The organism is Corynebacterium sp. HMSC065D07, assembly GCF_001810695.1.
Lineage (GTDB): Bacteria > Actinomycetota > Actinomycetes > Mycobacteriales > Mycobacteriaceae > Corynebacterium > Corynebacterium hesseae.
Genome location: NZ_KV802434.1, coordinates 1 through 56,665, shown reverse-complemented (window position 1 = coordinate 56,665; position 56,665 = coordinate 1). Strand labels below are relative to the sequence as shown.

Here is a 56,665-nt window from a genome sequence, read left to right as displayed (position 1 = left end):
CCTGGCTAAGCGCTATACCGGCCGCGGCATGCCGCTACTGGATCTCATCCAGGAGGGTAACTTGGGCCTGATTCGCGCTATGGAGAAGTTTGACTACGCCAAGGGCTTCAAGTTCTCCACATACGCAACCTGGTGGATCCGCCAGGCCATTACCCGCGGCATGGCTGACCAGTCCCGGACAATTCGCCTCCCTGTACACCTAGTTGAGCAAGTTAATAAGCTTTCGCGCATCAAGCGCGAGATGTACCAATCCCTAGGCCGCGAGGCTACGAACGAGGAGCTCGCAGAGGAATCGGGAATCGAAGAGTCCAAGATCGAAATGCTGCTGCGCCAGTCCCGCGATCCTGTCTCCTTGGATATGCCGGTGGGCACCGATGAAGAGGCTCCACTGGGAGACTTCATCGAGGATGCCGAAGCAACGGACGCCGAAACCGCCGTGGTTGCTTCCATGCGCCACTCCGATATCCGCTCCGTCATTGGTTCTTTGGAGGAGCGCGAGCAGGACGTCATCCGCTTGCGCTATGGCTTGGACGACGGGGTTCCGCGCACCCTCGACCAGATTGGCCGCAAATTCGGTCTCTCCCGCGAACGCGTTCGCCAAATTGAACGTGAGGTCATGGCCAAGCTGCGCGAAGGAAACCGCGCCGATCGCCTCCGCGAATACGCACTCTAAATCTCTTATTCGAATCCTGGCATGAGCCATCGAGCCAGCTACCTGCTAGCCCAGCTGAAACAGCATTGTGGGCTTTGGTGGTCAGTGCTCGGTGGCTTTCGTCGTTCCACAAGGTCCCGCGAGGTTGCCGTGCCCCGTCGAACCCCCGCCGGAGGCACAGCGCTGCGCGCTCAATACTTTCGACGAATGCGCTATTGTTTAAGATATTCTTTTAATACATCCTTATTACCGCGTCTAAACCTATGTGGCTACGCACCGCCCACAACGCAGAAAGGTAAGCCCACGTGAGGGACCTAGTTGACACCACGGAAATGTATCTGCGCACCATCTACGAGCTCGAAGAGGAAGGCATCACTCCCCTCCGCGCGCGGATCGCAGAGCGTTTAGAGCAGTCTGGGCCGACCGTATCCCAGACCGTGGCTCGTATGGAGCGCGATGGCCTGCTCCACGTGCGCACTGATCGCAGCCTCGACCTCACCCAACAGGGCCGCGAATTGGCAACCAACGTCATGCGCAAGCACCGCCTAGCTGAACGCTTGCTCACAGACGTCCTTGGACTGGACATCGACAAGGTCCACGACGAGGCCTGCCGGTGGGAACACGTCATGAGTGAAGAGGTAGAAAAGCGCGTCGTCGCGGTATTGGAGGATTCCTCGCGCTCACCATTCGGCAACCCCATCCCAGGCTTGGCACAGTTGGGCACGACCCCGGTGGAGCTCGACTTGGGAACCCGCGCCATCGACCTCCCCACGGGACAAGAAACTGAAGCCACCATCGTGCAAATCAATGAGGTGTTGCAGGCCGACAGCTCGACCTTCGATGATCTTTATTCCTGCGGAATCCAAATCGGTTCGCAGGTGACGGTGGTCAATGAGAGCGGAACCATTACGCTGACGACGAAGTCGGGCCATACTGTCGAGCTTGTCGACGATCTCGCCCACGCCATCCGAGTTAAGGAGAAGTAAGACGATGAAGCTGTTAGTTACCGGTGGTGCCGGATATGTCGGCAGTGTGTGCGCGGCAGTCTTGGTTGAAAAAGGCCACGACGTCACCATCATCGACAACTTCTCTACCGGCAACCGCGAGGCCATCCCAGAGCAGGCACGTCTCGTTGAAGGCGACGTCGCTGATGTCGCCCGTGAGGTGTTGTCTGAAGGTGGATTCGACGGCGTGCTGCACTTTGCGGCGCGTTCCCTCGTCGGTGAATCCGTTGAAGCCCCCGCTGACTATTGGCAACATAATGTCGTAACCACGCTGACGCTCCTGAACGCCATGCGGGAATTCGAGGTCACAAACCTCGTCTTTTCCTCGACCGCGGCAACCTACGGCGAGCCAGCGCAAGTGCCAATTACCGAGTCGATGCCTACGCAGCCAACGAATCCTTACGGCGCGTCCAAGCTCGCAATTGACTACATGATCACGTCCTATGCCACTGCCTACGGCCTTGGGGCGACCTCCTTGCGCTACTTCAATGTCGCCGGAGCCTACGGCACCATTGGAGAAAACCGCGAAGTAGAAACCCACCTCATTCCCCTCGTCCTGCAGGTAGCGCTGGGACACCGCGACAAGATTTTCATCTTCGGCGATGACTACAACACCGCCGACGGCACCGCGGTCCGGGATTACATCCACATCCGAGACCTGGCAGAGGCCCACGTCCTAGCGCTGGAGAGCAACGCCGCAGGAACGCACCGCATCTACAACCTTGGCTCCGGGGATGGCTACTCCGTCAAACAGGTCATTGAGGCCTGCCGCGAAGTAACCGGTCACCCCATCCCGGCTGAGCTTGCACCTCGCCGCGCTGGGGATCCCGCAACACTCGTGGCCTCCTCGGAAAAGATCAAATCCGAGCTCGGGTGGAATCCCAGCCGCACCGATCTAACCACCATCGTGACAGACGCGTGGAACTTCACCCAGCAGCTCGGCGAGCGGGCACATTCTGCGCATCGCTAGCCGCATCCTCTGAATGCTCCTCCCCTTCCCCTATAGCGTTTTCATAGGATTTGAGGGCGCCTGTATGAATTGAGTCCCGAATCTTTTCGTGCAGGCCATGACGGTATGCCTGGCACAGGAGTGAGCCTAGGCGGTGGCTGGGAAATTCTTCCACGACGAGCTGCAATGCAGGGCCGGCGAGGATATCCCACTCCTGTTCCAGCTGCGCCAGCGCAAAGAGAGTCAGCGCGTTTGCCCGCAACTCGCCGCCGAATGTCCGCGCCGCCGCCAGAAGGAGATGCGCTCCCTTTTCGCCCGACGTCGCGCACACGTTCACGACAAGGTCGCGCGTCCACGTCGTTGACAGCCACACAGCACAGGTTGCCAGCAGCTCACTGTCCTGCTCAGCCTCCTCCACCGACGCCACCTGGTGAAGCGCCCACCGAGCATCGTCGAGCAAGTGATCCAAGAGGTCCTTTCGTTTCTTTCCCCGCACAGCTGCTACCTGCGCACGATACTGCGTCGCCGTTTCTCGCGCTTGCCGCGCCAAGGCATCGGCTTCGGCAGCATCCAGATACTGGTTCCCTGCGGCAAAGACAGCAAAGAACTCCTCCCTATTGAGCTCCGGTACAACATTGTGGTCGACGCAAGAGCGCATCGAGGGGGCGTCGGTCAGCGCCGGTATTGTCCCCTCAACCCACTTCTTCATTGGCCCGCTTCCATCCGCGTTGACGGTTCCATGAAGCAAGACATAAGCCTCATGTTTGGTGATTTCCCGGGTATGCCACGCAGCGTCGACCTCCAGCCCGTCCTCGGCGCGGTCTAGGCCATATAGCCAGTGAGCCACCTCCCTGAGCTCGGTGAGGGGACGCTTCGAAATAAGGAATGCAAACACACCTTCGCGGGCGTGCTCGGCCAGTAACGGCGAGATGTCCGCTACTGCCCCTTGGGCATCAGCAATGTCGACGCGAGCAAGCGGGCCCATGGCTGGGCCTCGCGGGGTGGTATCGATAGCCATGAAAACCACCGATTCAGTGGGATAGAAGCCTAGGAGGCCAGGGATGTTTGCGAGGAGGTGACCTGGGGTCGTTATCGGTGGAGTGCGGTCTGTATGCGTTGAGAGTGTGTTCATACCTTGTAGCCTGAACCACACTTACCTCAGTTCGCTAGAGCACTAAGACCGTCCACGGCACATCTGTGGATAACGAGTCCGGGCTAGTGCGCAGTCCACTGGAAGTAGCCCGGTTTTCCACACCCAGCAAGTGGAATCCTGGCACAACCAGCCTCCATATGGCATGCTTGAACGATCATCACTGGTTCCCTGCGGGAGCCCCGCGTGTACGGACCAGCTTCGCGTTCGCCCCGGACGCCCAGTCGCCTCTGGGAATAGGCGGTAAGCCTTAAGCGTTGCATGTCACAGAACACTGATTGAGGTCGTACGCTCGAGAACAAGCACACGGCTAGAAGGAGGAGTCACAACCATGCAGGAAGAACAGCGCCGCATGTACGAGCTGGAGTACCCCGCTCCAGTGGTCAAGGATGATTCCACTCCAGGCGCAGGCCCCACAATGATCGTTGCCATGAATGGCTACGCCGATGCAGGCCAGGCCGTTGAAGCCAGTGCTGATCACCTCAAAGCCGCGTTGGAAAACCGCCAGCTGGCCTCGTTTAATAACGACGAACTCATTGACTACCGTTCACGCCGCCCTGCCGTCACTATCGACCATGACCGCACCGTGGAGATTGAGAACACGGATTTGGGCATCAAGGTATTGCGGGATAATTCCGGCACGCCTTTCTTGCTGCTGTCCGGACCGGAACCGGACTTGCGGTGGGAGGCCTTTACGGATGCGGTAGTGAACTTGGTTGAAAAGTTCGATATCAAGAACACCATCATGCTCTACTCCGCGCCCATGCCGGTGCCACACACCCGCCCCACGGTGGTCACTGCGCACGGCAATGCCCCGGAACTCCTTAACTCTATGGTACGCATGGAATCCACCATGATGGTCCCCGGCGCAGCCGCCCTGTATATTGAGCGTGCCTTGGATAAGAAGGGCCGCCGCGTGGCCGGCTATACCGCGCATGTGCCGCATTATCTGGCGGCCTCGCCTTATCCAGCGGCCACGCTCCGTCTTCTGGATTCGGTTGCCTCAGCCGTCGACCTCAACATTCCCTTGGGTAGCTTGGAGGCAGACGTGGCTCGCGTCAACCAGCAGCTCGAGGAGCAGGTGACGGATTCTGAAGAGATCGCGGGCGTGGTCCGCCAGTTGGAAGAGCAGTACGACGCTTATATGGAGCGCTACCGTTCCCGCCATCCGCAGGCCATTATGCCGGGTGAAGAGCACATGCCTACGGGCGAGGAAATCGGGGCTGACTTCGAGGCTTTCCTTGCCGGACTCGATGACAACCCGGATATCCTCTCTGAAGACATCGACGACCGCGAGGATAACTACGGGCGCGACGAGGGCCCCGGCTCAGACATGGACGATGACGTCTAACCTCAGATAAGCTCAGCACGCCGCGGCTGTCGAGGAGTCTCGGTCTTTCACAGCCGCAGGGCGGAGACTTATGCTCTAAGGCTTTCGCCTAAGGTGGGACGGGTGAACCTTTCTCAGATGTTGCCCGATCTCGCCGAAGTCCCCGAGTCGATGGTTGATGAGGCCATCTGGGAGACGTTTTTATCGTGGACCTCCGGCCGTGGAATCTCGCTGTACCCGGCGCAGGAAGAGGCCTCTTTAGCTATCCTCGCGCAGGATAACGTCATCTTGGCCACGCCTACCGGATCCGGTAAGTCCATGGTAGCCAATGCCGCCCACTTCATAGCTTTAGCGCGAGGGCAGCGCAGCTTCTACACCGCCCCTATCAAGGCCTTGGTGAGCGAGAAATTCTTCGCTCTCTGTGAGATTTTTGGCCCAGAAAACGTTGGCATGATGACCGGCGATGCCACGGTGAACGGTTCCGCGCCCATCATTGCTGCGACCGCGGAGATCGTCGCCAATATTGCACTGCGAGATGGCGCGGAAGCCGCCATCGATCAGGTGGTCATGGATGAATTCCACTATTATTCCGAGCCGGATCGCGGCTGGGCCTGGCAGGTTCCGCTGTTGGAATTGCCGAAGGCACAGTTCTTGCTCATGTCCGCGACCTTGGGCGATACGACGTGGCTGGAGAAGGACTTAACTGAGCGCACCGGACGCACGACGACGCTCGTGGCTGGGACAACCCGCCCGGTCCCGTTGGACTTCTCCTACGTCTTTTCCGCTGTCCATGAAACCATCGAGGAATTGCTCGCTGGTGGCAAGGCACCTGTCTACGTGGTCCACTTCTCCCAGCGCGAGGCCTCAGAGCGCGCGCAAGCATTGACGTCGCTGTCAAAGATCATCACCTCAGAGGAGAAGGAGTCCATTGCCGCTGAGCTCGCGGGATTCCGATTCACCACGACGTTCGGCAGGGACCTGTCTAAGCTGCTTCGTAAGGGAATTGGTGTACACCATGCCGGCATGTTGCCGAAGTATCGGCGCTTGGTGGAGCGGTTGGCCCAAAAGGGTCTGCTCAAGATCATCTGCGGTACCGACACTTTAGGTGTTGGCATCAATGTACCGATCCGCACGGTGTTGATGACGGGCCTGGCCAAGTATGACGGAACCCGTCAGCGGATCCTCAAGTCCCGCGAGTTTCACCAGATTGCCGGTCGCGCCGGCCGAGCAGGCTATGACACGGAAGGCACGGTCGTCGTAGAGGCGCCGGAGCACGAGATCGAAAACGCCAAAGCGCGGCGGCGCGTGGGCGATGACCCGGCGCGCCTAAAGAAACTGAAGAAGAAGTCCGCGCGCGATGGCGAGGTTTCGTGGTCGGAACAGACCTATGCCCGGCTTATCGACGCCGAACCGGAGCAGCTCACTTCCCAATTCCGAGTCTCCAATTCCATGCTGCTCAATGTGCTCGCCCGCCACGGCAACGGTTACGAGCACCTAAAACACCTGCTGCGTACGAGCCACAACACGCGTGCGCGCCAGAACGAAGACATCTTAACGGCGCTGAGCCTGTTTCGAGGGCTTCTCAATTCAGGCGTGGTCCAAAAATCCACCAAGGGTCTCGACATCTATGGACGCCCGTACCACGTGGTGCGGGAAATGCCGCGCGATTTCGCCTTGAACCAACCTTTGGGGCCCTTCGCGTTGGCGGCACTCACCTTGCTGGATCCGGAATCGGACACCTATGCCCTCGACGTCATCTCGGTCTTCGAGGCAGTGCTCGATGATCCTCGCCAAGTCCTAATTGCTCAGCAAAAGCAACGCCGTGGCGAGGAGATCGCGGCGCTCAAAGCAGACGGGGTGGACTACACCGAACGCATGGCCATCGTGGAAGACATCACCTGGCCGAAGCCACTCGAAGAGCTCTTGGAGCAGGCCTACGACACTTTTTGCGAAACCAATCCTTGGGCCAAGGAATTTGAGCTGCGTCCTAAGTCTGTGGTTCGCGACATGCTAGAGAGCGCCATGACCTTCTCCGACCTTGTCGCCACCTACGGACTCGCCCGCTCTGAAGGCGTCATCCTGCGCTACCTCACTGATGCTTGGCGCACGCTCAAGCAGTCGATCCCTGCCGAGTTCCTTACCGAGGAGCTCGAAGACATCATCGTCTGGCTCGGAGAACTTATCCGCCAGGTTGATTCTTCGCTCGTCGACGAGTGGGCTGAAATGGCCGGCGAGGACTCCCCCATTTCCCAGGCGGATTTGGACCGCGAATTGGCCTTCGGCGTTGAGGATCCCACTGCCTTGACAGCCAATCAGCGTGCCTTTGGCATCATGGTGCGCAACTACTTCTTCCGGCTCGCGCAGCTCTTTGCCTTGGAGAAGGAAGATCGCTTGGCAGATTTGTTGGATTATTTGGAGGAGATCCCCGACTTTGGCCAAGCTCTCGATGACTACTTCGATGACTACGATGACATCGATACTGGGCCAGCAGCACGGGGCCCGGAGTACTTTGTCCTGGACAAGGGCGACAAGGGCGCAGGGGCTCGTGGCGTTGGGGGTTCACGATCGTGGACCGTCCGGCAGATCCTCAAGGACCCAGAGGGGGACAACTCTTACCACATCGTTGGCACTGTCGATTTGGATGCCTCCGATGAGGCTGGTGAAGTCCGGCTGTCCGAACTACGCGTGGAATACTAGGGAATTTAAATACTCCCTTTCTTTGTTATTATTCTCCGTCAACCGCATATTATGCGTATGATTGGGGAATGAGCACGCCACAGCAGATAGACGAACGCCAGCTTTCCCCCATCCCTCACGCTAGCGCCGCGCCCGCGGCCGAGCATCTCACCCTCGGATCCTTCACCATGAAGGTTCTCAACGGCATCTCGATCGCCGTCGTCGTGTCGCTCGTCCCGCAGGCCTTGCTCGGCGAGTTGGCCAAGGCACTGCTCCCCTTCTGGTCCGGCGCGTCCACCGTAATAGCGCTGACGGGTCTAGCCGCCAGCCTTTTACCTGTGATGATTGGTGTCCTCGTAGGCATCGAATTCAAGATGACGCCGATTCAGACCGCAGCCGTGGGCATTGCTTCTTTCTGCGGCTCCGGGGTGGCCACCGTCAATCCCGAAGGCGGCTTCTTCCTCAAAGGCACCGGGCTCGTCATCAACTCTGGATTAACCGCAGCCATGGCAGTTGGTTTGCTCCTCTTCATCGGCGATAGGCTCAAGAACTACTCCATCTTGTTGCTTTCCACCATCGTGACGCTCGTTGCGGGCAGCATCGGATGGGTTGTCACCTTCCCCATCGTCAAGGTCTTTACGCTGTGGCTTGGTGACCTCGTGAACGGTGCGACAACTTTGCAGCCGGTCCTCATGGGCATAGTCCTCGCCGTTCTTTTTGCAGTCATGATCGTCTCCCCAGTCTCCACCGTCGGCATTGCTACCGCCATCTTTATCGACGGCATCGCCTCTGGCACCGCCAACCTCGGGGCCGTTGCCGCAGGGTTCACGCTCCTCGTTGCCGGCTGGCGCGTCAACGGCTTCGCCACCTCCATCCTGCATGTTCTGGGCTCTCCCAAAGTACAGATGGCCAATATGTTGTCCAAGCCGGTCACCTTCCTTCCCGTCATTTGCTCCGCCGCAATCCTGGGCGGCATTGGTGGCGCTCTAGGGATCTCAGGCACACCAATCTCCGCCGGTTTCGGAATATCCGGCCTCATGGGCCCGCTGGCGGCTCTCAATTACGAAGGGTGGGGATGGAGCGCCGGCAACGTGATGATCATTACCTTCGTTTATGTCGTACTTCCCCTCGCCCTTGCGCTGCTCTTTTGCTGGCTCTTTGAAAAGGTTCTGCACTTAACCAAATCTGAATACTTTTCCCTCGATTTCAAGTAGCGACATGGGGAGTACAGTGGGCGCCACTATGACTAACCCAAACTCCCCAGCCACCAGCATCCACCTTGCCGGCGTTCGTTTTGAGACACACGAGGATTCAGTCACTGTGCATTGGCTCCTCGGGGGCATGCCCCACCACCGTGACGTCGTCTTTAAGCTGCACACCCTCGACCTTCAGCTCATCGCCTACTTCGAGCAAGCCAACCTCAGCTCGATGGAGATCGCTTCATACGGAGAAGACACGAGGGACGCCCACCGTCCAGTTGATTATCAATACAACTACTCCCCCGAGGCACTCGCAATCACGCTGCCCACCGCCCACTTTAATCTAAAAGAGGAAGTCTTCACGATGGGCCTGTCAGTGGACGGCATCCCCTGCGGTGAGTGGACGGGAACGATTACCTAAGCCTTCACTCCCTACACACAGCGAAGCCTATACACGCTTTACAGGACTCTGACCAGCGACGATACTGGAGTAAGAGCAGTTCTCTAGGATTCAAGGAGCTGGAAATGGCACACCATGCCAATGAGCCCCATGGCGATTCACACAACGCGCGGTTAAATTCCCTTCGGGCGGGAGTTCTCGGCGCCAATGACGGCATCGTCTCCGTCGCTGCACTTCTGCTCGGCGTCGTGGGGTCGGGGGCGTCGGCAAGCGCCATCCTCACCGCCGGCTTGGCCGCAACCGTATCGGGAGCCGCGTCGATGGCGCTGGGAGAATACGTCTCGGTGTCAGCGCAGCGTGACTCCGAACGGATGATGATAGCCAAGGAGACTCGCGAACTGGCGGAGCTTCCTGAACAAGAACACGCCGAACTCGTATCCATGTTGGCTGACTACGGCATGAACACCGCTACCGCAGACACCGCCGCACATGAGATCGCCGCCAAAGATAGGCTCTTGGAGGCACACCTGAGGCTGGAGATGGGCATCGATGGTGAGGACCTGACGAACCCTTGGCACGCCGCTTTCTGGTCGGCAGTATCTTTCCTTGCCGGTGCAGCGCTACCCCTCCTGTCAATCTTTATAGCCCCGATGAGCATGGCCGCAGCAGTCGTCGCCGTGATCACTCTCATTGCCCTGGCGATTACGGGCTACGTGTCTGCTCGCCTCGCCGGTACAAATGCCGCACGTTCCGTCTTCCGCCTCGTCATTGGTGGCGCGCTCGGGCTAGCCATTACCTATGGCATCGGCGTTGCCTTCGGCGGGGTCATCCGCTAGAAGGCCGCAAACCTCCCCAGCCCTTTGAGGCACAAAAAGTCCCACTCCCCTGTACATAATCACGGGAGTGGGACTTCTCTATCGTGCGCCTAAGAAGGCATGCTGTTTATCTACTCAGCGGAGCGCACAGCCTCAGCCTGCAGCGCCTGCGCCACAGCCTGAACAACGCCTGCGACCTTGACGCCTTCCCAAATCTGCTCCTTGGTCACGCCCTCCTCCAACAGAGTATTGGCGTGTGCAGTCAAGCAGTGCTCGCAGCCGTTGATAGCGGAGACAACGGTGCTCCACAGCTCAAACGTTGCCTTGTCTACGCCAGGCTTAGCAATGATGTTCATGCGCAGACCAAACTTGACCTGAGCGAAATCATCGCCCAACCAGCTCTTTGCGCGGTAGGCCACGTTGTTCATAGCCATCACCGTGGCGGAGCCGAGAGCTGCGTCAACTGCCTCTTCACTGAGGTGCTCGCGGGCTTCCTCAAGAATCTCCTTCAGGACCAGATCATTACGGGTGGCGGCCGCAGCAGCGACCAAGCTGCCCCACAGCTGCTCCTCATTCAGCTCGGTCGTACGCGTCAGCGTACCGATGTTGAGCTTCTGATCCTTGGCATACGCCGGAAGTGCGGACTTCAGGTTGTCGATGGACACTGAGTAACTCCTTTATGGTTGGACGGTTGTGCTTAGCGTTGTCTTACAGTGCGGACTGAACGACCTCGAGCTTGTCAATGTTCTTCGTCGGGTCATTAGCCTCCCAGTTGCAGGCACAAACCTCTTCGGACTGCAGCGCATCGAGCACGCGCAGAACCTCATCAACGTTGCGGCCCACAGCGTCCGGGGTCACGGACACGAACTGGATAACACCGTCCGGGTCAATGATGAAGGTCGCGCGGTCAGCAACACCGTCGGCATTCTCCACACCGAGGGCGCGGATGAGGTCGTGGCGAATATCAGAGAACATCGGGAACGGGACTTCCTTCAGCTCCGGGTGGGTTGCACGCCAGTTGAAGTGCGCAAACTCATTGTCGGTGGAGCCGCCGAGGATCTGGGTATCGCGGTCCTGGAATTCCTCATCCAGCTTGCCGAAGGCTGCGATCTCAGTCGGGCACACAAAGGTGAAGTCCTTCGGGTAGAAGAATACAACCTTCCACATCCCCTGGTACTTGTCCAAAGACACCTGCTCGAAGTAATCCTCCGGCTGGTTAGCGTTGACGTCGTGGAGGTCGCCGCCCTTCAGCGCAGTCAGTTCGAACTCTGGGAACTTCTCACCAACGGTCAAGATAGGCATAGAAGATTCAACTCCTTCAATAGTCACAACAATGCACAAAAGTGATGTAAATCTCTACGACCGCACACCATTCTACCTTTTAGCTGGTACGCAGCCGCTCGCTTGTTAAGTATGCCACGAACCCCCTCGCACGTCAATAGGCCCGACGAATTAGAGATGTTAGAGTTATAGGCATGAACAATAAGGAGTATCGCCCAACCCTCGCCCAGTTGCGCACCTTCGTCACGATTGCGGAGAACAAACACTTTGGCTCCGCGGCCGCCAAACTCGATATCTCCCAGCCTTCGCTCTCCCAAGCACTCGTCGCCCTCGAACAAGGCTTGGGAGTCCAGCTCATCGAGCGCTCTACCCGCAAAGTCATCGTGACGTCCACCGGCGAGGCGCTCCTCCCCTACGCCAAGGCAACGCTCGAAGCGTCCGATGCCTTCCTCAGCCAAGCCCACGGTGCAAGCGGTACGTTAACTGGCCCCCTCACCATCGGAATCATCCCCACCATCGCGCCCTATATTTTGCCGGGGCTGCTGAAATCCATCAGCGAAACCTACCCCGATCTAGAACCACGCTTCGTCGAGGAACAGACTCAACACCTGTTAGACAAGCTGCGCGAGGGCAGCTTAGACCTCGCTGTGGCCGCACTGCCCACCGAGGCCACCGGGATGGTCGAGACTCCTCTCTATAGCGAATCCTTTACCGTCGTAACACCGGCAGGACACCCGCTCGCGGGGCGCGAGGATCTCACACTCGAAGAGCTTGCAGACCTTGACCTTTTGCTGCTTGACGACGGCCACTGCCTCCGCGACCAAGTCCTCGACCTATGCCGTCGCGCCAAGGTAAACCCCTCCGAAGCCACCAATGCCGTCACCCGAGCATCGTCGCTGACCACTATCCTGCAGCTCGTCATGGGAAATCTAGGCACTACCCTTGTCCCTGAATCAGCGCTCGCAACGGAATGCCAAAACCCGCAGCTTGCGGTCGCCCGTTTCGCCCCCACGGTAACAGCGGAGCGCCCGGTTGGACTCGTTTTCCGATCGTCTGCTGCCCGCGCTGATGAATTTCGGGCCTTTGGTTCTTTGGTCACCGCCGCCTTCCAGGACGCTGCGGAACGCTCCCGAGCCCTTTTCCCGGCCTCGTAATTCAAGCCCCCAACTCTGATGGCTTTAAATACTACAAAGCCGCCCTTGGCTTACCTCTTGTAGCCCGGCCCGCCTCGGTAGGCGGTGGCTGGGCAAGAGGAAAGCTTAGGCGGCGTTGCGTTATAGGTTTGGCTTAAGCCTTAAGCTGCCGGAGCATAACGCCCCTGGCACTGGCGGCACAGGTGCGCTGTCGCCAGCTGAAGGGCCGGCGCGATAATAATCAGAGCCAAGCCCAAGGTAATAAGGGACGCGAAACCCAAGAGGCCAGACAGGACAATAAACAGCAAAAGGTGGCTGTAGTTTTCCTTGCCCAGCTTGAGTCCCTGGGAGAAAGCCTCGCCGATCGAGGAGGTATCGGCTGCCAACCAGGGCATGAGGGTAAAGAAGGGCTGAATAAACAGCGCAATCAGCATCACTACAAGGAGCCCACCAAAGATGGAGCCAACGAGCGCGAAAACATCGCTCTGGCTGAGTTGCTCCGGATTCTGGAGATCCATCGAAGAGACTCCACCCAGGCCGACAACAAACAGAACGACGACCACGATGACGATGGAAATCGCGACAAGAACACCCAAAACAAGGTTCACTACGAGTGGCGGCACCCAGCGAACTCCCTGGAACAGGGTTCCCCATGTGGGGCTCGGCTTATCGATTTCACGGTAGGCCAAACGATAGACGACCAGAGAAATGACAAAGGACAGGATGGACACCGCGAAGGAGAAGAGGTCCAACATGACGGAGGTCTCCGCCCCTTCGGCGCTCTGCGTACCGACGCTGATTCCAATTTGTGGGACAAACTGAATAGCAAACACGACAACGGCGCCCAACACCCACAAAAGTGCGTTGCCGAGCGTGGCCTTGAATCCCCATTTGATCGCTTCGATAGCGCTGACTGGACCCGTATAGGCCGGACCGGCTCCTGGGCCGGGGCCCTCATGACCGGAGCTATTTCCATAGCTCGCACCGGCATAACCCGGCTGGCCAGCATCGTACCCACCATAGGACTGAGAGCCGTAAGCTCCGCCGCCATAGTTGCCATAGTTGCCGGATTGACCGAAACCAGCCTGGTCTTCCGGGTGGCTGGTGGGTTCGTACTTTGGAAGTCCACCTGTGTTCCCGGAGGAATTACCGGGGCCGTTCTGCGGGTTGCTCCCGAACCCTCCGTTGGAGCCGTTGTCCTCCGGATTCGAACCAAAAGGATTAGTCATTGATTGTGCCCTTCTTTAATCATTGTTCACACAGTCACCACGAGGGTAACATTTTCTCTACCTGGACCTGTGAGCGAATAGCCTTCCGAGTAGACTTTTAGGTCAACTATGACTGCTACTCGCGAAGATCTTTACGGCGCTCTCACAACAGTTTCTTTGAGTGATGAGCGCGCATTCCGTCGCCGCCTGCGCAAGGCTCGCTCTCCTAAGGCCCTTGCTGCGATCCAGGCCGATATCACAGCCGCCCAAGACAAGGTGAGCACCATCGATGCCAACGTGCCGCCGATTACCTACCCCGAGGAGCTTCCCGTCACCGGACGCCGCGACGATATCGCCGAGGCGATCGAAAAGAATCAGGTAGTCATCATCGCTGGTGAAACCGGTTCGGGAAAGACCACACAGATTCCAAAAATCTGCCTGGAACTCGGCCGCGGCCGGCGGGGGCTCATTGGCCATACCCAGCCGCGGCGACTAGCAGCGCGTACCGTCGCCGAGCGCATTGCAGAAGAACTTGATCAGTCCATCGGGGACACAGTCGGCTATGCCATTCGCTTCGATGACAAAGTCTCCTCCACCACCGCCGTGAAGCTCATGACCGACGGCATCCTGCTGGCAGAGATGCAGCGCGACCGTTTCCTCAATGCCTACGACACGATCATTATCGATGAGGCACACGAGCGCTCACTCAACATCGACTTCCTCTTGGGCTACCTCAAGCGGCTGCTTCCCAAGCGTCCGGATCTGAAGGTCATCATCACCTCAGCAACGATTGATCCCGAGCGCTTCGCCGAACACTTCGCGGACGCTGGGGGCAAACCTGCCCCCATCATCGAGGTCTCCGGGCGCACCTACCCCGTGGAGATCCGCTACCGCCCGCTCGAGGTCGAATCGGGCGGCAAGACCATCGACCTCGATCCTCTCGACGCCCTCTGCGAAGCCATCGAGGAGCTCATGGCCGAAGGCGAAGGAGATATTCTGTGCTTCTTCCCCGGAGAGCGCGATATCCGCGACGCCATGGAGGCCATCGAGGGGCGCCACTGGCGCAACGTGGAGGTCACTCCGCTCTTCGGACGCCTGTCCAACCAGGAACAACATCGCGTTTTCCGCTCGCACCGCGGACGGCGCATCGTGCTCTCCACCAACATTGCTGAGACCTCATTGACGGTGCCCGGCATTCGCTACGTCGTGGATACGGGAACGGCGCGTATATCGCGCTATTCCACGCGCACCAAGGTGCAGCGCCTCCCCATCGAGCCGATCTCCCAAGCAAGCGCCAACCAGCGCTCGGGCCGCTGTGGCCGCGTTGCGGATGGCATCGCCATCCGCCTGTACAGCGAGCAGGATTTCCTATCCCGCCCGGAGTTTACGGATCCCGAGATTCTGCGCACCAACCTGGCCAGCGTCATCCTACAGATGATTTCGCTGCGCCTTGGGGACATTGCTGACTTCCCCTTTGTCCAACCCCCTGAGCCGAAGGCCGTACGAGACGGCCTACTTCTTCTGCACGAACTGGGCGCCCTCGAGGGCAAAGAAAAAGACGGACTACCTGTCCTGACCCGAATAGGACGCGATCTTGCCCGCATCCCCGTAGATCCACGCATGGCCCGCATGCTGGTCGAGGCCAAGACTTCCGGTTGTCTCCACGACGTCATGGTCATCGTTGCTGCCATGACGATTCAAGATGTGCGCGAGCGGCCCAGCGACAAGCAAGCTCAAGCCGACCAGGCACATGCCCGCTTCAAGGATAAAACCTCCGACTTTGTGGCCATGCTCAACCTGTGGGACTTTGTCCAGGAAGCTCGCGATGAGATGAGCGGCAATGCTTTCCGCAAACGGATGAAGGCCGACTTCCTGCACTATATGCGCATCCGCGAGTGGTTCGATCTGGTGAGGCAGCTGCGGGACGTCGCCAAGCAGCTCGGGTGGAAAGCCCAGGAAAGCACAGAGCGTCGCCCCGATGACATCCATATGGCCTTGCTTTCTGGACTGTTGTCTAATATCGGCGCGCGTGATGGCAACTCTAAGGAGTTCATTGGTGCACGCAATACCCGCTTCCTCGTCTTCCCCGGATCGGCACTGGCAAAGAAACCGCCCGAGTTCGTCATGGCGGCTGAGTTGGTGGAAACGTCGCGCCTGTGGGCGCGCGACGTTGCTGCCATCGACCCAGCATGGGTTGAAAAGCTGGCGAAGGATTTGCTGAAGCACAACTATTCTGACCCGACGTGGTCGCGAAAGCGCGGCTCTGCGGTCGTCACCCAACGCTCGACGCTTTATGGCGTCACTGTTGTCGCCGACCGGACCGTGCCCTATCACCGCGTGGATCCTGAGGCAGCGCGCGATATGTTCATCCGTAACGCGCTAGTCGACGGCGACTGGACCACCCACCACCACTTCTTCCACGACAACAAGCGCAAACTCGCCGAGGCCTCCGAATATGAGGAGAAGGCCCGCCGGCGCGGACTCGTCGTGGACGAAGACAGTCTCTTCGATTTCTACGATCAGCGAATCCCTGCGTCTGTCACCACCGCTCGGCATTTCGATTCCTGGTGGAAAAAGCAGAAGAACAAGCATTCCTTGGACTTCGACCCAGAAGCGCTCCTTGAGGAGGACCACGATGTCACCGAGGATGCCTTCCCCGACCGCTGGTTGAAGGGAAGCATCGACTACGACTTGTCCTACAAGTTCGAGCCGGGCGATCCACTCGACGGTGTCACGCTCATGGTTCCCGTCCCGCTCCTCGCGGGGTTGGACACAGAAGGCTTCGATTGGCTGGTACCGGGCCTGCGCCTAGAGCTCATAACAGAGCTTATTCGCTCGCTGCCGAAGGCGCTTCGACGCACCGTGGTTCCGGCACCCGAGTTCGCTGAACGCGCACTGCCCAAGCTCTTGCCCTATGAGGGCACACTCACCGAGCAACTCGCTGCGATTTTGCAAGAGATGGGCGGCCAAGGCATCAACGCCGGCGATTTCCGCCCCGACCAGCTCCCTCCGCATCTGCGCATGAACTATGCCGCAGTGGACAAGCGGGGCAAGGTCATCGACTCAGACCGCAACTTGCAGGCTCTGGTCCAACGCCAAGCCGGCCACATTTCCTCCTCGGTCTCACGCGTTGGCCGCGCCGCCGAATCCACTGCGGTCAAGGAATGGACGGAGGATACGCTCGGCGCCATCGATGAGGAAGTGGTAACCGTCGTCGATGGGCATGAGGTCACCGCCTACCCCGCGCTCGTAGCGACCAAGGACGGCGTGGCGCTCAAGGTCCATCCCACCAAGGCGGCTGCCGACGCCTCCATGATCACCACCACCCTAACCTTGCTGCTCCGAGAAATTACGGTGAATACGCAGCAGATGGTCAAAGGGCTTCCTCTACAGCAGCGGGTAGCCGTCGACTCCTACCCCCACGGCGGGGCGGAAGGACTTGTCAGCGATGCCCGGGTAGCCGCAGTACGCGACATCATGATGGAAAAGGGCGGCCCCGTGCGCACCCCCGGTGACTTCAATGCATTGCTCAACGCGGTCAAACCGGAGGTCCCGGGCAGAGTGCGCCAGGCAGTCGTTGCAATTGCGCCGGGCCTGGCAGAGTATTCCAATCTGAATGCTGAGCTGAAGCACTGGGAGGGGCCGGCCATCGATGATATTCGGGCCCAGCTCAATTTCCTGTTGCCCGCGCACGCCATCACCGTCCACGGGATCCAACATCTGCGCCATCTACCGCGCTATATCCAGGCCGCGCGCATCAGGCTTGAGGAAATGAACGTGGACCCGGACCGCGATGCTGACCGGCAGGCAGACGTCGACGAGGCCAAAGCCTATGTGGCCAATCGGTTGCGTTCCCTGCCTCCTGGCCGTGAAAAGACGCGTGAGGTTAAAGACATCTACTGGATGATTGAGGAACTGCGCGTATCGCTCTTCGCACAACGCCTGGGCACTGCCCACGCGGTGTCTTTGAGGAGAATCCAAAAGGCAGTGGATAAATTACGCTAAAAGCTATCGCGGTCGCGCCGACGCATGAGGCGGATTTCTGATTCGAAGTCGTCGGCGCTTTCAAAAGACTTATACACGGACGCAAAGCGCAGGTAGGCCACTTCATCGAGATCTCGCAGAGGTTCCAGGATGGCAAGGCCGATGTCATTGGCGTTTACTTGCGAGGAGCCGTGACTGCGCACGGTCTCTTCAACTTCTTGAGCGAGCTTCTTCAAAGCATCATCGCTAACGTCGCGCCCCTGACATGCACGTTTGACGCCTCGGATCAGCTTGTCGCGACTGAAAGGCTCAGCCAAGCCATTTCGCTTGACTACTGACAAGACTGCTTTCTCGATGGTGGTGAAGCGACCTTTGCACGCGGCGCATTCGCGACGCCGCCGGATCGAGGTTCCACTGTCGATCACGCGCGAGTCAATAACGCGTGATTGTTCGTTGTGACAGAACGGGCAATACACAGTGCCGTATCCTTCCTTTCGACCAATGCGCACATGCTGCTGGCCCAAGGAATTCTAGCGCGAAGACACGACCGTCGTGGACGAAGAGGTGCTCGCACTGTCAACCTCACTATCGATACTGAGGCCACCCCATACTGTGCCGATGAATACCGCGGCGCCAAAGACTGCTCCGAGCACATAGTTACCTACGTTCGACCGACTACGACGGCTGCCCGATGTTGCTCCGGCGGCCGAAACCTGGGAATTCACCGGATTTTCCGGACGGCACTGTGTTCTATCGTTTACGGCAAGAGTTCGAACACGAGACGGCCCATACGGAAGGTTGCGCGGGGCATCAGACGTGAGCGACCGAGACTGAGCGGGATCCCAGACCGCCGCTGGCGGCACTAGCACAGCCCGATTACTAGACTTCTCGAGGGCCACCCCGCGCAGTACAGAGGCATTGTTTAATGCGATAGCCATGACGGTTCCTTTCTAGGTCTTCCTTATTCAATGAGACAATGCCCGAAGTGTACGAACAAAGCCCGACATTTTCGAACATCACCTTCGATCAACCGTTCGATTTGGTGTGTATGTTCGATTTATAGCAGGCCTTCGAAAATTTGTCCACACTCGGGCGGCGTTAGTCGAACATTTTTTCTTTCCGTGCTAAAAAGGGAAGCGGAAGTATCACCAGCAGCCCACTCCCACTTATGTCCGGCACACCAAAGCCGCGCACATCATCTCTGCACACCCCGACAGTTCCTAGGAGCAAGAATGGCCCGCAATCCAAAGCGAAGCGACCACCCTTCCCTCGATTCACTTTCCCCTCGCCAACGCCGCATCTTGGAAGTAATCCATGACGCCGTCATGTTGCGCGGCTATCCGCCAAGCATCCGCGAAATCGGTGACGCAACAGGCCTCCAGTCCACCTCGTCCGTGGCCTATCAGTTAAAGCAGCTGGAAGAGAAGGGCTTCCTTCGCCGCGATCCAAACAAGCCACGAGCTGTTGATGTGCGCCATTTCCCCGGCGCCGACGACCCCAAAAAGCCCGGACGAAAGACCGGGCAGGCAATCGCATCATCGGGAACCTCCACCCCTGACGCACCCGAAGACGCCGCCACCCCAAACTACATTCCTGTTGTGGGCCGCATTGCTGCTGGTTCCCCCATCACCGCCGAGGAGAACATCGACGCCTACTTCCCCATGCCGGGTGAAATCCTAGGCAGCGGCGAACTATACATGCTGCAAGTCGTGGGAGATTCAATGCAGGATGCGGGAATCCTCAACGGGGATTGGGTTATTATTCGCTCGCAGTCTGTTGCAGAAGAAGGCGAGTTCGTAGCCGCACTTTTGGACGGTGAAGAAGCGACCGTGAAGGAATTTCACCGAGATTCCTCCGGTGTATGGCTCCTCCCCCACAACGACGCCTACTCACCCATCAAGGGCGATGAAGCCGAAATCATGGGCAAGGTAGTATCCGTATTCCGCAAACTCTAGAAACCATCCACCTCAGCGCTCCCTCAGGCCTTCCCCGCTCCACACCAATCACCCACTCGGTGCGGGCGAACCGGACTGGGGGATTGTTTCTTTTTACCCCCTTGTGTGTGTACATGCCCGATTTCGACCGTTTTAGCGTCCGAGATCACACATTCGGATACTTGCAGTACAACTATAGGTTTTAGTGACTAAGGCACGCATTCGATGTGAGCTTTTCTTTGTTTAGTTCCGTTTTGTTCGCATTCAGTGGGACAATAGAAGTATCGCCACAACATCCGTTGTTCTTTTCGTTCACACGCCCCAGCCCCTTTTCCTTCACCGGCGGGCGCAGTGACCACCACAAGGCAGACTTCATTTGGAGGAACCATGTACGCAGAAGAGCGTCGCCGACAAATTGCGTCATTGACCGCTGTAGAAGGACGAGTCAATGTCACAGAGCTCTCCGAGCGCTTCGATGTCACCGCTGAGACGATTCGCCGCGATCTCGCGGTCTTGGACCGAGAGGGAGTTGTGCACCGAGTTCATGGCGGTGCAGTCGCCTCCCAATCCTTCCAGACCGCCGAATTCACCCTTGATACTCGCCAACGTTCGGCCACGGGCGCCAAAATGGCAATCGCACGCGCCGCACTAGAGCAGCTTCCCGACGGAGGAAGCATCTTTCTCGATGCCGGAACCACCACGAATGCGCTTGCCGATCTCATAGGCCAGCGCTACTCGGCCGGGCAATTCAGCATTGTGTCGAATAGTCTCCCGATCGCTCTTTCACTAGCCAGCAACGGGGTATCTGACGTCCAGCTGCTGGGAGGCACCGTGCGCGCGATTACCCAGGCCGTCGTCGGTGACACTGCGCTTCGCACCATGGCCCTGATGCGTGCTGACGTCGCCTTCATCGGAACCAATGCTCTAACCATTGACCACGGGCTCTCTACGGCCGATTCGCAAGAGGCGGCTATCAAGTCAGCATTCGTCACCAATGCACACCGCGTTGTCGTGCTGTGTGATTCATCGAAGTTGGGCAACGACTACTTGGTCAGCTTTGCATCACTCGATGAGATTGATGTCGTCATTACCGACGCTGCCGCCCCCGATTCCTACGTTGAGGCTCTGCGCGAGCACGGCATCGAGGTGATTGTCGCCGCGGACAAGTAGGCGCTTTCACCAATAGATCAATTCAGCACCCATAGATCAATTCAGGAGGTGTGCACCCCGCATGATGAGGGCGCACACCTCCTGTGCAATTCAGCGCTCTAAGCGGACTGGTATTCCTCCAGCAGCGCAATCACTGCGGCACGAGCGTCCGCTGGGCTTTCGGCGTTGACAGCCGCCTCTGCCATCTTCTGGCACTGCTCAAGGCTGAGCTCAGCCAGCTGCGCACCGACGCCAGCAACCGCAGTCGACGCCGCCGACAGCGAAGTCACACCTAGGCCAGTCAACACGCAGGCAAGCATGGGATCAGCTGCGGCTTCGCCACAGACGCCAACCGGAACGTTGTTATCGCGCCCCACCACGCAGGTGTGCTGAATCAGGCGAAGGACAGCAGGCTGCCACGGATCGGTCAAGTAGGCCAGCTGCGGCGACAGACGGTCCGCGGCCATGGTGTACTGCGTCAGATCATTGGTACCAATGGACACGAAATCGAGGTGCGGCATGATGGTATCCGCCATCAAGGCTGCGGCGGGAACCTCAATCATCGCACCGGCAGTCAAACCGCGCTCGCGGCACAGACCAGCGAACCATTTCGCTTCCACTGCTGTAGCCACCATCGGCGCCATAACCCACGTCGTAGCCCCATCTCCGCGCTTTTCCGCGGCTTGGGCGATAGCGTCGAGCTGACGAGTCAACAGCGCCTCGTTGTCGCGGGCGATGCGCAAACCACGAACGCCCAATGCGGGGTTTTCTTCCGAGTCCAAGGTGGCATAGGAAATCGGCTTATCCGAACCGGCGTCGAGCGTGCGTACAACGACCTTGGACTCCGGGAAAGCGTTGAAAACCTTGCCGTAGATGCGCGCTTGCTCCTCGACGGTCGGTTCCTCGCTGGCAGAGAGGAAGGACAGCTCCGTGCGGTATAGGCCGATGCCTTCTGCCTGCGAGTCAGAGGCAATGCGGGCCGCGTTTCCGTCAGCAACGTTGGCCAGCAACTGCACGCGATGACCATCCTTGGTCTGGGCTGGTCCCCGCCACTGGGCAACTCGTGCCGCCTTCTCACGGTATTCCTCCACGGCCTTCAGCGCGGAGGCACGATCTGCACCCAGGGACACCGATCCTACGGAGCCATCGACGAAGAGCTGGGTGCCAGCCTCAATCGTTCGCAGCTTAGCGCCCACTGCCACGATGCAGGGAAGATCAAGCTGGCGAGCAATAATTGCGGTGTGGCTGGTTGGCCCGCCAAGCTCGGTCACGAGCGCCTTGATGTGAGTGGTGTCCAAGGTTGCGGTATCCGCCGGGGCTAGATCGTCAGCCAGCAGTACAGCCTCTCCTTCGACCATGGGTAGGCCCGGCTCTTGCTCACCGCGCAGCTGAGCAATCACTCGATCGCGCACGTCCTTGAGGTCCGTCGTGCGCTCAGCCATGACGCCGCCGGCGGCCTCAAACATGGTGACAAACCTGTCCGTGGCCCCCACAACTGCATACTCGGCGTTCTTACCGCCGCGAATACCCTTGCGCACTGCCTTGTGCCAGCCTCGATCCTTGACCATTCCGGCGGTTGCGCCAAGAACTTCAGCCGCTTGGCCTTCGGCCCCAGCTGCGCGCTGTTCTAACCGGCTAGCAACCATATCTACCGCTTCGAGGAAGCGATCGTATTCGGCATCACGTTGCTCTTCCGCCACGGTTTCTCCAGCCGTGGGCAGTTCTGGGCGTGGGCGGACCCACACCGCCTCAGCGTATGCAACGCCAGCGACGACGCCGGTGCCTTTAATGATGGATGGGGATGCGTTTTCCATGACACATTTCCTTACGGAGACGATGTTTTCTCTTTCCAGATCATCACAAGTCGGCCAAAAATGCAACGAAACCCACAGTGATTCCATTGACATTCGGACACATACGGGCAATAATCAACATTAAGCAACATTAATTTCACGCTGACAACGGGCAATCCGCACCGAAGCTCTTGTTCACGCCGCTGAGGCGCGTTTGCCCCCAATATACGCACTCCGCGAAAGGGGACATTCTCCACGATGATCCTTACTTTGACCCCCAACCCGAGCATCGACGCCACCGTGCGCTTGAACGAGGAACTCGAACCTGGTGCTGTTCACCGCGCAGGATCCGTCTCCAGCGTTGCCGGTGGTAAAGGCGTCAACGTTACGCACGCGGTAACGCTCGCCAACGTCGACAGCCTGGCGCTGCTCCCCGCCGTTGCCTCCGATCCTTTCCTGGTCCTCGCGGCCGACGCATCGATTCCCGTGCAGGCCGTGCCCACTCACAGCGCGGTGCGTACCAACACCACTCTGACCGAGCCGAATGGCCGCACGACCAAGCTCAATGGCCCCGGCGCCACGCTCGATGCGGACGTGCAGCAAGCCGTTGTACAGGCACTCGCAGAACACTGCGCCGACGCCGAGTGGTTAGTCATGGCAGGTTCTCTCCCCCAAGGCGTTCCCACCGACTGGTACACGCAGCTCATCCGGGTAGCCCGCGAAGCCAACCCTGACCTCCGCATAGCCGTCGATACCTCTGATGCGCCCATGGTGGCTCTCGGTGACAACCTCGAAGTAACCAGCCCCGACCTCATCAAGCCAAACGGCCTCGAGCTGGGCCAGCTTGCAGGTGTCGATGGTCAGGCCCTTGAGGCCGCCGCCGAAGACGGCGACTTCAGCGGAGTGGTTGAGGCCGCGAGGGTCGTCGTCAAGCGCGGCATCCCCGAGGTTCTTGTCACCCTGGGTGGCGCTGGCGCGGTGCTGGTCACGGCCAATGAAGCATGGGCTGCTACTCCCCCGCCGATTACCCTGCGCTCCACCGTGGGTGCCGGCGATTCTTCGCTCTCCGGCTATATCCTCGCCCGCCGCTCCGGCGCCTCGTACCCCGAGGCCCTGCGCCAGGCTGTGGCCTACGGTTCAGCAGCCGCAGCACTCCCGGGAACCCAAATTCCAACCCCCGAAGAACTAGATATCGAACACACGACGGTTTCGGCCGTCACCGGCCTTTAGCAGTACTGAGGAGTACCTACCGATGTCATCACAACTCATCACCACCGACCTCGTGGCGCTCGACGCCGACTTCGGTGACAGCATCGAATCAGTCATTACCAATCTGGCCTCGCTTGTTCACGACACCGGCCGCGCTACCTCCGTGGACGAGCTGGCAGGCCCGGCCATCGCGCGTGAAGCCAAAGCCGGCACCGGTGTCCCCGGCGGCGTTGCCATCCCGCACTGCCGCTCTGCTGCCGTGTCTGAACCCACCCTGGCCTTCGCCCGTCTCTCGCGCGGGGTCGACTTCTCCGGCCCCGACGGTGACGCCCACTTGGTGTTCCTCATCGCTGCTCCGGAAGGAGGCGGCAAGGCCCATCTGAAGATTCTCTCGAAGCTCGCTCGCGCGCTGGTGAAGAAGGACTTCCTGGAAGCCCTTCGAACTGCGAAGACCAAAGAAGAGATCGTCTCCCTCGTCCTCGACGTTGTCAACGCAGAAAAGCCGAAGAAGAAGGCTGCAGCTACCGAATCAGCATCCACTGCAGGTGCGAGTGCAGCGGCAGCGGCTCCTGCTTCGAGCAAGACTGCAGAGTCGAAGAAGACGCGCATCGTGGCCGTCACCGCATGCCCGACCGGCATTGCTCACACGTACATGGCTGCCGATGCCCTCACTCAAACCGCCGAGGAACGCGACGACGTCGAGCTCACCGTGGAGACCCAGGGGTCCTCCAACAACACCTCTGTTTCGGCAGACACGATTGCGGCTGCCGACGCCGTGATTTTCGCTACCGACGTGGGCGTTCGTGACCGTGAGCGCTTCGCCGGCAAGCCGGTCATCGAATCTGGCGTCAAGCGCGCCATCAACGAACCGGGCGTGATGATCGATGAGGCCATCGCCGCCTCGAAGAACCCCAACGCGCACAAGGTGGCAGGAACTGCCGGCGCGTCCTCCTCTAGCGCTGAGGAAGATGGCCAGGGTCTGGGCTGGGGCAAGCGTATTCAGCAAGCCATCATGACCGGCGTTTCTTACATGGTTCCGTTTGTTGCCGCGGGCGGCCTCCTCCTGGCACTGGGATTCCTCTTCGGTGGCTACGACATGGCCAACGGTTGGCAGGCCATCACCACCGACTACTCGCTGACCAACTTGCCGAGCCATGACGTCATGGTCGACGGCGAAATGATGACCTTCAAGAAGGCAGGGTTCGCCCTGTACATCGGCGCCGTGCTCTTCGCCATCGGTCAAGCATCGATGGGATTCATCGTCGCGGCGCTCTCCGGCTACATCGCCTTCGCGCTGGCAGGCCGCCCAGGCATCGCGCCGGGCTTCGCGGGTGGTGCCATTGCCGTGACTCTCGGCGCTGGCTTCATCGGCGGTCTTGTCACCGGTCTCATTGCTGGCTTTGTTGCGATGTGGATTGGCAAGTGGAAGGTACCGCGTTGGATCGGCTCCCTCATGCCTGTCGTTATCATCCCGCTGCTCGCCACGATGATCACTGGCTTGCTCATGTACCTGCTTCTCGGCGCCCCGCTGGCCGCCATCATGGAGGGCCTGCAGAACTGGCTGTCCTCGATGTCTGGTTCCTCCGCTGTCCTTCTGGGCATCATCCTCGGCCTGATGATGTGCTCCGACCTGGGTGGCCCGGTCAACAAGGCTGCCTACCTCTTCGCCACCGCAGGCCTGTCCACGGGCGACGAGGCCTCCATGAAGATCATGGCCGCCGTCATGGCCTCCGGCATGGTTCCGCCAATTGCACTGTCCATCGCGACCTTTGTGCGCAAGAACCTGTTCACGCCTGCGGAGCAGGAGAATGGTAAGTCCGCGTGGCTGCTGGGCCTGTCTTTCGTCTCCGAGGGCGCCATTCCGTTCGCTGCCGCCGACCCGCTGCGTGTCATCCCTTCGATGATGCTCGGTGGCGCGGTCACTGGTGCGCTGTCGATGTCCCTGGACGTCATGTCTCGCGCCCCGCACGGCGGAATCTTCGTTATCTTCGCCATCGAACCTGCGTGGGCGTACTTCGTGGCCATCCTTGCCGGCGTCATCGTGTCCACCATCGCGGTCATCGCGATGAAGCGATTCTGGCCCAACAAGGCTGCTGAAGAGGCTGCAGCAAAGGCCGACATGGCCAAGGCTGCCGCCTAACCCTTAACCCGCGTACACTTGTAAGCACGAAATACCGTAATTCGAAAGGATTATCATCATGGCTTCTAAGACCGTCAAGGTTGGTTCCTCCGTCGGACTGCACGCACGCCCGGCTTCCATCATCGCAGACGCTGCCGCTGAGTTCGATGAGGACATCTTCCTCGCCCTCGTTGGCGATGAGGACGAGGATGAGACCGATGCTGCTTCCTCCCTCATGATCATGGCTCTCGGCGCCGAGCAGGGCGACGAAGTCACCGTGACCTCCGAGAACGAGGCGGCTGTCGAGAAGATCGCCGGCCTCATCGAGCAGGACCTCGACGCTTCCTAAAGCACTTCCCGTTTATAGAACGGCAGCTCCCGCTTCCCTCTTGCGCTGAGGGTGGCGGGAGCTTTTCGTTGCTTGGTTGTCTAGCAAAAGGTTCTAGTCATCGGGCTCTACTCAAACGGTTTTGCTGGGGGCAAGGAAACCATATAGAGGTGCCTATAAGGTTCACTTGACCCCAAGAAAACCTTCTGACCCGAACCATGTGAGTAGAACCATGTGGATGCGCTGCCTCATACCGCAGAGGGACCGAAGTAAAAGCACCTTATGCAGACTTCTGCACACATTCACCTGTGGTTTTGCATAAATACGCGTCCAGATGGTGCTTTTGCTCCGGTCCCTTATCCTCGCTAGTCGGCGGAAGCGCCTCTAGTACTTCGCGCCGCGGCCTTCACCGATGGTGCCGTAAAGCTTCTTCATCACTGGGTAGAGCACGATGATGCCGACGGAGCCCCAGGCAATGCCTTCGAGGGTCACGCCGAAGACGTCGAGCGTGAGGTTGCCAATGCCCGCGATGAGCGCCACTGCCGCCGCAGTGAGGTTCACCGGGTTGTTGAAGTTGACCTTGTTGTCCATCCAGATGCGCACGCCAAGCATGCCGATGAGGCCGTAGAGGACGATGCAAGCACCGCCCAGCACGCCGGTGGGGATGGTGAAGATAAGCGCGCCAAACTTCGGGATGAAGGCCAGCGCGATAGCGGTAACAGCAGCCACCCAATAGGCGGCCGTCGAGTAGACACGGGTGGCGGCCATGACTCCGATGTTCTCCGCGTAGGTTGTGGTGCCGGAACCACCGAAACCACCGGCCAGGGAGGTGGCCAGGCCGTCCGCGATGAGAGCATCGCCAGCGAGATCATCGAGGTCGCGCTTGGTCATCTCAGAGACCGCCTTAACGTGGCCGACATTTTCAGCAATCAGAACGACCAACACCGGAAGTGCTGCCGCGATGGCTGAAACGTGGAACTCCGGCGCATGGAACTGCGGGAAGCCAATCCAAGCCGCCTCGCGGATAGACTCCACCGCGCCCTCACCGAGGTTGCCTGTGGCGGCCGCGAAAGCCCAGCCGACGACGACACCAATCAGAATCGACAGACGCGAAACCATGCCCCGCCCAGCGACAGTGGCGAGGATGATGACCGCCAGCGTCACCGTGGCAACCAGCGGCTGGCTCGAATAGTTGGTGGCCGCATTGGGAGCCAAGTTGAGGCCGATCAGCGCAACAATGGCACCGGTGACGGCCGGCGGCATGACAGCGTCGAGGACCTTTCGGCCCGCCGCCTTCACCGCGAGACCAATGGCCACCAAGACCAGGCCAGTCACGAGGACGGAACCTGCCTGCGCGCCAATGCCGTACTGCTGGGAGGCGCTCAACGGCGCAATGAACGCGAAGGAGGAACCTAGGTAAGAAGGCAGGCGGTTGCGGGTAATCAGGAGGAACAGTATCGTTCCCAAACCCGAAAACAGTAGCGTCGTGTTGACCGGGAATCCGGTCAGGGTGGGCACGAGCAACGTCGCGCCGAACATGGCCACCACGTGCTGCATGCCGATGCCGATGGTGCGGCCCCAGCTCAATCGTTCTTCGGGTGCGACAACCGCGCCCGGCTTAATCGTCTTTCCGTCCCCGTGGACGGCCCAGCCAAAATTACTCACGAGCCCTAATTATGGCTCACGCGAGCACCGAAACCTAAGCGTCTTGGTCAGAAACTCGAAATTCTTTGAGCTCGGCGGCGACGGAGGCTGGCAGGCGGACGTCGACAAGCGTGCCCTCCCCCGTGTAGTCCTCGCCGCGCACGGTGCCTTGGGTGTGGATGCGATCGATCACGTCCCCGCGGGTAAACGGCACGAGAAGCCGCACGTGTTCATCCTGAGAGTTGAGGAACAGCTCCACGCGCGTGGTGAGCTCATCAATGCCCTCCCCCGTCTTGGCGGAAACATACACAACGTTGTCGCGGTCGAGGACGTGACGCAGTTCCGCCAACACCAGCGGATCGGCCTGGTCAATCTTATTGATCACGACGATCTCCGGCGGTGCCTCCTCACCGGTCTCCTTCACGATGTCATAAATGACCTGGTTAACGGCCTCTATCTGCTTCAGCGGGAAGGGATCCGACCCGTCCACCACGTGCAGCATCAGGTCTGCTGCGAGGACCTCCTCCAAGGTGGACTTGAAGGCTTCCACCAACTGCGTGGGCAGATGGCGCACGAACCCAACGGTATCGGTGAAGACGACCTGGCGGCCATCGGCAAGCTCGGCGCGGCGAGTGGTGGGATCCAAGGTCGCGAACAGCGCGTCCTCCACCAGCACGCCGGCACCCGTCATTGCATTAATGAGGGAGGACTTGCCAGCGTTGGTGTAGCCGGCGATGGCGATCTGAGGGATCGTCGATGACGCACGGCGCGAACGCTTAATCTCACGTGCCGTTTTCATCGCCTTAAGCTCCTTGCGAAGCAGGGCCATCTGCGTGCGGATGCGGCGGCGGTCCGTCTCAATCTTGGTCTCACCGGGACCGCGCAGACCAACACCGCCGTTGGAACCAGCACGGCCGCCCGCCTGGCGCGAGAGGTTTCCACCCCAACCACGGGTATGGGTATAGAGGTATTCCAGCTGCGCGAGCGAGACCTGGGCCTTGCCTTCCTTGGACTTGGCGTGCTGCGCAAAGATATCCAGGATGAGCATGGTGCGGTCAATGACCTTGGTGTTGAGCGCACGCTCCAGGGCAGAGAGCTGACCGGGGGTTAGCTCGCCATCGCACACCACGGTATCCGCGCCAGTAGCAGCCACGATGTCCTTGAGCTCGTTCACTTTTCCCGAACCGATATAGGTGCCTGGATCCGGTTTATCTCGCTTCTGGTACAAGGCTTCGACGACTTCGGCTCCCGCGGTTTCCGTCAGAGCGGCTAACTCCGCCATCGTGGCCTCAACCTCGGCCACGGTACCTTCGGTCCACACTCCCACGAGCACCACTTGCTCAAGGCGCAGCTTTCGATACTCCACCTCGTAGCCATCGGTGGTGTCTTCCGCGCGGATGGTGGTCTCACGGTTTACTCGCCGGAAGGCGTTGCGCTCCGCAAGGTCGAGATCACCGGTAGTTGGCTCCTGTGAATTGGGCGCCGGCTCACCAAAAGCCTGCGCGAGGAGATCATCATGGGTTTCTTTTGTCATATGTCCCCTATTCTTGCACGTTGTCCCTCTCAACTGGGAATCTCCGCTTCCTGTTCCCACAGACTTCCGCAGCACGGTGACGTATCAGCGCTGGTTTTTGAGTCCCCTCTGAGACAGATACAATGGTGCGCATGACCGTGAAAGAAACCTCCCACCCAGAGATGCAGGCCATCGGCCTCAACTACGAGCGCTGGCAGGACGCCGTTGAGGCAGCCATTTCCAGCAATCAACTGGCAGTGACCGGGGAGGTTCGCGGGGGACAACTTATCCAGTTCGCGGATCCTTCCGGCGCGCAACTCAATATCCTTGCCGTCGAGCCTTTCGCCACCTTCATTGGTTTCGAGGGCGTTACCCAGGGCTTCGCCCACGTGTCGATGATTAATGATGTCTTGGCTTTCCTGGACATCATTGATCCTTTCGGCAACGTGCTCGCGCAGGCGACGGCAAATCTGGCGCAGGGCCCGCTCCTCGCTGACGAAGACACCCAGCAGTGGCAGCAAGTAGAGCTCACTGCGATGGGTCTCAACGTCTCCGCATTCGACAGCACAGACGCCTACGAAGCAGCGAAGGGAAGCTACCCGGCCACGTTTGAGTCCGTGGGTGCGGACATTGTCGCGGCTGGTTCCGGCGCCGAAACCCCCACCCCGCGCTGCACCTTTGCCGCACGGGTCATGGAATCCGAGTGGCGCCACAACCAGCTCACCGGTGAACGCTTCATTCATCTGGTCATGGATGGTGCATTCCCCTTCGATCTCTGCTTGCCCGAGAGCTTTGGAGACCTCCCGGTAAAGGATTCCGTTCTTGCGGGTTCGGCAATGCTGACCGCCTCGATCGCGCTGCCCACTGGTGGCTGTGGCGGCGAAGGCGGGTGCGCCTGCGGCTCCGGCGGCTGCGGCGGTCACTAGAACTTCCGTAGAGTAGTTCACATGAGTTTTTCCGCATCTCAGCGTCGCGGCCTCGCGCTGCTTCTCGCCGTGGTTACCGCTGCGGTGTTGATTCTGACGCTGAAGCTGCCGGGGGTTATCCTCGCCGCGTTTGTGTGCGCAGCGCTGTGGCTCTTTGCCGACGCCCGCCCCAACGCCTCGGAACATGCAGCACTGCGGGCTTCTATTGCGCTCACGGTGGAGGACATCACGGGAGTGCTTGAGGATTACGCGACGTTTGCCACGAGCGACGACGCAGAGTCCCTCGCCGACCGCACGTTGCACCGCCCGGCGCTTGTCGACGCCGACTGCGCCAACCCCGCCATCGAAGCGTTCCACTACGAGATGCATGGCGCGCAACGCTTCTTACGCCGCCTCGACGCTCGAGTAAACTCGCCGAATGCCGAGACAAGTGAGCTTGAATCCCTGCTCAAGGTAGCCGATGAGCGCGCCGCCGAGCTCAAAGAAGCCTGGCTCGCCGCCCGCCGCGCCGCCTTGGCCTTGGGAACCAATTACGAAAAGGAGGACGGACGCTAAACGCCGTCCTGAAAGCCCTATAGTGACGTTTCACCAGTTGCCACGATGCGCGAAGGGCCCGTCAGCGTGGAACCGTCCTCGGTGATTTCTACCTGGACCTGGCCGCCGGGGACGATGACGCGGACGCTACCGGTGATGCGGGAGGCGTCGGCAAGCGCGGCGCACGCTGCCGCCACCGTCCCGGTGCCGCACGAACGGGTCTCGCCCGAGCCGCGCTCGAAGACGCGCATGTGAACCGTTCCGTCCTCCAAGGGCGTGACCAGCTCAACGTTGACGCCAGCCGGGAAGAAGTCCGTATCAAATACCGGTTGCTCGAGGCGCTTTCCAGCCAATTCCTTTGCGCTAAGGTCTGGGATAACCGCCGCCAAATGGGGATTTCCCACGTCTACGCCAAGGCCGGCAAAGCTCTCCCCCGCCATCGACGCTGTGGAGACGCCGAGCACCTGTGCTGGGCCCATCTCCACGCTGACTTCGGCCGCCGAGTCGTTGAAGGAGTGCACGGTCACCTGCTTGGCTCCGGCGCGTGTGCCCACGGTGAAGGTATCCGTATCCACCAACCCCCGGGAGCGGACCCAGTGCGCGAAGACCCGGGTGCCGTTGCCACACATCTCCGCAATCGAGCCATCTGCGTTGCGGTAGTCCATGAACCAGTCCTCCGCAGCGATACCCGGCGCGAGTTCCTCAATCTCCCCATTGGCAAGCAGCTGACCGGCGCGGATAACGCGCAGCACGCCGTCCGCGCCGATTCCCGCACGACGGTCGCACAGAGCCACTACCTTTTCCGGCGGCAGCGCCTCTGTTCCTTCCACAATGACGAAATCGTTCTCAGTTCCGTGGCCTTTAGCAAACTTCATAGGTTTAAAGTCTACTGTCCTTCCACGATGCGCAATGCCTGCGGCGTCGTCTCGGCCGCAGCATCGAGCCACTGGATCCGCTTGTCGCGGTTGAACCAGGAGCGCTGGCGGCGCACATAGCGGCGGGTTCCGGTGATGGTGCGCTCCACTGCTTCTTCCCATGTCAGCTCGCCGCGCTGGGCTTGCAGCACCTGTGCGTAACCGATCGCCCGGCCTGCTGTGGAATCAGCCTTCAGACCGTGGGCTTGGAGGTTTTCAACTTCCTCCACGAGCCCTTTATCGAACATGAGGCGGCTGCGCAGCTCAATGCGTGGGTTCAGCCAGCTGGAATCCGTGCGCAGACCGAGGATTATCGTCCCCCACCGGGGCGGAGCATTCTTCGGTGGCTGGCTGGCTTTGAAGGGCTTCCCAGTAAGCTCGATAACCTCCAGCGCGCGCACGGTGCGGCGCGGATCTTTGTCCTCGATGATGGCTGCGGCCGCTGGGTCCACAGCAGCCAGCTCCGCGTGCAGAGCATCGGTACCAATCTCTTGACGCCGGGCCTCCCAGCGGGCCCGCACCTGCGGGTCAGTGGGTGGGAACTGCCAGTTATCCACGAGCGATTGGACATACAGCATGGAGCCGCCCACCAGAATCGGGGTTTTACCGCGTGCACGGATGCCGTCAATATCCGCGATGGCGGAGGCCTGATAGCGCGCTACCGACGCCGTTTCCGTCACGTCCCACACATCGAGCTGATGGTGCGGAATGCCTTCGCGTTCCTCCATTGTCAGCTTGGCTGTGCCAATATCCATGCCCCGGTAGAGCTGCATCGAGTCGACGTTGACAACTTCCCCGTCGAGCTCGTGGGCCAGGGCTACCCCGAGCGCTGATTTCCCGGAGGCCGTCGGGCCCACCACCGCGATAGGGGTTGGGCCGGGTGCTTGAATATCAGGCATTAGCACTGCCACCCCGCCACATAGCGTCCTACCCCCAGGGTTGAATCCGCCGCCCGCAGTTCCGCGTGACGCGGGTGCACGCTTGCCAGCTGCGCCCAGAGGCTCGTCTCGAGCACACCGGCAGCACGGAGGCGCTCTTCGTCGCAGTGGCCTTCCCCTCCCGCTAGGATGCTTTCGCACCACAGGTGTGCATCCCGTGCGCCATCGACAAGCGCAAGCGGCGCGCGCTCGGTCAGGCCGGCCGAACCGTCAACGCAGACCACAGTCAAGCGCCCGGGGCGAACCTCACCGAGCTCAGCGCGAGAATCCTCCACCACGAAGCCCGGTTCATCGGAAGTGAGATTAAGCGCACGGCTAAGCACGTAGCGGGCCATGATTTCCGGAAGGAAATTCCCGCCGCCGACGTTGACCTGCGGTGCTCCCCATGCTTTCAAGCTCCCTGTGTGCTCGGTACGCCAGCGCACATCGCGCGATCCCACAATGTCCACCTGGAGGGGGCTGCTGCCGCTCACGCGTGCGGCATCACGGGCCAACTCGCACGCAGCACTGAGCAGCGCACGCGAGGCATCATCGCTGGGTGAGAGTTCTTCCGCCAAGGCCGGTGAGGCTGGCATAATCATGAGATTCTGCATCGACTCCCATCCTATAAGGTTAGTTTTTCGGGGTTAACACGCGGCTGCGCGGCTGAAACGGTAGTGTTGTGTGACATAAGTTCTGGCAGCCGTGTCGCGCGGCGCGATAGTACCGAAGGTGGTTTCCTACCATGTCCGCTATTCCTTCCCCTGGAGCCATGCCCCGCAAGGGTTCTCGTCCCGGCCCAACTCCGTCCGCCCCGGCAGCTCGCCCGGTGCAGCCCGTGAAGAACGATCCCACTCAGTGGGGCCGCGTTGATGCTGATGGTTCGGTGTATGTCAAAGCACCCGAGGGCGAACGCAAGATCGGTGAATGGCAGGCGGGCACTCCCGAAGAAGGCCTAGCGCATTTTGGCGCGCGCTACGATGATTTGTCTACCGAGATCGAGCTGCTGGAATCCCGCCTGAATGCACATCCGGGCGATGCAGCATCGATTAAGGCTACCGCGGCAGAGCTGCGAGAGTCCCTGCCCACGCAGGCGGTAATTGGTGATATCGCAGCCTTGGATCAGCGCCTGGGCACCGTCATCGAGCATTCCGTCGAAGCCGGCGAGCAAGCACAGGCCGATAAGGCCCGCCGCCGCGAGGAGGCAATCGCAAAGAAGGAGAAGCTCGCCGCAGAGGCCGAGGACATCGCCGCTAACTCGACGGAGTGGAAGGCCGCCGGCGACCGCATCCGCGCCATCCTCGAGGAATGGAAGCAGATCCGCGGCATCGACCGCCACACGGATGATGCCCTGTGGAAGCGCTATTCCCGCGCCCGGGATTCCTTCAACCGCCGCCGCGGCTCGCACTTCGCTGAGCTCGACCGCAACCGCGCTGCTTCCCGCGCCAAGAAGGAAGAATTGGTTGAGCGCGCAGAAGCTATCAAGGAATCCACCAACTGGGGTGAGACGGCGCGCGCTTACCGCGACCTCATGACGGAGTGGAAGGCCGCTGGCCGCGCGCCGCGCGAGATTGATGACAAGCTCTGGGCCCGCTTCCGCGCCGCGCAGGACCACTTCTTTAATGCCCGCAACGCCGTCAACGATGAGCGCGACAAGCAGTTCGCAGAGAACGCCGCCGCCAAGGACGCACTCATTGCGGAATATGACTCCCAGATTGATCCCACCAAGTCGCTCGACGCGGCAAAGGCCAAGCTGCGAGAGCTGCAAGAAAAGTGGGAGGAGATTGGTTTCGTCCCACGCAATCAGGTGCGCGAGTTCGAGGCTAAGATTTCCGCTCTGGAAAAGCGCGTAAGCGATGCCGAGGATTCAGAGTGGCGCCGGACCGATCCGGAGGCCCAGGCCCGCGTGGCTCAGTTCCAGGCCAAGGTGGATGACTTCACCGCTCAAGCAGAAGCAGCTGAGGCCAAGGGCAATACCAAGAAGGCAGAGGATCTGCGTACCCAGGCCAAGCAGTGGCAGGAGTTCGCGGATGCCGCCGCGGCTGCTGTCAACGGCAAGTAAGCGCGCTGCGTAGCCTGAGTGTTCGTTCACATCGTCGCCCCGCCGGGCTCGGCACACGCTGAGCCCGCTGACTGTCTCCGCAGCTTCGTCTTCGACGCTAACCTTGCCGCGCAAGAGGCCAGCGGTGATCCCGCAGCCAGTGGCTCTCCACGTCGCGTGCTCCAGCGTCTCCAAGGTTCTACGGAGTCACGCACCTACCTCTTTGGTCTGACAGACTCCGTCTTGGGCCCAGCTGGAGAGTTAGGCTTGCCAGTTATTTCGGCCGCCGAGCCCAGCCCGGAAATTGACTTCGACGGTTTCATCCACATCTCGCTTCCGCTTTTGGAAGAGACAGATAACGCCGACATCGAGTGCGTCCTCGCCGCCGATCTCCTCCCGCTGCCTGGGGAAGAGCTGGAGCCGGAAGCCCTCGAGGTCACGCGGATCTTGGCCCGCGAAGCCCTCCGCCTTACCCGCCAGCTAGGCCGCAAGAATGCCCAGGTTGGCATGCTGTACCCGCCGGACGCGGACTACTCATACGATCCGATGTCGCAGGCCTACCTCGAACTGGGCTTTCGCCAGAAGCACGCCGAGCGCCAGATGTACATCGACATCGCTGCCACCTCCCCGGTCCTCGGCGCGCACGTCTGGCCGGACTACGACATTCCGGATGCACTGCTTGACGACGTCCTCCGCTTGCTCACCCTCGCCTCCACCGACGCGGTCTACGGTGACTTGAGCGTCGAGCCCATCGTGTGGACGCGGCAGCGCCTCAAGGAGGCCCACGCCCGACTGCGCTCCCGCGGAGCGCACACTCTGCTCGTGGGTATTCTCGACCGAGGTAAAGTCGTCGCCCTCACGGAGCTCTCCCGCCACGGCGATGCAGACCCCGAGGTGTGCGAGTGGACGCTCACAGTGACTGACCGTGAATACCGACGCCGCGGGTTCGCCACGCGCGCCAAACAGCACGCTCAGTACGCAGTGGCGCACCACTGGCCCACCGTGCGCCGTGCGTACTGCTCAGTGGCCCAGGCCGATCCAGCGATGAACGCGCTGTATGCCCGCCTCGGGGCGCACGTCATTTCCGCCAGCAGCGCCTACGAACTCACCGTGTAAACGGGGTAGTCGGTATAGCCGCGCTCCCCTCCCGTGTAGAACGTGCTCTCATCCGGCGCGGTAACAGGCAATTCCTCCTGCCAGCGGCGGACTAGGTCCGGATTCGAGATAGCCAGCCGCCCCACCGCCACGGCATCGCCGTACTGCACCAGCTGCTCGGCCTCCTCCCGCTGGGTGATGCGACCAAAGCCTGAGTTGAGGATGACGCGTGTCTTCCCGTTGGCGCGAACATGAGTGCTCAGCTCGGTGATGAGCTCACCAGTGGGCTCTGCGTGAAGGAAAGAAACATAGGCCAAGCCGAGGTCTTCGATGGCGCGAAGCAGCCCACCATAGGTGGCGCGCACATCCTCAGTGTCGCTTTCCTCAATGCCTTGAATATTGTTTTGCGGCGATAGGCGCAGCGCAAGGCGGTCCGCGTCAATCTCTTCAGCCACCGCACGCAGGATCTCCTCCACAAGGCGATAGCGCTTCTGCGGGCTTCCGCCATAAGCATCGTCGCGGTGATTCGAGCTCGGGGAAAGGAATTGATGCAGGAGATAGCCGTTGGCACCGTGGATCTCTACGCCATCCATGCCTGCGTCAATAGCGTTGCGTGCGGCTTGCCGGAACTCATCGATGATGCGCGGCATCTCTTCACTATCGAGTGCTCGGGGCACTGGGCACTCCTTACGGGATTCGAAATCTCTCACCGCAGTGCCGGAGGCCAGCGCGGAGGGAGCTGCCGGCTCCGCCCCTTCAAGAAGGCTGGTATGAGACAAACGCCCGCCATTCATTACCTGCATGAAGATGCGCCCGCCGGAATCGTGAACGGACTTCGCCACGCGACGCCACCCAGCTATCTGCTCTGGTGTCTCGATACCAGGCTGGCCTGGGAAGGCACGGCTGGTCACCGCTGGGAACACGCCTTCTGTCACGATAAGCCCCATGGAGGCGCGTTGCGCGTAGTACCTCTCGTGCAACTGCGTGGGGACACCGTCGCGACCTGCGCGCGACCGAGTCAAAGCCGCCATCGTCACGCGGTTTGGAAGCGTTAGTCGTCCGAATTCTAAAGAGTCAAAGAGTGTAGCCATGCACTCCACAACACGAATCTAGGAACGCTTATTCCTCGCCCTGCTGGCTCCGGTGGCGTGAGGCGGCGCGTGAGCGGCGGTCGTCGATAAGCAGCGGGTTCTGTTCCGCTGGAAGCGCGGTCGCGGCTTCGTTCTGCAGGACTCCCACGTGGTCAAGCTGCCCCGAGACTTCCCGCACGCGCTCCGCGGCGGCTAGCTGCTCAGGGCTGCGGCGCAACGCCACTTGGCAGTACACCAGGAAGGCCACCAACGTAGACACAGCGCCCACGTACATGCCAATAGATGCCCCCTCAGCGGCACCGCCGCGGTACCAGAATCCCCACAAGTTAACGAAAAAGGAGATGGTCACCATCATCCATGCGGCGAGAGCCACAGACGTCCGCCGCGTAAGGATCGTAGCGGTAGTCAGAATTCCCACGCCACCCAACGCTAACCAGGCGCTAACGGTCTCCATAAGTGAAATTCGCACTCCCTCGGCGGTTCCGCCTACGAAGAGTGCTTCCCATCCACGGGCATCACCGGCATAAGGCAACACCAGATACGCTACCCACGCCACGACAGACACGATGAGCGCATATTTGTGCTTTCCCAGTTCGATGGTCTTCGCCGCGCGCTTTTCTGCGGCGACAGCATCGCGCACCTGCTTCAAGTCATCACTCATAGAATCGGAGCCTACTCCCTTCTAGCAGCCACAGGAATCAGCGGGAGCGCTGGGCTTGCCGACGCCCGGCAGGCCCAACCCCACCCCAATCGGTGCCGTGGTGGGGGTCTGCCCCGCAGCCGACATGTCGCCGGCCTTGGTGCGGCGGTGCTCACTGACACCGGAATCGGCCATGAGGAAGAAAGAGCCCGCATCCGTCACGGTGGTGTGCACGACATCGCCAGGGCGAATCTCCGCGGAGATGTCCTTGCCCTCACCATCGACGGGAGCAAAGTGAACGAGGCGGCCATCGCGAGCACGACCGGTAAGACGGTGGGTATCGGCGGACTTGCGGCCGCCTTCCGCCTGGACCAGGAGCTCCACGTCGGTGCCAATGAGCTTCGCGTTCTCCTCGGCCTGGATGGAGTCTTGGAGCGCTACGAGGCGCTCGAAGCGCTCCTGCACTACCTCCTTCGGGATCTGGTTCTCCATGACCGCAGCCGGGGTTCCCGGACGCGGCGAATACTGGAAGGTAAACGCGGAGGCAAAGCGGGCGCGACGCACCACATCCAGGGTGGCCTCAAAGTCCTCCTCCGTCTCACCGGGGAAGCCCACGATGATATCGGTGGTGATGGCGGCGTGCGGCATTTTCTCGCGCACTTCGTCGAGGATGCCTAGGAACTTCTTCGTGCGGTAGGAACGGCGCATGTCTTTGAGCACCTTGTCGGAGCCAGACTGCAGCGGCATGTGCAACTGTGGGCACACAGCCGGAGTCTCCGCCATGGCATCGATGACGTCGGAGGTGAACTCTGCCGGGTGCGGGGAAGTAAAGCGCAGGCGCTCAAGCCCCTCGATCTTGCCCACTTCCCGCAGCAGCTTGGAAAAGGCGAAGCGGTCTCGCGGCAGGTCCGGGTCAGCGAAATTGACGCCATAGGCATTGACGTTTTGGCCCAGCAACGTCACCTCGGACACTCCCTGCTCCACCAAGGCCTGAACCTCTGCGAGGATGTCGCCAGGGCGGCGGTCCTCTTCCTTGCCGCGCAGGGAAGGAACGATGCAGAAAGTACAGGTGTTATTGCAGCCCACGGAGACCGATACCCACCCGGCATAGGCGGACTCGCGCTTGGCCGGCAGCACGGAGGGAAAAGCCTCAAGCGCGTCGACGATTTCAACCTGGGCCTCATCATTGTGGCGGGCGCGTTCGAGAAGTGTCGGCAAAGCCGCCATGTTGTGGGTGCCGAATACCGCATCGACCCACGGCGCGTGGTCAAGGACTGTGTCCTTATCCTTTTGCGCCAAGCAGCCGCCCACAGCGATCTGCATGCCGGGGTGGTTTTCCTTGGTTTTCTTCAGCGCACCTAGGGTTCCATACAAACGCTTGTCGGCGTTCTCACGCACAGCACAGGTGTTGAAGACTACGAGGTCAGGCTCGGCGCCATCCGGTGCCGCCGAGTAGCCGGCTTCCTCGAGCAAACCGGAGATGCGCTCGGAGTCATGAACGTTCATTTGGCAGCCGAAAGTCCGCACCTCATAGGTGCGGGGCTGGCTATTGATTTCGGGGGAGCTCACGGGGGGACATTCTAACTGGCCCATCCGGCTACTCATAATGCCTTTAATTCGGCGATGCGCGCATCAAGAGCCTCGATGGATATGCGCATGACAAGTTCCTGGTTGTAGCCGCGCCGCGCGAGCGTTCCCACGATGCGGCGCAGGAATTTGTCCCTTTCATGCCGGTCGGCCGGAACCTTTTTAAGCGTCCGCGCCTTCTTCTCCGCGACCTGGCGGGCGACGGCCTCTTCAGATTCGTCTGTAATCTGCTCTAAGGCTGCGGCCCGATCAGCGGCATCAACGCCCTTCTCCTTGAGCTCCACGTTGAGGGCGCGGGACGACTTGCCGCGCCGCGCATGACGCTGGCGAACCCATTCCTTGGCAAAGCTCGCGTCATCAACAAGGCCGACATCTGCGAGGTCATCAACAACTTCCTCGACCACGTCGGGCTCGAAGTCCGCAGCAACGAGGCGGTCACGCAGTTCCTTGCGGGAACGCGCTCTCTGGTCCAGCAGACCGAGCGCACGAGAACGCACGGGAGCCTTCGCAGCTTCGGCTTCTGCGTCAACTAGCTGTCCGCCCGCGTCACCTGATTCATAGGATTCGAGGGCCTGGCGCAGCTTCTCAATCTTCTCCGATGAGGGTTGTGCCATAGATCCCGTTTAGTCGTCGTCGAAATCGACGTTCGGAACCAGATCCACAGACTCATCCGTCAGCGGATCATCTGCTCCTGGCACATCCATGGCCACGTTGTCGCCACTCTCGGCAGCGGCAGCACCCACACCGAGCTTGACGAAGATCTTCTTCTCAATCTCATCCGCCAGATCCGGATTATCCTTGAGGAAGTTACGAGCCTTCTCCTTGCCTTGGCCCAGCTGGTCACCCTCATAGGTAAACCAGGAACCAGACTTCTTGATGAAGCCGTGTTCGACGCCCAAGTCAATAATGGAAGACTCGCGCGAAATACCTTCGCCATACATGATGTCGAACTCAGCGATCTTGAACGGCGGGGAGACCTTGTTCTTTACAACCTTGAGCTTGGTGCGGTTACCGATGGCATCCTGACCGTCCTTGAGGGTCTGAATGCGGCGAATATCGCAGCGCACCGAGGCGTAGAACTTCAGCGCCTTACCGCCAGTCGTGGTCTCCGGCGAACCAAACATCACGCCGATCTTTTCACGCAGCTGGTTGATGAAGATGGCGGTGGTCCCCGAGTTGTACAGAGCACCCGTCATCTTACGCAGCGCCTGGGACATGAGACGAGCCTGGAGGCCAACGTGGCTATCACCCATCTCACCTTCGATCTCCGCCTTGGGGGTCAGCGCAGCAACCGAGTCAATCACGATGATGTCAATAGCACCAGAGCGCACGAGCATATCGGCGATTTCCAAAGCCTGCTCACCAGTATCTGGCTGGGAGACCAACAGGTTATCGGTATCAACGCCAAGCAGACGTGCGTACTCCGGATCGAGAGCATGCTCAGCATCGATGAAGGCCGCAATACCGCCAGTCTTCTGCGCCGATGCAATCGCGTGCAGAGCAACGGTAGTTTTACCCGAGGATTCCGGACCATAAATCTCCACGATACGGCCACGCGGGAAGCCGCCGACGCCCAATGCGATATCGATGGCCGTATTACCGGAGGAAATAGCCTGGATTGGCGGGCGATCATCATCACCCAGGCGCATAACGGCACCCTTACCAAAATCCTTCTCAATCATCGCCATGGCAGCGTCAAGGGCTTTTTGACGATCATCGCCCTTGCTCGCTGCCGAGGACTTCTTCTTCGTAGCCATTCATTTCCTCACTATCGTGCGTCAGTTGTAGTGCGTTCTTACGCGTTAATTAAAGCTGGCACCTAATTAGACTGCCACGTGGCAGCTGAGGTTCCCTGGCGCGACTCAAACAGCCTTAGCGCCCTCTCCTCAAGCCACGAAGTCACCCTAACGTGCCCGCCGGACCACGTCCCACAATACACACACAAGTGTTCGATTTTCCATTTCGCCCAAGCGCGTGTCCCAGCGACAGCCTCCACTACTGAAGCACCCAAGGACCGTCCTGCTCTTGCCGCGAGAAGGTCACCTTCTCAGCAGTCTGAAGAACGGCCACCTCCTCCCCTAACGAGCTGCAGACATCCAGGTCATCGAGGTTAGCCCTGCTACTCATATACTTGGAATACCCCGACCCTTGCACATCACGGTACAGCTCAACGCTACCCGCCGCCGGTGGCACCCACTCATCATCCTCATCTGTACCTCCCTGCCAGGTTCCATCGCTGGCGGCGAGGACATCCCTTTCGGTAGCGCCAGGGCAAATAATGATCACCCGTTCATACTCCGAATCGAAGATGTCACCGATCGGCATGTCTACGCTTCCCGGCTCCCCTTCCTCGACCCCAGCGGCCTCATCGATATTTTCGATGACGTTCGCGGAATTCACCAACGAACATCCAGCTAGGCCGCCTATGGCCACACCGGAAAGAAGTGCTACTACCCCATAGCGCGCCCTAAGGCACCCTAAACCCTTAAGCCACGCTTGTTTCTGCCCAATTTCCATGCACCAAAGATACCCCGTTCGGGGTGGATGCGCTGCCCAAAATGCATGCTTGAACACTGTTCAAAAGGTACTATTTGCTGCACAGTTATCCCACTGGATAAACTTTGGCCCATGAAAAAGAATTCCGTCGCGACTGACATCGCGTACGTCGCGGTCTTTACCGCACTCATCATAGTCTTTGCTTTTGTCTCTATTCCTACTCCCACCGCGGGCGTACCCATCGTTCTTCAAAACGCGGTCATCATTCTCGCAGGCCTAGTGCTCGGCGGCCGCCGCGGCCTCTTCGTAGGCCTACTCTTCATTGCCCTCGGCCTCGTCGGCCTTCCCATCCTCGCCGGCGGACGTAGCGCGTTGAGCGCTCTCGCCGGCCCCACGGTTGGCTACCTCGTTGGTTATGTGGTCGCCCCGGCCATCGCCGGACTCATCGCCTACCGCGCCCCGCGCAACAAGGGTGGAATGACGCTCATCCTCGCTATCGCCGGCGTCGTTGGCCTCGCCGTCCAGTACTTCTGCGGAATTCTCGGCCTGATGTACCGCTCTGACATGTCCTTCGGTGCAGCCACCATCGCCCAAGGGCCATTCCTCATCCCCGATCTCATCAAGGTCGCCGTAATGGTTGTCATTGCGGTCGGCGTCCACGCAGCGTTCCCAGACCTGATGGGCCGACGCACCGCTAAGGCGAAGTAGCTCCCGTGCCGCTCATTGAATTCCGTAACGTGTCCGTCACCTTCGACGAGACGCCGGTGCTTAACGACGTTTCCCTCAACTTGAGCGAACAACGCATCGGCATCATCGGCGCCAACGGCGGCGGCAAGTCAACCCTCGTCCGGCTCATCAATGGTCTCGGTGAGCCCTCACGCGGTGAGGTCTTGGTGGACAACATGGACGTCGCCAAGCACGGCAAAGAAATCCGGCGCCGCGTGGGATTCGTGTTCTCAGACGCCGAGAACCAAATCGTCATGCCGCAGGTACGCGATGACGTGGAATTCTCCCTGCGGCGCCTCAAGCTGCCTCGGGAGGAACGCACCGCGCGTGTCGACGCCGCACTCGAACGCTTCGACCTCGACGCCCTGGCCGAGCAATCCCCACACTCGCTCTCCGGCGGGCAGAAACAGCTCCTTGCGCTGGCTGCGGTGCTGGTCATGGAACCGACCGTTATCATCGCCGACGAGCCGACAACCCTGCTCGATCTTCGCAACCGTGACCGCATTCGCCGCGAGTTCGCCAGCCTGGAGCAGCAGCTGATCGTCGTTACTCACGACCTCGACTTCCTCTCCGACTTTGACCGCGTTCTGTGCATTGACGACCACCACGTAGCCGCCGATGGAACACCCAACGAGGTCATCCCCTTCTATACGAAGCTCATGGAATCCCGCCCCCTCTAGCGATCATGCCCAAGAACATCCCACTCGGCTTCTATGTCGACGCCGACACCATCATCCACCGCATCCCCGCCGCGGTGAAATTCCTCGTACTCATCGGCTTCATCCTCGTGACTTCGCTGGCCGTTCACACGATCGGCTGGGCAGCGCTAAGCCTCGCTCTCCCTCTTGCCCTCTTCCCCATTGCCCGGGTCCCCTTCCGCGTCGCGCTCGGCCAGCTCGCGCCGCCGCTCTATCTCCTCGTCGCACTCGCTGCTTTTCAGTGGTGGCAGAAGGACTTCACGGAGGCTGCCATCATGTTCCTCACGATTTACGCGGCGATTAGCGCGGCAGTCCTGCTGACACTCACGACGAAAGTCTCGGAGATGATGGACTCCCTGGATCGCGCCGTTGCCCCGCTGGGGCGCCTCGGGGTCCCCGTTGAGAACATCACGCTGGCGATGTCCCTGACTATTCGACTGCTTCCCCTCATGCTGGGAACCGTGGTCGAGGTGCTAGACGCACGAAAAGCCCGGGGCGCCACGGCATCATTAACCGCTTTTGGCACCCCGGTTATCATTCGCTCTATCCGCCGCGCACGCGCCATGGGTGAGGCGCTTCAAGCGCGCGGCGTCGGCGACTAAGCCTATTCTCGCCTATTCTCCGCGCAGCTCGCGCAGGCGAGCCTGAACAGCATCGTTCTGCACGTTCGGCTGAGCCTGGGTTCCTGCCGAGCCGATTGCCTGCTGGGAGTTGCCCTCCACGGCCTTCGGGTTATTCATCTCCGCGCGAATCTGCTCGAGACGGGAGTGGCCAGCCAGTTGCACGCCAGCCTGCTCAATCTCCTGCATACGGTTAGACACGGAGTTCTCCGCGAGCTCTGCCTGGCCCAGGGCCTTGGAGTAACGGCGCTCAATCTTGTCGCGCACCGCGTCCAGGGACGGGGTGTTGCCGTTGGCAGAAAGCTCATTCATCGAGTTGAGGGACTCGGAAACCTTCTCCTGCATCTTGGCCTGCTCAAGCTGGGACAGCAGCTTCGAGCGCTCGTTGACCTTCTCACGCAGGGCCATGCCATTGCGCTCGACGGCCTTCTTAGCCTGCTCCGCCTGCTGCAGTGCCTGATCATGCAGCTTCTTGGTGTCCTCAACAGACTCCTCGGCAGTTACCAACTGGGCGGCGAAGGCTTCTGCTGCGTTCTCATACTCGGTAGCCTTCTGTGCATCGCCTTCAGCACGAGCCTTGTCCGCCAAGTTCAGAGCGTTGCGGGTGTTCTGCTGCAGCTTTTCGATCTCGCTGAGACGGCGGTTGAGCTGCATCTCCAGCTGACGCTGGTTGCCGATGACCGCCGCAGCCTGCTGCGAGAGCTCCTGGTGCTGGCGCTGAGCTTCCTCGATTGCCTGCTCAATCTGTACCTTCGGATCAGCGTTCTCCTCGATCTTCGAATCGAAGAGAGCCATCAAGTACTTCCAGGCCTTTACGAATGGATTCGCCATAACAGAAGGTGCCTTTCTCAGCAGTTCGTTGTGTCTATAAAAAGTGTTCGAAAAGAATTCTCTGCCTGCCTAATATTAGCGAAGCAAGCAGTGCTACGCCGCAGTTCTACGGTTCCGATGCTGCGGGTGCGGTGGACGCTAGCTCCTCATCCATCGATGGCAGCGCCATGTAGCCAGCGGCCTCGATGAGAACATCGGAAACACTGACATCAAGCGCATGGCACACGGATGCCAGAAGCTCAGAGGAAACCTCCTTGCGGCCGCGCTCCAACTCCGAAAGGTATCCCGGGGACACGCGCGCTACACCGGCGAGCTCACGAAGGGTCACGCCCTTATCCGCACGGAAGGCGCGAAGCGTCAGTCCGAGTGCCTCACGCAGCAGCGGCTCAGGGGTCCGCGTCGACCGCGTGCTGGTCTGGGTGGGCTTATCAAGTAATGCAACTGAAGTGTTCATCACTCCGTACAACGGCCCAGCACTCCTCCTTGTTCCCACAATCAACTATTTTTCTTCAAGAGTTGATAGGAGAAGACTCAATGCTGCCTCAACTGCACCGGCACGAATCGCGTTGCGCCCCTCAGCAGAAAGCTCATAGAGGACGCCGCGCTTGGCGACGCCCCCGTCGCCCCTCCCGCACAGCCCCACATACACGGTTCCCGCAGGTTTACCTTCTTGGAGGTCCGGCCCGGCCACACCAGTCAGCCCTAGCCCCCAATCCGCACGCGTTTCGACAACTGCGGCCTCAGCCATCTGCGCGGCAGTAGCGGCAGACACCACGCCTTGATCGTCAAGCTCTTCCACGGTGGTGTTGAGGAAATGTGCCTTGACCTCTGTCGCATACGTCACCAGACCGCCCCGCAACACCGCCGAGGCTCCCGGCACGCTCGCCACAGTGGCAGCGGCTAAACCTGCAGTAAGGGACTCACAGAACGCCACGGTTTCGCCGCGCTCGCGGAGCTTGGACACTAATTGCTTCTCGATGCTCACTGGTTCTCCCTACGGCCATCAATGAGATACTGGATGCCGGTCAGGACAGTAACGAAGGCGGCAGCCAACATGACGAGGAAGCTCGGAAGGTCCATCCACCCCGGCAGCGGACAGAGATACAACGCCACCGCCAAGGTCTGCAGCGCTGTCTTGAGCTTTCCACCTTGGGAAGCCGGCACCACTTTTCCTTGGCGCAGCAAGAAGAAGCGCCAAATAGTAATCCCGAACTCACGGAAAAGAATGACGACGGTGATCCACACGGGCAGAGCACCAGTGATGTTGAGGCACACGAAGGCCGCAGTCATCAGAGCCTTATCCGCGATGGGATCCGCAATCTTGCCGAAATTTGTAATGAGCCCACGCGAGCGTGCAATATCGCCGTCCAGCTTGTCTGTGAGCATGAGGAGCGCAAAGCATACAAAGGCCCACCACTCATGTCCGGCCAGAACCAACCAGGCGAACAGGGGGATAAAGAGGATGCGCAAACTGGTCAAGATATTGGGAAGATTCCAATTGGAGACCTCGGGATTTACATCCGCGGTTTGAGAGTGGTTGTGCGCAGCCTGAGAATCATTCACGCCCTTCATCCTACCGTGGCCTCCCTACCCCTCGCGCGAGCACTACCATGGAAAATATGAAGTACTTCGCTGTCTCCTATGAATACAATCCATCCAACCCAGTCATCGCAAATGTTCGCCCGAAACACCGCGAGTTCATCGGCGCGCTCCATGAGAAAGGCCAGATCTGCGGATCGGGCCCCTTCACCGATTCCAAGGGTGGGGCTCTCATCGTCCTGCAGTTTGAGGACGAGTCAATTGAGGTGGCCGAGGTAATCGCCCTCATGGACCAAGATCCCTTCTACACCGAAGGCGCTGTTACGGGCCGTGCCTTCCGCGAGTGGAATCCCGTTATCAATTCCTTTTAAACTCTTCCCCCCATGCTGCCCGGGACTCGGGCAGCACTCGGAGTTAGGGCAGCTCGGATTTCGGCAGGTCCTCTGCCTTGCCCACAAGCTCTCCCTGCTTGTTACGAACGATCTTGTTGCCAAAATCGTCCCAGTCGTAGTGGTTGTGGGAAATCACCACGCCACCCTGAGTTTGGTCGCGCTTGTCTTTCCACACGGACAGCAACACAGTGATTGCGAGCACGCCGACGATGACCAGCAGCGACATCAGCGTGGAAATCTCCGGCACGGCGGAAACATCCTCACCGCCATTAATAAACGGCAAGTTGTTCTCATGCAATGCGTGGAACAACAGCTTGACGCCGATGAACAGCAGAATGATACCCAGGCCATAGGGCAGGTAAACCAGACGGTCCAACAGGCCATCGATGAGGAAGAACATCTGACGCAGCCCCATGAGCGCGAATGCGTTGGTGGTGAATACCAGGAAGGGCTCCGAGGTAATGCCGTAGATGGCGGGGATGGAGTCGAAAGCAAACATGACGTCGATAAGCCCAATTGCTGCCAGCGCCACGAACAGCGGGGTAAGCGCGAACTTCCCCTTCTTCTCCCCGGACTCTTCACGGTGGGTGAGCTTATCGCCGTGGTAGCGCGGGGTTACGTGTACGACCTTGCGCAGCCATTTGACCACCAACATGTCATTGGGGTCAGTCTCCGGGGCGTCGTTGATCTCATCGATGAGCAGCTTCACTGCGGTGTAAATGAGGAAGATTGCGAAGATGTAGAAGACATCGGACCATGCAGCGATAATTGCCGCGCCCAACAAAATGAAAATGAGACGGAATACCAGTGCCAAAACGATTCCGATGAGGAGCACCTTCTGCTGGTATCTGCGGGGGATTTTGAAGGATCCCATGATGAGCGAGAAGACGAATAGATTGTCCACGCTCAGCGCCTGTTCCGTCACCCAACCGGTGTAGAACTGAGCGGCATGTTCGCTGTCCCACAGCACCCATACAACTCCGCCGAAGACAACGGCGATTGCCATATAGAACAGCGTCCACCCACCGGATTCCTTGAGCGTAGGCTCATGGGGCGAGCGAACGTGGCTGTAGAAATCGAAAATAAAAAAGCCCAGAATCACCACCATGGTGATGGCCCAAACCCACAATGGTACGTGCATAATGCGCTATCCCTCCGGTCGACGCGACAACAAAGACCGGAGGTCTCCCCCGCTAGTGATGCTTACGCAGAGCAACGCTAGCCGGCGCGACCGGGAACTGTACCGCAGTTGCCGTGTTGACGATCGACGCCGAGGATTGGGGTACTCCCCTCCAAGACTCGTCCTATCCTACACGGAACTTAGAACGCACCTGTGGAGGGGTTGGCAGAGATTTCGACGGTGCGGGTATCTGCTGACTCCTCGTCAGCACCGTCAGTGCCTTCAGCTTCCTGGACTTCCTTCGGTGCCTCTGCTGGGTCCGCCCCCTTGATCATCCAAATGATGGTGTCGAGCTCTTCCGGTTTGACCAGCACCTCACGGGCCTTGGAGCCTTCCGATGGCCCGACCACACCGCGTGATTCCATGAGGTCCATGAGTCGGCCGGCCTTGGCGAATCCGATACGCAACTTGCGCTGGAGCATCGAGGTGGAACCCAGCTGGGACGTGACCACGAGGTCGACGGCCTCCAAGAGGTCGTCCATGTCCTTGCCGATCTCCTCGTCGATCTCCTTCTTGGCGTCCTTGGCTTTATCCTCCGTGACACCTTCGGTGTAGTTCGGTGCGCCTTGTGCCTTCGCGGCGTCGACAACCGCCTGCACCTCTTCGTCGGAGACGAACGCGCCCTGCATGCGCACTGGGCGCCCGCCCTGCGGGATAAACAGGCCATCGCCCATACCGATGAGCTTTTCGGCACCACCCTGGTCCAAGATGACGCGGGAGTCCGTGAGCGAGGACGTCGCGAACGCCAGGCGGGACGGCACGTTGGTCTTGATAAGGCCGGTGACCACGTCCACGGACGGGCGCTGTGTTGCGAGCACGAGGTGAATACCCGCCGCACGGGCCTTCTGGGTGATGCGGACGATGGAGTCCTCGATCTCCTTCGGCGCCGTCATCATGAGGTCCGCGAGCTCGTCCACGACGCACACGATGTAGGGGTACGGGCGCATCTCTCGCTGGGAGCCGGCCGGGGCCTGGTATTCGCCGCTGCGAACCTTGCGGTTGAAATCCTCGATCTTGCGCACGCGGGCAGCCTGCATGTCCATGTAGCGCTGCTCCATCTCCTCCACCAGCCATTGCAGGGCCGCAGCAGCCTTCTTTGGCTGCGTAATGATCGGGGTGATGAGGTGCGGGATACCCTCGTAGGGCGTGAGCTCGACCATCTTCGGATCCACCAGGATGAGGCGAACGTCCTCCGGGGTCGCGCGGGTCAGCAGCGAGACCAGCATCGAGTTCACGAACGCCGACTTACCTGAACCGGTTGCGCCGGCCACGAGAAGGTGCGGCATCTTCTTCACGGAGAAGGAGGTGAATTGACCCTCGATGTCCTTACCCAAGCCGATGAGCATCGGATCGTTATCAGCACGCAATGCCGGGGAATCCAAAACATCACGCAGGCGCACCATTTCACGGTCCGCATTAGGCACCTCGATACCGACTGCAGACTTGCCCGGAATCGGGGTCAACAGGCGCAGGTTATCCGTCGCCACTGCATAAGCCAGATTGGACTGCAGGTTGGTAATCTTCGAAACCTTGACGCCTGGTCCCAGCTCAATCTCATAGCGCGTCACTGTCGGGCCACGGCTAAACCCGGTGACCTGGGCATCGACCTTAAACTCCTCAAATACTTCAGTGATGGCTTCGATGATGCGGTCGTTGGCCTCCGTGCGAGCCTTCGCAGGCTTGCCGGCCGTAAGCAGGTCAGTCGTCGGCACGTCATAACCGCCTCCCAGTGCGGTATCTTCCGCACCGCTCGGGGCCGCGGGTGCTTGTTGCGCCGCGTCTTGAACATCCTCGTCGACCTTGGCGCCCGTGCGCGCATCGCGGCCGGAACGCTCCTGGAACATACGGACGGCCTCGGAGTGTGCGGCAGAGACAACGTCCTCCCCGGCCGCCCCAGCAGACGCTACGCTTGCCGACGCCCCCGCGGCTGCCGCCCCCAGCGCCGCACCGGCGGCACCGCCAACGTCTACGCGGGGACGCTTCTGCTGTGCAGGCTTGTGCGCAGGTTTCTCAACCGGCTTCTCGACAGGCTTCGGTGCTGCCTTCTGCTTCTGCTCCGGCTCCGGAACAACGGGGATCTCGTCGGTGTCATCGACGCGGCGCTCGGGCACGGCATCAAAGGAGGGGCGGCCGTGTTGGACCGGTTCCTGCTTCGTGGGCTGTGCCGCCGAGTCAAAGGAGACCGTGGCGTTTTCATCCGGCAGAGCCGGGTAGCTCTGCGTGTGCTGCGTGCGCTGGCGCTGACGCGGACGCGGGGTATGGACCGGGCGCGTGGGGCGCTCGCGCCCCTCGGCAATGGCGTCGATGTCATCGCTGACATAGCCGTAGTCGTCTGCGGAGGCGTCGTCAAGCAGCTCATGCTCCGAGCGGTCCTTCCGGTCACGGAGTCCACCGACGAGTGTAGAGAATTGGGCAGCCACGAAGTCATAGGCTTCGCGCAGAGTGATGCCAGTGATGTTGAGCGCCCCATAGACAATCAACAGGAAGAGCAACGGCACGGCCACGTAGCTAGAGAAGGCTGCTACGAGCAGCTCACCGATAGCAAAACCGATAGCGCCTCCGGCCTCTCCGGCGGCGTTATTATTCCACGTAAGGTCCGGGAGCCCAGCAAAGATATGGATAAGGCTCAGCATGCAGACCACGATCAGGGCCGTGCCGCCAACCACGCGCGGCTTGAAGTGGCCGGCCGGGCCGGAAAGGTCCATCATGAGCGCGATGGCTACGGCGATGAGCGCAACAGGAAGAACATAGGCGCCCGCGCCAATCACATAGCGCACAGCATTGGTGAGGTACTCACCGATAATGCCAGCCACCTGGAACCACGTAGCGCAGGCCAAGACGATGGCCACACCAATCAGCACGAGCGCGACCGCATCCGGGTTGGAGACGCGAATGCTCTTCTCTACCCGGGCGGGGCGCTCCATGATGCTCGTCGGCATCTCGCCGTCAACGTCCTGGGCACGGGTCACCTTGCTTTTCGACGAAGTGCCACCCTCAGCCCTGTTGCTAGTTCTCTTATTCTTCGCGCGTCCAGAAATTTCCCCTGGCTCCCTCACATCGTCGTAATCATCAAAAGCCTCTTCGTCATAGGACGCATCATAAGCGGGATCATAAAGATCCTCGTCCCGATCTCTCGCTTCAGCTGGCTTGAGTCCGGCGAGGCCATGCCCGACTCCCCGCGCCATACTCCCCATGCCCCGGGCCGTAGCGCCAAATACGGTGCCCAGTCCGTGACCAACGGCACGAAAGGCGCTGCCGGTCCTCTCTTCGGAGGTCTCGGCAGCGCGAGTAGCAGACGTCAGCGAGTAGCTTGTGCGGCCCGACGGTCGCGAGCGATTGGCCGTGCGACCTCGGCCGGAGGCGCGAGACGGAGCGTTCTTGACAGACATGATTGCCACTCTAGTAGCAAAAGCCCCATTAACAACATGCGCCACACACGTATGGCGAAGAAAATTAGCGGTTCAGCCTACAGGCTTGACCTTACGATTGCGGATTCATCGCCTTCAATCTCGACATCAGCAGCGTCGCGGCCGAAGGCCCACAAGAGCACCTCGGACACGGTACCTCGTACGCGAACCACAGCGTCGCCTTGTCCAGACACACGATGTCTATCCGCAGCCACGATCGGCGGGAAACCTTGTGGCTCCAGGACAACGGGCAGGCGCGAGTGCGACAGCAGCCGTGTGCCTAGCAGTTTCAACGGCGCCAGTAGCTCTTTGTTGACTGCTCGTGAAAGATCCCTTGGTTCAATGTGGCCATTAGCTCGGCGGAGATCCTCATGGTGGACAAAGTGCTCGGCCGCGTTGAACACGGAGTCTACATAGCGCAGAGGGCTAAACCTAGATGCTCCCCTCCCCCACGCATCCACCAACTCCTCATACGTCATGCCCTCGCGGACCCCATTAGCGACGCTCCGTGCATGAGAGGACAGCGCTGGAATAAAGGAACCGAGCGCTGCATCAGGGCGGTTCTCACGCACCCACAAGTGCGTTGCTAGGTCTCGGGTTGTCCACCCTTCGCACAACGTCGGGGCATCAGGGCCAAGCTCATGGAACAACGCCACCATCTTGGCGCGCTCTGCTGAAGAAAACGACATGCGCCCCAGCATACCCACCGGAGGCGGGAACACTGGGGCGCTTGCGGCCTTAGCTTTAGAGCGATTCGCGGGAAGCGTGAACTTCGTCGTCGTCAGGCAGCAGGATATCCGAGTTCGTCGGAACGATGGTCGGCAGAATCACCGGCTCGCGCTTGTACTTGGAGTCCATGAGCTTCGAGACCTTGCGGCGCAGCTTCTGCACCATGCGGTAGGTATCGTTCTCCCCCTCAGCGGCGAGGTCATTCATGGTGTTCTCCACCATCTCGGCGACCTCAGGCACGATACCGCGATCATCGTCGGAGAAGCCCGTCGTGGACACCGTCGGATGCTCAAGCAGGCGCGACGTGCGGTTATCGATGACACAGGTGATGGAAACGACACCGCCGGCACCCAGGTTGGTGCGGTCCGCGAGGGTATCGGCGTCGACATCACCCATCGACACACCATCGACGTAGAGGTTGCCCACCGGGATCTGGCCGACGACCTCAGCACGGCCGTTGCGCAGATCGACGACAACGCCGTTCTGCGCAAGGACCACGCGATCACGGGCCACACCAGTGGAGACTGCCAGCTCCTTGTTTGCACGCAGGTGGCGCCACTCGCCGTGCACCGGCATGGCATTCTTCGGGCGTGCAGCGTTGTAAAGGAAGAGCAGCTCGCCACCATAACCGTGGCCGGAGGCGTGGACCTTAGCTTCCTTGTTCGTGATGACCTCAGCGCCAATCTGGGACAGCATGTTGATAACGCCGAACACGGCCTCCTCATTACCCGGAATCAGGGAGGAGGAGAAGATGATGAGGTCACCATCGCGGACGGTGATCTGGCGATGCTCACGACGGGCCATGCGGGACAGCGCCGCCATCGGCTCACCCTGGGTACCGGTGGTGATGAGCAGTACCTTGTGCGGAGCCATCTTGGCTGCCTCATCGATCGGGATGATGGTGCCGCGCGGAACCTTCAGGAAGCCCATCTTCTCCGCGATTTCCATGTTGCGCATCATGGAGCGGCCGTTGAACGCAACCTTGCGGCCGGCGGCCACGGCGGCGTCGATAGCCGCCTGCACGCGGTAGACGTTCGAGGCGAAGGAAGCGATGATCACGCGCTGCTTGGCCCCAGAAACTAGGCGCTTAAACGTTGCCGGAATGTCGCCCTCAGAGGCGGACACACCCGGGATGTTGGCGTTGGTGGAATCGCACAGCATGAGGTCCACGCCTTCGTCGCCGTAGCGCGACAGGGCCGGCAGGTCCGTCGGGCGGTTATCCAGCGGGGTCTGGTCCAGCTTGATATCACCGGTGTGGATGATGTTGCCAGCCGGGGTTCCCAGCATGACGCCGAGGGCATCCGGGACGGAGTGGTTCACTGCCCAGAAGCGGCAACGGAACGGACCGTAATTCACATCGGACATCTCATTGACCTCAACGAACTTCGGCTTCTGGCGGTGTTCCTTACACTTGGCAGCAATCAGCGCAATGGTGAAGCGCGAAGCCACGATCGGGATATCCGGGCGCAGCTTCAGCAGCCACGGGATAGCACCAATGTGGTCCTCGTGCGCGTGGGTTACGACGAGCGCCTTGACCTTGTGAATCTTCTTCTCAATCGGACCAAAGTCCGGGAGAATCAGGTCCACGCCTGGCTCACCGGAGGACGGGAAAAGCACACCACAGTCGATGATGAGCATCTCATCCTGGTACTCAAAGACGGTCATGTTTCGACCGATCTCGGAAATACCGCCCAAGGCATAGATACGCAGAGAGTCCTTCTGCTGCTTCGGCGGCTCCGGCAGACGCTTGGTCAGATCCGCGCCTTGCATGGACTTAGGTACATTGCGACGGCCGCGGTTGTTGTTGCGATTGCGGTTGTTACGACCACCGTTGTTGTTATTGCCGTTGTTGTGGTTGTTGTTGCCGCCGCGGCCGCGACCACGGCCGCCACGGGAACCACGAGAACGGGAACGACGGTTGCCGTCGTCAGAGCTTCCAGACTCCTTAGAGGATGCACCGGAAGCAGCCGATTCCTTCGGCGCTTGGAAAACCGGCGAAGCCGCCTCATTCGAGGCGGTCTCGGTCTCCGAAGGCGGACCCGCCTTACGGGTCACCTTGCGGGAACGGTTACGGGATTCAGTCATTCTTAAAGGACTCCAGCCTTTTCCAAATCGTGACGGAGAACCTCAATCTCATCCGCGTCAGCCGCGGAAACCGGGAGACGAGGTTCTCCAACTTCAATGCCCTGCAGGCGCAAGGCAGCTTTAACAAGAGTTGCTCCTCCGAGGCGGCCTTGCGCCTCGACGAGCGGGGACAAAGTTTTCGCGTTGATCTCTCGCGCACGTGCGATATCACCTTCGTCGAAGGCCACGTAGAGATCAGCCAGGGCACGCGGGGCAATATGACCAATCACGGAAATAACGCCTGAAGCACCGAGGGCCAGCCACGGCAAGTTCAGCCCGTCATCTCCGGAGTACCATGCCAATCCGGTTTCCTGGATAAGCGGTGCAGCCGCTACAAGATCGCCCTTGGCGTCCTTGACGGCCTTGATGTTCGGCACTTCCGCGAGGCGAAGAAGGGTCTCCGTCTCAATCGGAATGCCCGAGCGGCCAGGGATGTCATACAGACAAATGGGGAGGTCCACGGCGTCAGCGACAGCGCTAAAGTGCGCATACACACCGGCTTGGGAAGGCTTGGAGTAATACGGAGTTACAACCAAGAGGCTGTCTGCTCCCGCATCAGCGAAAGCGCGCGCTGCTGAAATGCTGGTGGCGGTGTTATTGGTTCCCGCTCCCGCACACAATTTAGCGCGACTGCCTACCTCTTCCTTTACAGCTGCAAACAGCTCCAGTTTCTCATCCAACGACGTCGTCGGTGACTCACCCGTGGTCCCAGCCAAAATGAGCGAATCAATACCGTTATCAACCAGATGAGCTGCCAGGCGACGACCAGCGGACACGTCCAAGGCGCCATCCTGGTCAAATGGAGTGACCATAGCTACGCCTACGCGTCCGAAGGTGTCGACGCCTGTCTGTGCTGTCATACCTGTGCTCATAGGCGTCAAGATTACCCGCTTTCGCCCCTATTGGCCGCATCGGGGTCGTGCGCGAGTCTCCTGCAAAGCCTTTAAGCGTACGGGCTCGAAGCCATTTCGGTCCCGTCGGACAAAGTGGTGATGTGGAAGTCGTCGAAAAGCACCGGCGATTGCTCTCTCAACAGCTTCAAGCATGTCACCGCCAATTGGCGCATCTCAGTATCAGCCTGCTCCGTTGCCCGAGCACCGATAAAGTGGCGCCACGCACGGTAGTTGCCGGTCACTACTATGCGGGACTCTGTGAGATTAGGCAAAACCGCACGCGCTGCCTGCCGCGCCTGCTTCTTACGAAGCAATGCGTTTGGTTCCTCTTCCAGTTTGGACTCGAGGGCGTCGAGCAGCTCTTCGTAGACAAACCGCGCTTCGTCGGCCGCCTGTAGCGTTAACCGCTTTAGCTGCTCATCTTCTGCAATGAACTTGGGCAGCACGACCTCTGCTTCGTCGGAGTGTACGAAGCGTTGTGAAAGCTGGGAGAAGGAGAAATGCCGGTGGCGCACCAACTCATGTGTTGCGGAGCGCGACAACCCTCTTATATACAGCGTCGCGGTGGCATGCTCCAGAAGCGCGTCGTGGCCTACCTCCAAGATGTGGTGCAAATAAGCCTGGTTCGACGCGGTACGAGGATTTGGCTTATCGAAGGACTCGTAACACGCACGCCCAGCAAACTCGACTAAAGCCTCGCTTTCCGACGCCCCCTCGTCCGCCTTCCAATCCACCCCTCGTGGTGCATAAAACGCCGTTGCCGCGATGAGTTGGACATCAAGCTCAGAGACCTTTGCCATTACAGCCCCAGGTACTTCTCAAGCCCCACGGTCAAACCTGCGTGGGAGGAAATCTCGCGCACACCAAGCAAAACACCGGGAGTAAAGGAAGAGCGGTCATAGGAATCTTGGCGGATGGTCAGGGATTGCCCTTGGGTACCGAAGATTACCTCTTCATGCGCCACCATTCCCTGCATGCGAACTGCATGGACGTGGACGCCATCAACGTCTGCACCTCGCGCACCGTCAAGGGACTGCTCGGTCTTGTCCGGCATTGCATCCAGGCCAGCTTCCTTACGAGCCTTCGCAATTCCCTGCGCAGTATGAACCGCCGTGCCGGACGGCGCGTCAAGCTTATTCGGGTGGTGGTATTCAACAACTTCGGCGCTATCGAAGAACTTCGCCGCTTGGGCAGCAAACACCATGGTCAATACAGCTGAGACAGCAAAGTTCGGAGCGATGAGAACGTTGCCAGCGCCCTCCTTCTTAGTCCACTCCTCTACCTTGGCTAGCCGCTCCTCGTCGAAGCCCGTGGTGCCGACAACAGCATGGATTCCATTGGCGATACAAAACTCAAGATTATCCATAACCGAAGCGGGCTGAGTGAAGTCGACGGCAACCTCGGCGCCTGCTTCAACTAGCTTCTCCAGCGGGGTTTCGCGATCAATTTCAGCGACAAGCTCCAGATCTTCTGCAGCGTTGACGCCCTCCACGATTGCCTGCCCCACGCGGCCCTTAGCGCCAAGGACACCCACCTTGATAGTCATTCACAATCCCTTCATACGTGTTCATACGGTTAGCTGTGCCCAGTCTATCCCCGCCGCCGGCAGGGTTTGGGACAGGGCAGAGAGGGCCGCCATAAACCTCGATCAATTGCGTAGTTCACTGGCGTTTAGGCGGTTTTACAACCTGTCACATTTGTATCGCACACCCAATCTATTTTGACGCGGATACCCCCGTTTATAGTAACGACTTGATGTGAATTCACTACTAGCTATAGCCATGTGCGGTGAGGGTCGGTAGAATCATTGTTAGA

The 56,665-nt window shown here is 59.9% G+C and carries 51 protein-coding genes (1 of these 51 cut by a window edge); 23 read left to right on the top strand and 28 right to left on the bottom strand.

All coding sequences use genetic code 11. The features are described 5' to 3' along the window. The 3 genes from HMPREF2760_RS04150 to galE all read left to right on the top strand — a co-directional run. On the top strand, positions 1–673 hold the 3' portion of the coding sequence (locus HMPREF2760_RS04150) for a sigma-70 family RNA polymerase sigma factor (RefSeq protein WP_010190233.1). It extends 323 nt beyond the left edge of the window; the window shows 673 of its 996 coding nt (coding positions 324–996); its start codon lies off the left edge, out of view; the stop codon is at positions 671–673. Between the two features lie 284 nt (positions 674–957). Continuing rightward, a complete protein-coding gene (locus HMPREF2760_RS04145; RefSeq protein WP_070521996.1) occupies positions 958–1,638 on the top strand; it encodes a metal-dependent transcriptional regulator in 681 nt (226 codons plus the stop codon). Positions 1,639–1,642: 4 nt separating this feature from the next. Next, on the top strand, positions 1,643–2,626 hold the full coding sequence (gene galE, locus HMPREF2760_RS04140) for a UDP-glucose 4-epimerase GalE (protein ID WP_070596688.1): 984 nt from the start codon (positions 1,643–1,645) through the stop codon (positions 2,624–2,626). Here the strand turns inward: galE and HMPREF2760_RS04135 are convergent. After that, positions 2,583–3,737, bottom strand: a complete 1,155-nt coding sequence (locus HMPREF2760_RS04135; RefSeq protein WP_070596686.1) for a DUF4192 domain-containing protein — start codon at positions 3,735–3,737, stop codon at positions 2,583–2,585. The two genes, galE and HMPREF2760_RS04135, sit on opposite strands and share 44 nt — an antisense overlap. 349 nt (positions 3,738–4,086) lie before the next feature. Between HMPREF2760_RS04135 and HMPREF2760_RS04130 the strand changes: the two genes are divergently transcribed. The 5 genes from HMPREF2760_RS04130 to HMPREF2760_RS04110 all read left to right on the top strand — a co-directional run bounded on the left by HMPREF2760_RS04130 (position 4,087) and on the right by HMPREF2760_RS04110 (position 10,196). Next, positions 4,087–5,106, top strand: coding sequence for a PAC2 family protein (locus HMPREF2760_RS04130; protein WP_070521987.1), 1,020 nt, complete (start codon positions 4,087–4,089; stop codon positions 5,104–5,106). A gap of 102 nt (positions 5,107–5,208) precedes the next feature. Then, on the top strand, positions 5,209–7,782 hold the full coding sequence (locus HMPREF2760_RS04125; protein ID WP_070596684.1) for a DEAD/DEAH box helicase: 2,574 nt from the start codon (positions 5,209–5,211) through the stop codon (positions 7,780–7,782). A 167-nt stretch (positions 7,783–7,949) separates the two neighbouring features. Then, positions 7,950–8,975, top strand: coding sequence for a PTS sugar transporter subunit IIC (locus HMPREF2760_RS04120; protein WP_369816036.1), 1,026 nt, complete (start codon positions 7,950–7,952; stop codon positions 8,973–8,975). Positions 8,976–9,003: 28 nt separating this feature from the next. Further along, entirely contained in the window at positions 9,004–9,381 is a 378-nt protein-coding gene (locus HMPREF2760_RS04115) for a hypothetical protein (RefSeq protein ID WP_070596736.1), read from the top strand. A 104-nt stretch (positions 9,382–9,485) separates the two neighbouring features. Further along, positions 9,486–10,196 (top strand): VIT1/CCC1 transporter family protein, encoded by a 711-nt coding sequence (locus tag HMPREF2760_RS04110; RefSeq protein WP_070562945.1) that lies wholly within the window; start codon positions 9,486–9,488, stop codon positions 10,194–10,196. A gap of 110 nt (positions 10,197–10,306) precedes the next feature. On the opposite strand, the gene HMPREF2760_RS04105 is transcribed toward HMPREF2760_RS04110, so the two are convergent. Then, positions 10,307–10,840, bottom strand: coding sequence for an alkylhydroperoxidase, AhpD family (locus tag HMPREF2760_RS04105; protein ID WP_070524463.1), 534 nt, complete (start codon positions 10,838–10,840; stop codon positions 10,307–10,309). 43 nt (positions 10,841–10,883) lie between these two features. Beyond that, on the bottom strand, positions 10,884–11,477 hold the full coding sequence (locus HMPREF2760_RS04100) for a peroxiredoxin (protein ID WP_070524465.1): 594 nt from the start codon (positions 11,475–11,477) through the stop codon (positions 10,884–10,886). 173 nt (positions 11,478–11,650) lie between these two features. On the opposite strand from HMPREF2760_RS04100, the gene HMPREF2760_RS04095 reads away from it, so the two are divergent. Continuing rightward, complete coding sequence (locus tag HMPREF2760_RS04095; RefSeq protein ID WP_070596682.1) at positions 11,651–12,610, top strand: hydrogen peroxide-inducible genes activator; 960 nt, start codon at positions 11,651–11,653, stop codon at positions 12,608–12,610. Positions 12,611–12,750: 140 nt separating this feature from the next. On the opposite strand, the gene HMPREF2760_RS04090 is transcribed toward HMPREF2760_RS04095, so the two are convergent. Continuing rightward, the gene (locus HMPREF2760_RS04090) at positions 12,751–13,818 is read right to left on the bottom strand and encodes a hypothetical protein (protein WP_070596681.1); all 1,068 of its coding nucleotides are present in this window, start codon (positions 13,816–13,818) and stop codon (positions 12,751–12,753) included. Positions 13,819–13,926: 108 nt separating this feature from the next. Between HMPREF2760_RS04090 and hrpA the strand changes: the two genes are divergently transcribed. Next, positions 13,927–17,802, top strand: a complete 3,876-nt coding sequence (gene hrpA / locus HMPREF2760_RS04085; protein WP_070524471.1) for an ATP-dependent RNA helicase HrpA — start codon at positions 13,927–13,929, stop codon at positions 17,800–17,802. Here hrpA and nrdR read toward each other — a convergent pair. After that, positions 17,799–18,257 (bottom strand): transcriptional regulator NrdR, encoded by a 459-nt coding sequence (gene nrdR / locus HMPREF2760_RS04080; RefSeq protein WP_010190258.1) that lies wholly within the window; start codon positions 18,255–18,257, stop codon positions 17,799–17,801. The genes hrpA and nrdR overlap by 4 nt on opposite strands. Before the next feature lie 756 nt (positions 18,258–19,013). Here nrdR and lexA point away from each other — a divergent pair. Together lexA and HMPREF2760_RS04070 are read left to right on the top strand one after the other, a co-directional pair. Continuing rightward, positions 19,014–19,736, top strand: a complete 723-nt coding sequence (gene lexA, locus HMPREF2760_RS04075) for a transcriptional repressor LexA (protein ID WP_070524473.1) — start codon at positions 19,014–19,016, stop codon at positions 19,734–19,736. A gap of 366 nt (positions 19,737–20,102) precedes the next feature. Further along, the gene (locus HMPREF2760_RS04070; protein ID WP_070524475.1) at positions 20,103–20,885 is read left to right on the top strand and encodes a DeoR/GlpR family DNA-binding transcription regulator; all 783 of its coding nucleotides are present in this window, start codon (positions 20,103–20,105) and stop codon (positions 20,883–20,885) included. 98 nt (positions 20,886–20,983) lie between these two features. On the opposite strand, the gene ptsP is transcribed toward HMPREF2760_RS04070, so the two are convergent. Further along, positions 20,984–22,678 (bottom strand): phosphoenolpyruvate--protein phosphotransferase, encoded by a 1,695-nt coding sequence (ptsP, locus tag HMPREF2760_RS04065; RefSeq protein ID WP_070524477.1) that lies wholly within the window; start codon positions 22,676–22,678, stop codon positions 20,984–20,986. Positions 22,679–22,915: 237 nt separating this feature from the next. Here ptsP and HMPREF2760_RS04060 point away from each other — a divergent pair, with 237 nt between their 5' ends. The 3 genes from HMPREF2760_RS04060 to HMPREF2760_RS04050 are packed head-to-tail and all read left to right on the top strand — an operon-like array spanning position 22,916 to position 26,334. Further along, positions 22,916–23,887 (top strand): 1-phosphofructokinase family hexose kinase, encoded by a 972-nt coding sequence (locus tag HMPREF2760_RS04060; RefSeq protein WP_070524479.1) that lies wholly within the window; start codon positions 22,916–22,918, stop codon positions 23,885–23,887. A 22-nt stretch (positions 23,888–23,909) separates the two neighbouring features. Beyond that, the gene (locus HMPREF2760_RS04055) at positions 23,910–26,006 is read left to right on the top strand and encodes a PTS fructose transporter subunit IIABC (RefSeq protein WP_070524481.1); all 2,097 of its coding nucleotides are present in this window, start codon (positions 23,910–23,912) and stop codon (positions 26,004–26,006) included. A gap of 58 nt (positions 26,007–26,064) precedes the next feature. After that, on the top strand, positions 26,065–26,334 hold the full coding sequence (locus tag HMPREF2760_RS04050) for an HPr family phosphocarrier protein (protein ID WP_070524483.1): 270 nt from the start codon (positions 26,065–26,067) through the stop codon (positions 26,332–26,334). Between the two features lie 363 nt (positions 26,335–26,697). On the opposite strand, the gene HMPREF2760_RS04045 is transcribed toward HMPREF2760_RS04050, so the two are convergent. Further along, positions 26,698–27,978: a uracil-xanthine permease family protein gene (locus HMPREF2760_RS04045; protein WP_070524486.1), complete on the bottom strand. Its 1,281-nt coding sequence runs from the start codon at positions 27,976–27,978 to the stop codon at positions 26,698–26,700. A gap of 34 nt (positions 27,979–28,012) precedes the next feature. After that, positions 28,013–29,491: a GTPase HflX gene (gene hflX, locus HMPREF2760_RS04040; protein ID WP_070524488.1), complete on the bottom strand. Its 1,479-nt coding sequence runs from the start codon at positions 29,489–29,491 to the stop codon at positions 28,013–28,015. Positions 29,492–29,613: 122 nt separating this feature from the next. Here hflX and HMPREF2760_RS04035 point away from each other — a divergent pair, with 122 nt between their 5' ends. Continuing rightward, complete coding sequence (locus HMPREF2760_RS04035) at positions 29,614–30,396, top strand: hypothetical protein (RefSeq protein ID WP_070524490.1); 783 nt, start codon at positions 29,614–29,616, stop codon at positions 30,394–30,396. 21 nt (positions 30,397–30,417) lie between these two features. After that, a complete protein-coding gene (locus HMPREF2760_RS04030; RefSeq protein ID WP_070524492.1) occupies positions 30,418–30,951 on the top strand; it encodes a hypothetical protein in 534 nt (177 codons plus the stop codon). Between the two features lie 17 nt (positions 30,952–30,968). On the opposite strand, the gene dapF is transcribed toward HMPREF2760_RS04030, so the two are convergent. The 3 genes from dapF to HMPREF2760_RS04015 are packed head-to-tail and all read right to left on the bottom strand — an operon-like array spanning position 30,969 to position 33,375. Continuing rightward, positions 30,969–31,805, bottom strand: a complete 837-nt coding sequence (gene dapF, locus HMPREF2760_RS04025) for a diaminopimelate epimerase (RefSeq protein ID WP_070524493.1) — start codon at positions 31,803–31,805, stop codon at positions 30,969–30,971. An 11-nt stretch (positions 31,806–31,816) separates the two neighbouring features. After that, a complete protein-coding gene (gene miaA / locus HMPREF2760_RS04020) occupies positions 31,817–32,743 on the bottom strand; it encodes a tRNA (adenosine(37)-N6)-dimethylallyltransferase MiaA (RefSeq protein WP_070596679.1) in 927 nt (308 codons plus the stop codon). After that, positions 32,743–33,375: a hypothetical protein gene (locus HMPREF2760_RS04015; RefSeq protein ID WP_070562925.1), complete on the bottom strand. Its 633-nt coding sequence runs from the start codon at positions 33,373–33,375 to the stop codon at positions 32,743–32,745. Before HMPREF2760_RS04015 ends, miaA begins: the two co-directional genes overlap by 1 nt. A 131-nt stretch (positions 33,376–33,506) precedes the next feature. Here HMPREF2760_RS04015 and HMPREF2760_RS04010 point away from each other — a divergent pair, with 131 nt between their 5' ends. Then, the gene (locus HMPREF2760_RS04010) at positions 33,507–34,823 is read left to right on the top strand and encodes a DUF349 domain-containing protein (protein ID WP_070596677.1); all 1,317 of its coding nucleotides are present in this window, start codon (positions 33,507–33,509) and stop codon (positions 34,821–34,823) included. An 18-nt stretch (positions 34,824–34,841) separates the two neighbouring features. After that, the gene (locus tag HMPREF2760_RS04005) at positions 34,842–35,918 is read left to right on the top strand and encodes a GNAT family N-acetyltransferase (protein WP_070596675.1); all 1,077 of its coding nucleotides are present in this window, start codon (positions 34,842–34,844) and stop codon (positions 35,916–35,918) included. On the opposite strand, the gene HMPREF2760_RS04000 is transcribed toward HMPREF2760_RS04005, so the two are convergent. The 6 genes from HMPREF2760_RS04000 to HMPREF2760_RS03975 form a co-directional block, all read right to left on the bottom strand. After that, entirely contained in the window at positions 35,900–36,988 is a 1,089-nt protein-coding gene (locus HMPREF2760_RS04000; protein WP_083304484.1) for an alkene reductase, read from the bottom strand. The two genes, HMPREF2760_RS04005 and HMPREF2760_RS04000, sit on opposite strands and share 19 nt — an antisense overlap. Before the next feature lie 28 nt (positions 36,989–37,016). Then, positions 37,017–37,649 (bottom strand): Rv2732c family membrane protein, encoded by a 633-nt coding sequence (locus HMPREF2760_RS03995; protein WP_070524499.1) that lies wholly within the window; start codon positions 37,647–37,649, stop codon positions 37,017–37,019. A 21-nt stretch (positions 37,650–37,670) separates the two neighbouring features. Beyond that, a complete protein-coding gene (gene miaB / locus HMPREF2760_RS03990; RefSeq protein WP_083304483.1) occupies positions 37,671–39,221 on the bottom strand; it encodes a tRNA (N6-isopentenyl adenosine(37)-C2)-methylthiotransferase MiaB in 1,551 nt (516 codons plus the stop codon). Between the two features lie 8 nt (positions 39,222–39,229). Continuing rightward, entirely contained in the window at positions 39,230–39,829 is a 600-nt protein-coding gene (gene recX / locus HMPREF2760_RS03985; RefSeq protein ID WP_070524501.1) for a recombination regulator RecX, read from the bottom strand. Between the two features lie 9 nt (positions 39,830–39,838). Beyond that, positions 39,839–40,972, bottom strand: a complete 1,134-nt coding sequence (gene recA, locus HMPREF2760_RS03980; protein WP_070524502.1) for a recombinase RecA — start codon at positions 40,970–40,972, stop codon at positions 39,839–39,841. 238 nt (positions 40,973–41,210) lie between these two features. Beyond that, positions 41,211–41,615, bottom strand: a complete 405-nt coding sequence (locus tag HMPREF2760_RS03975) for a hypothetical protein (RefSeq protein WP_070563145.1) — start codon at positions 41,613–41,615, stop codon at positions 41,211–41,213. A 228-nt stretch (positions 41,616–41,843) separates the two neighbouring features. On the opposite strand from HMPREF2760_RS03975, the gene HMPREF2760_RS03970 reads away from it, so the two are divergent. From HMPREF2760_RS03970 to HMPREF2760_RS03960, 3 genes are read left to right on the top strand one after another with little or no spacing between them, the layout of a single operon-like run. Next, complete coding sequence (locus HMPREF2760_RS03970; RefSeq protein ID WP_070524504.1) at positions 41,844–42,419, top strand: biotin transporter BioY; 576 nt, start codon at positions 41,844–41,846, stop codon at positions 42,417–42,419. Between the two features lie 5 nt (positions 42,420–42,424). Then, the gene (locus HMPREF2760_RS03965) at positions 42,425–43,117 is read left to right on the top strand and encodes an energy-coupling factor ABC transporter ATP-binding protein (protein WP_070524505.1); all 693 of its coding nucleotides are present in this window, start codon (positions 42,425–42,427) and stop codon (positions 43,115–43,117) included. A gap of 5 nt (positions 43,118–43,122) precedes the next feature. Further along, positions 43,123–43,737, top strand: coding sequence for an energy-coupling factor transporter transmembrane component T family protein (locus HMPREF2760_RS03960; protein ID WP_070524506.1), 615 nt, complete (start codon positions 43,123–43,125; stop codon positions 43,735–43,737). Between the two features lie 12 nt (positions 43,738–43,749). On the opposite strand, the gene HMPREF2760_RS03955 is transcribed toward HMPREF2760_RS03960, so the two are convergent. The 4 genes from HMPREF2760_RS03955 to pgsA all read right to left on the bottom strand — a co-directional run bounded on the left by HMPREF2760_RS03955 (position 43,750) and on the right by pgsA (position 46,158). Next, positions 43,750–44,586, bottom strand: coding sequence for a PspA/IM30 family protein (locus HMPREF2760_RS03955; protein ID WP_070531429.1), 837 nt, complete (start codon positions 44,584–44,586; stop codon positions 43,750–43,752). A gap of 106 nt (positions 44,587–44,692) precedes the next feature. Further along, entirely contained in the window at positions 44,693–45,040 is a 348-nt protein-coding gene (locus HMPREF2760_RS03950) for a helix-turn-helix domain-containing protein (RefSeq protein ID WP_070563143.1), read from the bottom strand. A gap of 45 nt (positions 45,041–45,085) precedes the next feature. After that, on the bottom strand, positions 45,086–45,571 hold the full coding sequence (locus HMPREF2760_RS03945; protein ID WP_070563138.1) for a nicotinamide-nucleotide amidohydrolase family protein: 486 nt from the start codon (positions 45,569–45,571) through the stop codon (positions 45,086–45,088). Continuing rightward, positions 45,568–46,158 (bottom strand): CDP-diacylglycerol--glycerol-3-phosphate 3-phosphatidyltransferase, encoded by a 591-nt coding sequence (pgsA, locus tag HMPREF2760_RS03940; protein WP_198530979.1) that lies wholly within the window; start codon positions 46,156–46,158, stop codon positions 45,568–45,570. Before pgsA ends, HMPREF2760_RS03945 begins: the two co-directional genes overlap by 4 nt. Before the next feature lie 47 nt (positions 46,159–46,205). Between pgsA and HMPREF2760_RS03935 the strand changes: the two genes are divergently transcribed. Next, entirely contained in the window at positions 46,206–46,496 is a 291-nt protein-coding gene (locus HMPREF2760_RS03935; RefSeq protein WP_070524508.1) for a YciI family protein, read from the top strand. A 43-nt stretch (positions 46,497–46,539) separates the two neighbouring features. Here HMPREF2760_RS03935 and HMPREF2760_RS03930 read toward each other — a convergent pair whose 3' ends face one another. The 7 genes from HMPREF2760_RS03930 to dapB form a co-directional block, all read right to left on the bottom strand. Next, on the bottom strand, positions 46,540–47,658 hold the full coding sequence (locus HMPREF2760_RS03930) for a TerC family protein (protein WP_070524509.1): 1,119 nt from the start codon (positions 47,656–47,658) through the stop codon (positions 46,540–46,542). Between the two features lie 179 nt (positions 47,659–47,837). After that, positions 47,838–51,086: a DNA translocase FtsK gene (locus HMPREF2760_RS03925; RefSeq protein ID WP_070524510.1), complete on the bottom strand. Its 3,249-nt coding sequence runs from the start codon at positions 51,084–51,086 to the stop codon at positions 47,838–47,840. A 77-nt stretch (positions 51,087–51,163) separates the two neighbouring features. After that, entirely contained in the window at positions 51,164–51,805 is a 642-nt protein-coding gene (locus HMPREF2760_RS03920; protein ID WP_070524511.1) for a TIGR03085 family metal-binding protein, read from the bottom strand. 43 nt (positions 51,806–51,848) lie between these two features. After that, positions 51,849–53,918 (bottom strand): ribonuclease J, encoded by a 2,070-nt coding sequence (locus tag HMPREF2760_RS03915; RefSeq protein ID WP_083299156.1) that lies wholly within the window; start codon positions 53,916–53,918, stop codon positions 51,849–51,851. 2 nt (positions 53,919–53,920) lie between these two features. After that, the gene (gene dapA, locus HMPREF2760_RS03910) at positions 53,921–54,829 is read right to left on the bottom strand and encodes a 4-hydroxy-tetrahydrodipicolinate synthase (protein ID WP_070524512.1); all 909 of its coding nucleotides are present in this window, start codon (positions 54,827–54,829) and stop codon (positions 53,921–53,923) included. A 71-nt stretch (positions 54,830–54,900) separates the two neighbouring features. Beyond that, positions 54,901–55,650 (bottom strand): FAD-dependent thymidylate synthase, encoded by a 750-nt coding sequence (thyX, locus tag HMPREF2760_RS03905; RefSeq protein ID WP_070524513.1) that lies wholly within the window; start codon positions 55,648–55,650, stop codon positions 54,901–54,903. After that, positions 55,650–56,396 carry a 4-hydroxy-tetrahydrodipicolinate reductase gene (gene dapB, locus HMPREF2760_RS03900; RefSeq protein WP_070524515.1) on the bottom strand — a complete coding sequence of 249 codons (747 nt, stop codon included), beginning with the start codon at positions 56,394–56,396 and terminating at the stop codon, positions 55,650–55,652. The genes thyX and dapB overlap by 1 nt, the downstream gene beginning before the upstream one ends. Positions 56,397–56,665: the final 269 nt, after the last annotated feature.

What these genes read in the sequence shown, in the direction of transcription:
- miaB (WP_083304483.1), bottom strand. Translation starts at nt 39,221, where the DNA reads ATGGGCCAGTTAGAATGTCCCCCCGTGAGCTCCCCCGAAATCAATAGC.
- hflX (WP_070524488.1), bottom strand. Translation starts at nt 29,491, where the DNA reads ATGACAAAAGAAACCCATGATGATCTCCTCGCGCAGGCTTTTGGTGAG.
- HMPREF2760_RS04060 (WP_070524479.1), top strand. Translation starts at nt 22,916, where the DNA reads ATGATCCTTACTTTGACCCCCAACCCGAGCATCGACGCCACCGTGCGC.
- HMPREF2760_RS03955 (WP_070531429.1), bottom strand. Translation starts at nt 44,586, where the DNA reads ATGGCGAATCCATTCGTAAAGGCCTGGAAGTACTTGATGGCTCTCTTC.
- HMPREF2760_RS04120 (WP_369816036.1), top strand. Translation starts at nt 7,950, where the DNA reads ATGAAGGTTCTCAACGGCATCTCGATCGCCGTCGTCGTGTCGCTCGTC.
- HMPREF2760_RS04030 (WP_070524492.1), top strand. Translation starts at nt 30,418, where the DNA reads ATGAGTTTTTCCGCATCTCAGCGTCGCGGCCTCGCGCTGCTTCTCGCC.
- HMPREF2760_RS04035 (WP_070524490.1), top strand. Translation starts at nt 29,614, where the DNA reads ATGGTGCGCATGACCGTGAAAGAAACCTCCCACCCAGAGATGCAGGCC.
- HMPREF2760_RS04115 (WP_070596736.1), top strand. Translation starts at nt 9,004, where the DNA reads ATGACTAACCCAAACTCCCCAGCCACCAGCATCCACCTTGCCGGCGTT.
- recA (WP_070524502.1), bottom strand. Translation starts at nt 40,972, where the DNA reads ATGGCTACGAAGAAGAAGTCCTCGGCAGCGAGCAAGGGCGATGATCGT.
- HMPREF2760_RS03950 (WP_070563143.1), bottom strand. Translation starts at nt 45,040, where the DNA reads ATGAACACTTCAGTTGCATTACTTGATAAGCCCACCCAGACCAGCACG.
- dapB (WP_070524515.1), bottom strand. Translation starts at nt 56,396, where the DNA reads ATGACTATCAAGGTGGGTGTCCTTGGCGCTAAGGGCCGCGTGGGGCAG.
- HMPREF2760_RS04135 (WP_070596686.1), bottom strand. Translation starts at nt 3,737, where the DNA reads ATGAACACACTCTCAACGCATACAGACCGCACTCCACCGATAACGACC.
- HMPREF2760_RS04110 (WP_070562945.1), top strand. Translation starts at nt 9,486, where the DNA reads ATGGCACACCATGCCAATGAGCCCCATGGCGATTCACACAACGCGCGG.
- HMPREF2760_RS04095 (WP_070596682.1), top strand. Translation starts at nt 11,651, where the DNA reads ATGAACAATAAGGAGTATCGCCCAACCCTCGCCCAGTTGCGCACCTTC.
- HMPREF2760_RS04000 (WP_083304484.1), bottom strand. Translation starts at nt 36,988, where the DNA reads ATGGCTACACTCTTTGACTCTTTAGAATTCGGACGACTAACGCTTCCA.
- HMPREF2760_RS03960 (WP_070524506.1), top strand. Translation starts at nt 43,123, where the DNA reads ATGCCCAAGAACATCCCACTCGGCTTCTATGTCGACGCCGACACCATC.
- ptsP (WP_070524477.1), bottom strand. Translation starts at nt 22,678, where the DNA reads ATGGAAAACGCATCCCCATCCATCATTAAAGGCACCGGCGTCGTCGCT.
- dapF (WP_070524493.1), bottom strand. Translation starts at nt 31,805, where the DNA reads ATGAAGTTTGCTAAAGGCCACGGAACTGAGAACGATTTCGTCATTGTG.
- HMPREF2760_RS04090 (WP_070596681.1), bottom strand. Translation starts at nt 13,818, where the DNA reads ATGACTAATCCTTTTGGTTCGAATCCGGAGGACAACGGCTCCAACGGA.
- HMPREF2760_RS03930 (WP_070524509.1), bottom strand. Translation starts at nt 47,658, where the DNA reads ATGCACGTACCATTGTGGGTTTGGGCCATCACCATGGTGGTGATTCTG.
- HMPREF2760_RS03920 (WP_070524511.1), bottom strand. Translation starts at nt 51,805, where the DNA reads ATGCTGGGGCGCATGTCGTTTTCTTCAGCAGAGCGCGCCAAGATGGTG.
- pgsA (WP_198530979.1), bottom strand. Translation starts at nt 46,158, where the DNA reads ATGAAGGGCGTGAATGATTCTCAGGCTGCGCACAACCACTCTCAAACC.
- HMPREF2760_RS04100 (WP_070524465.1), bottom strand. Translation starts at nt 11,477, where the DNA reads ATGCCTATCTTGACCGTTGGTGAGAAGTTCCCAGAGTTCGAACTGACT.
- HMPREF2760_RS03915 (WP_083299156.1), bottom strand. Translation starts at nt 53,918, where the DNA reads ATGACTGAATCCCGTAACCGTTCCCGCAAGGTGACCCGTAAGGCGGGT.
- HMPREF2760_RS03970 (WP_070524504.1), top strand. Translation starts at nt 41,844, where the DNA reads ATGAAAAAGAATTCCGTCGCGACTGACATCGCGTACGTCGCGGTCTTT.
- hrpA (WP_070524471.1), top strand. Translation starts at nt 13,927, where the DNA reads ATGACTGCTACTCGCGAAGATCTTTACGGCGCTCTCACAACAGTTTCT.
- HMPREF2760_RS03995 (WP_070524499.1), bottom strand. Translation starts at nt 37,649, where the DNA reads ATGAGTGATGACTTGAAGCAGGTGCGCGATGCTGTCGCCGCAGAAAAG.
- HMPREF2760_RS04050 (WP_070524483.1), top strand. Translation starts at nt 26,065, where the DNA reads ATGGCTTCTAAGACCGTCAAGGTTGGTTCCTCCGTCGGACTGCACGCA.
- miaA (WP_070596679.1), bottom strand. Translation starts at nt 32,743, where the DNA reads ATGCCTGATATTCAAGCACCCGGCCCAACCCCTATCGCGGTGGTGGGC.
- galE (WP_070596688.1), top strand. Translation starts at nt 1,643, where the DNA reads ATGAAGCTGTTAGTTACCGGTGGTGCCGGATATGTCGGCAGTGTGTGC.
- HMPREF2760_RS04015 (WP_070562925.1), bottom strand. Translation starts at nt 33,375, where the DNA reads ATGCAGAATCTCATGATTATGCCAGCCTCACCGGCCTTGGCGGAAGAA.
- HMPREF2760_RS03925 (WP_070524510.1), bottom strand. Translation starts at nt 51,086, where the DNA reads ATGTCTGTCAAGAACGCTCCGTCTCGCGCCTCCGGCCGAGGTCGCACG.
- HMPREF2760_RS04070 (WP_070524475.1), top strand. Translation starts at nt 20,103, where the DNA reads ATGTACGCAGAAGAGCGTCGCCGACAAATTGCGTCATTGACCGCTGTA.
- thyX (WP_070524513.1), bottom strand. Translation starts at nt 55,650, where the DNA reads ATGGCAAAGGTCTCTGAGCTTGATGTCCAACTCATCGCGGCAACGGCG.
- recX (WP_070524501.1), bottom strand. Translation starts at nt 39,829, where the DNA reads ATGGCACAACCCTCATCGGAGAAGATTGAGAAGCTGCGCCAGGCCCTC.
- HMPREF2760_RS03935 (WP_070524508.1), top strand. Translation starts at nt 46,206, where the DNA reads ATGAAGTACTTCGCTGTCTCCTATGAATACAATCCATCCAACCCAGTC.
- HMPREF2760_RS04010 (WP_070596677.1), top strand. Translation starts at nt 33,507, where the DNA reads ATGTCCGCTATTCCTTCCCCTGGAGCCATGCCCCGCAAGGGTTCTCGT.
- dapA (WP_070524512.1), bottom strand. Translation starts at nt 54,829, where the DNA reads ATGAGCACAGGTATGACAGCACAGACAGGCGTCGACACCTTCGGACGC.
- HMPREF2760_RS04055 (WP_070524481.1), top strand. Translation starts at nt 23,910, where the DNA reads ATGTCATCACAACTCATCACCACCGACCTCGTGGCGCTCGACGCCGAC.
- HMPREF2760_RS04130 (WP_070521987.1), top strand. Translation starts at nt 4,087, where the DNA reads ATGCAGGAAGAACAGCGCCGCATGTACGAGCTGGAGTACCCCGCTCCA.
- lexA (WP_070524473.1), top strand. Translation starts at nt 19,014, where the DNA reads ATGGCCCGCAATCCAAAGCGAAGCGACCACCCTTCCCTCGATTCACTT.